The 55,299-nt window shown below is 63.7% G+C and carries 58 protein-coding genes (2 of these 58 cut by a window edge); 33 read left to right on the forward strand and 25 right to left on the reverse strand.

All coding sequences use genetic code 11. From position 1 onward, the window contains the following. From sufB to ACQY6T_RS09120, 7 genes are all read left to right on the forward strand, one after another. Positions 1-967, forward strand: the 3' portion of a protein-coding gene (sufB, locus tag ACQY6T_RS09090) for a Fe-S cluster assembly protein SufB (protein ID WP_428630462.1). The gene continues 521 nt to the left of window position 1, outside the view; 967 of the gene's 1,488 nt are visible here — the last part of the coding sequence; its start codon lies off the left edge, out of view; its stop codon occupies positions 965-967. Next, positions 967-1,308 (forward strand): hypothetical protein, encoded by a 342-nt coding sequence (locus ACQY6T_RS09095; RefSeq protein ID WP_428630463.1) that lies wholly within the window; start codon positions 967-969, stop codon positions 1,306-1,308. The genes sufB and ACQY6T_RS09095 overlap by 1 nt, the downstream gene beginning before the upstream one ends. 11 nt (positions 1,309-1,319) lie before the next feature. After that, positions 1,320-2,150, forward strand: coding sequence for a Fe-S cluster assembly ATPase SufC (sufC, locus tag ACQY6T_RS09100; RefSeq protein WP_428630464.1), 831 nt, complete (start codon positions 1,320-1,322; stop codon positions 2,148-2,150). A gap of 109 nt (positions 2,151-2,259) precedes the next feature. Continuing rightward, positions 2,260-2,991, forward strand: a complete 732-nt coding sequence (locus ACQY6T_RS09105) for a SufD family Fe-S cluster assembly protein (protein WP_428630465.1) — start codon at positions 2,260-2,262, stop codon at positions 2,989-2,991. Positions 2,992-3,029: 38 nt separating this feature from the next. Beyond that, the gene (locus tag ACQY6T_RS09110) at positions 3,030-4,232 is read left to right on the forward strand and encodes an aminotransferase class V-fold PLP-dependent enzyme (protein WP_428632614.1); all 1,203 of its coding nucleotides are present in this window, start codon (positions 3,030-3,032) and stop codon (positions 4,230-4,232) included. Then, positions 4,229-4,699: an SUF system Fe-S cluster assembly protein gene (locus tag ACQY6T_RS09115; RefSeq protein ID WP_428630466.1), complete on the forward strand. Its 471-nt coding sequence runs from the start codon at positions 4,229-4,231 to the stop codon at positions 4,697-4,699. Before ACQY6T_RS09110 ends, ACQY6T_RS09115 begins: the two co-directional genes overlap by 4 nt. Next, positions 4,699-5,055 carry a HesB/IscA family protein gene (locus ACQY6T_RS09120; protein WP_428630467.1) on the forward strand — a complete coding sequence of 119 codons (357 nt, stop codon included), beginning with the start codon at positions 4,699-4,701 and terminating at the stop codon, positions 5,053-5,055. The genes ACQY6T_RS09115 and ACQY6T_RS09120 overlap by 1 nt, the downstream gene beginning before the upstream one ends. On the opposite strand, the gene ACQY6T_RS09125 is transcribed toward ACQY6T_RS09120, so the two are convergent. Both ACQY6T_RS09125 and ACQY6T_RS09130 read right to left on the reverse strand, forming a co-directional pair. Next, positions 5,056-5,772 (reverse strand): extensin family protein, encoded by a 717-nt coding sequence (locus ACQY6T_RS09125; RefSeq protein WP_428630468.1) that lies wholly within the window; start codon positions 5,770-5,772, stop codon positions 5,056-5,058. A 37-nt stretch (positions 5,773-5,809) separates the two neighbouring features. Then, entirely contained in the window at positions 5,810-7,201 is a 1,392-nt protein-coding gene (locus tag ACQY6T_RS09130) for a cytochrome P450 (protein WP_428630469.1), read from the reverse strand. Positions 7,202-7,376: 175 nt separating this feature from the next. Here ACQY6T_RS09130 and ACQY6T_RS09135 point away from each other — a divergent pair, with 175 nt between their 5' ends. Continuing rightward, positions 7,377-8,303 carry a hypothetical protein gene (locus ACQY6T_RS09135; protein WP_428630470.1) on the forward strand — a complete coding sequence of 309 codons (927 nt, stop codon included), beginning with the start codon at positions 7,377-7,379 and terminating at the stop codon, positions 8,301-8,303. Between the two features lie 15 nt (positions 8,304-8,318). Here ACQY6T_RS09135 and ACQY6T_RS09140 read toward each other — a convergent pair whose 3' ends face one another. From ACQY6T_RS09140 to ACQY6T_RS09170, 7 genes are all read right to left on the reverse strand, one after another. Beyond that, a complete protein-coding gene (locus ACQY6T_RS09140) occupies positions 8,319-9,665 on the reverse strand; it encodes a dicarboxylate/amino acid:cation symporter (RefSeq protein WP_428630471.1) in 1,347 nt (448 codons plus the stop codon). A gap of 130 nt (positions 9,666-9,795) precedes the next feature. Next, the gene (locus ACQY6T_RS09145; protein ID WP_428630472.1) at positions 9,796-11,580 is read right to left on the reverse strand and encodes an SLC13 family permease; all 1,785 of its coding nucleotides are present in this window, start codon (positions 11,578-11,580) and stop codon (positions 9,796-9,798) included. A 7-nt stretch (positions 11,581-11,587) separates the two neighbouring features. After that, the gene (aroC, locus tag ACQY6T_RS09150) at positions 11,588-12,664 is read right to left on the reverse strand and encodes a chorismate synthase (RefSeq protein ID WP_428630473.1); all 1,077 of its coding nucleotides are present in this window, start codon (positions 12,662-12,664) and stop codon (positions 11,588-11,590) included. Beyond that, positions 12,661-13,089, reverse strand: a complete 429-nt coding sequence (locus ACQY6T_RS09155) for an endonuclease domain-containing protein (protein WP_428630474.1) — start codon at positions 13,087-13,089, stop codon at positions 12,661-12,663. Before ACQY6T_RS09155 ends, aroC begins: the two co-directional genes overlap by 4 nt. Positions 13,090-13,150: 61 nt before the next feature. Beyond that, positions 13,151-13,978 carry an SDR family oxidoreductase gene (locus tag ACQY6T_RS09160; protein ID WP_428630475.1) on the reverse strand — a complete coding sequence of 276 codons (828 nt, stop codon included), beginning with the start codon at positions 13,976-13,978 and terminating at the stop codon, positions 13,151-13,153. After that, complete coding sequence (locus tag ACQY6T_RS09165) at positions 13,975-15,051, reverse strand: YihY/virulence factor BrkB family protein (RefSeq protein WP_428630476.1); 1,077 nt, start codon at positions 15,049-15,051, stop codon at positions 13,975-13,977. Before ACQY6T_RS09165 ends, ACQY6T_RS09160 begins: the two co-directional genes overlap by 4 nt. A 3-nt stretch (positions 15,052-15,054) precedes the next feature. Then, positions 15,055-15,987, reverse strand: a complete 933-nt coding sequence (locus ACQY6T_RS09170; RefSeq protein ID WP_428630477.1) for a DnaJ C-terminal domain-containing protein — start codon at positions 15,985-15,987, stop codon at positions 15,055-15,057. 125 nt (positions 15,988-16,112) lie between these two features. Between ACQY6T_RS09170 and pdxH the strand changes: the two genes are divergently transcribed. After that, on the forward strand, positions 16,113-16,691 hold the full coding sequence (gene pdxH, locus ACQY6T_RS09175) for a pyridoxamine 5'-phosphate oxidase (RefSeq protein WP_428630478.1): 579 nt from the start codon (positions 16,113-16,115) through the stop codon (positions 16,689-16,691). After that, entirely contained in the window at positions 16,688-17,509 is an 822-nt protein-coding gene (locus tag ACQY6T_RS09180; RefSeq protein ID WP_428630479.1) for a PhzF family phenazine biosynthesis protein, read from the forward strand. Before pdxH ends, ACQY6T_RS09180 begins: the two co-directional genes overlap by 4 nt. On the opposite strand, the gene ACQY6T_RS09185 is transcribed toward ACQY6T_RS09180, so the two are convergent. Beyond that, positions 17,504-18,661, reverse strand: a complete 1,158-nt coding sequence (locus ACQY6T_RS09185) for a serine hydrolase domain-containing protein (protein ID WP_428630480.1) — start codon at positions 18,659-18,661, stop codon at positions 17,504-17,506. The two genes, ACQY6T_RS09180 and ACQY6T_RS09185, sit on opposite strands and share 6 nt — an antisense overlap. A gap of 7 nt (positions 18,662-18,668) precedes the next feature. Here ACQY6T_RS09185 and ACQY6T_RS09190 point away from each other — a divergent pair, with 7 nt between their 5' ends. Continuing rightward, positions 18,669-19,088 carry a hypothetical protein gene (locus ACQY6T_RS09190; protein WP_428630481.1) on the forward strand — a complete coding sequence of 140 codons (420 nt, stop codon included), beginning with the start codon at positions 18,669-18,671 and terminating at the stop codon, positions 19,086-19,088. Between the two features lie 38 nt (positions 19,089-19,126). Here ACQY6T_RS09190 and ACQY6T_RS09195 read toward each other — a convergent pair whose 3' ends face one another. The 7 genes from ACQY6T_RS09195 to ACQY6T_RS09225 all read right to left on the reverse strand — a co-directional run bounded on the left by ACQY6T_RS09195 (position 19,127) and on the right by ACQY6T_RS09225 (position 23,479). Beyond that, entirely contained in the window at positions 19,127-19,909 is a 783-nt protein-coding gene (locus ACQY6T_RS09195; protein WP_428630482.1) for a helix-turn-helix domain-containing protein, read from the reverse strand. Positions 19,910-20,131: 222 nt separating this feature from the next. Further along, positions 20,132-21,055 (reverse strand): alpha/beta fold hydrolase, encoded by a 924-nt coding sequence (locus ACQY6T_RS09200; protein WP_428630483.1) that lies wholly within the window; start codon positions 21,053-21,055, stop codon positions 20,132-20,134. A gap of 63 nt (positions 21,056-21,118) precedes the next feature. Continuing rightward, the gene (locus ACQY6T_RS09205; protein ID WP_428630484.1) at positions 21,119-21,559 is read right to left on the reverse strand and encodes a hypothetical protein; all 441 of its coding nucleotides are present in this window, start codon (positions 21,557-21,559) and stop codon (positions 21,119-21,121) included. A gap of 20 nt (positions 21,560-21,579) precedes the next feature. Then, complete coding sequence (locus tag ACQY6T_RS09210; protein ID WP_428630485.1) at positions 21,580-22,461, reverse strand: pirin family protein; 882 nt, start codon at positions 22,459-22,461, stop codon at positions 21,580-21,582. 2 nt (positions 22,462-22,463) lie between these two features. Continuing rightward, entirely contained in the window at positions 22,464-22,835 is a 372-nt protein-coding gene (locus ACQY6T_RS09215; RefSeq protein ID WP_428630486.1) for a cupin domain-containing protein, read from the reverse strand. Further along, complete coding sequence (locus ACQY6T_RS09220; protein WP_428630487.1) at positions 22,832-23,191, reverse strand: DUF2200 domain-containing protein; 360 nt, start codon at positions 23,189-23,191, stop codon at positions 22,832-22,834. Before ACQY6T_RS09220 ends, ACQY6T_RS09215 begins: the two co-directional genes overlap by 4 nt. A gap of 9 nt (positions 23,192-23,200) precedes the next feature. Then, entirely contained in the window at positions 23,201-23,479 is a 279-nt protein-coding gene (locus ACQY6T_RS09225) for a BolA family protein (protein WP_428630488.1), read from the reverse strand. Between the two features lie 165 nt (positions 23,480-23,644). Here ACQY6T_RS09225 and ACQY6T_RS09230 point away from each other — a divergent pair, with 165 nt between their 5' ends. The 4 genes from ACQY6T_RS09230 (at position 23,645) to ACQY6T_RS09245 (ending at position 26,871) form a co-directional block, all read left to right on the forward strand. Next, positions 23,645-24,136: a J domain-containing protein gene (locus ACQY6T_RS09230; protein WP_428630489.1), complete on the forward strand. Its 492-nt coding sequence runs from the start codon at positions 23,645-23,647 to the stop codon at positions 24,134-24,136. A gap of 11 nt (positions 24,137-24,147) precedes the next feature. After that, positions 24,148-24,597, forward strand: a complete 450-nt coding sequence (locus ACQY6T_RS09235) for a nuclear transport factor 2 family protein (RefSeq protein ID WP_428630490.1) — start codon at positions 24,148-24,150, stop codon at positions 24,595-24,597. A gap of 97 nt (positions 24,598-24,694) precedes the next feature. Next, complete coding sequence (cobS, locus tag ACQY6T_RS09240) at positions 24,695-25,684, forward strand: cobaltochelatase subunit CobS (protein WP_428630491.1); 990 nt, start codon at positions 24,695-24,697, stop codon at positions 25,682-25,684. After that, positions 25,684-26,871 carry an alpha/beta hydrolase gene (locus ACQY6T_RS09245; RefSeq protein WP_428630492.1) on the forward strand — a complete coding sequence of 396 codons (1,188 nt, stop codon included), beginning with the start codon at positions 25,684-25,686 and terminating at the stop codon, positions 26,869-26,871. The genes cobS and ACQY6T_RS09245 overlap by 1 nt, the downstream gene beginning before the upstream one ends. Here ACQY6T_RS09245 and ACQY6T_RS09250 read toward each other — a convergent pair. Next, positions 26,868-26,999, reverse strand: coding sequence for a hypothetical protein (locus ACQY6T_RS09250; RefSeq protein WP_428630493.1), 132 nt, complete (start codon positions 26,997-26,999; stop codon positions 26,868-26,870). The two genes, ACQY6T_RS09245 and ACQY6T_RS09250, sit on opposite strands and share 4 nt — an antisense overlap. Beyond that, positions 26,996-28,192: an MFS transporter gene (locus ACQY6T_RS09255; RefSeq protein WP_428630494.1), complete on the reverse strand. Its 1,197-nt coding sequence runs from the start codon at positions 28,190-28,192 to the stop codon at positions 26,996-26,998. The genes ACQY6T_RS09250 and ACQY6T_RS09255 overlap by 4 nt, the downstream gene beginning before the upstream one ends. Positions 28,193-28,379: 187 nt before the next feature. Between ACQY6T_RS09255 and ACQY6T_RS09260 the strand changes: the two genes are divergently transcribed. The 7 genes from ACQY6T_RS09260 to ACQY6T_RS09290 all read left to right on the forward strand — a co-directional run bounded on the left by ACQY6T_RS09260 (position 28,380) and on the right by ACQY6T_RS09290 (position 36,460). After that, positions 28,380-28,784: an endonuclease domain-containing protein gene (locus ACQY6T_RS09260; RefSeq protein WP_428630495.1), complete on the forward strand. Its 405-nt coding sequence runs from the start codon at positions 28,380-28,382 to the stop codon at positions 28,782-28,784. Next, positions 28,781-30,604 carry a cobaltochelatase subunit CobT gene (gene cobT, locus ACQY6T_RS09265; protein ID WP_428630496.1) on the forward strand — a complete coding sequence of 608 codons (1,824 nt, stop codon included), beginning with the start codon at positions 28,781-28,783 and terminating at the stop codon, positions 30,602-30,604. Before ACQY6T_RS09260 ends, cobT begins: the two co-directional genes overlap by 4 nt. A gap of 182 nt (positions 30,605-30,786) precedes the next feature. After that, a complete protein-coding gene (locus ACQY6T_RS09270) occupies positions 30,787-32,433 on the forward strand; it encodes an acetolactate synthase large subunit (RefSeq protein ID WP_428630497.1) in 1,647 nt (548 codons plus the stop codon). Between the two features lie 60 nt (positions 32,434-32,493). Next, a complete protein-coding gene (locus tag ACQY6T_RS09275) occupies positions 32,494-32,787 on the forward strand; it encodes a GIY-YIG nuclease family protein (RefSeq protein WP_428630498.1) in 294 nt (97 codons plus the stop codon). Positions 32,788-32,836: 49 nt separating this feature from the next. Beyond that, on the forward strand, positions 32,837-34,276 hold the full coding sequence (locus tag ACQY6T_RS09280) for an aldehyde dehydrogenase family protein (protein WP_428630499.1): 1,440 nt from the start codon (positions 32,837-32,839) through the stop codon (positions 34,274-34,276). A 253-nt stretch (positions 34,277-34,529) separates the two neighbouring features. Then, positions 34,530-35,411: a UDP-2,3-diacylglucosamine diphosphatase gene (locus ACQY6T_RS09285; protein WP_428630500.1), complete on the forward strand. Its 882-nt coding sequence runs from the start codon at positions 34,530-34,532 to the stop codon at positions 35,409-35,411. Next, the gene (locus ACQY6T_RS09290; RefSeq protein ID WP_428630501.1) at positions 35,408-36,460 is read left to right on the forward strand and encodes a glycosyltransferase family 4 protein; all 1,053 of its coding nucleotides are present in this window, start codon (positions 35,408-35,410) and stop codon (positions 36,458-36,460) included. The genes ACQY6T_RS09285 and ACQY6T_RS09290 overlap by 4 nt, the downstream gene beginning before the upstream one ends. Here ACQY6T_RS09290 and ACQY6T_RS09295 read toward each other — a convergent pair. Beyond that, complete coding sequence (locus tag ACQY6T_RS09295; RefSeq protein WP_428630502.1) at positions 36,457-38,898, reverse strand: TonB-dependent receptor plug domain-containing protein; 2,442 nt, start codon at positions 38,896-38,898, stop codon at positions 36,457-36,459. The two genes, ACQY6T_RS09290 and ACQY6T_RS09295, sit on opposite strands and share 4 nt — an antisense overlap. A gap of 188 nt (positions 38,899-39,086) precedes the next feature. On the opposite strand from ACQY6T_RS09295, the gene guaA reads away from it, so the two are divergent. From guaA to ACQY6T_RS09325, 6 genes are all read left to right on the forward strand, one after another. Then, complete coding sequence (guaA, locus tag ACQY6T_RS09300) at positions 39,087-40,688, forward strand: glutamine-hydrolyzing GMP synthase (RefSeq protein WP_428630503.1); 1,602 nt, start codon at positions 39,087-39,089, stop codon at positions 40,686-40,688. A gap of 6 nt (positions 40,689-40,694) precedes the next feature. After that, positions 40,695-41,186 carry a GFA family protein gene (locus ACQY6T_RS09305; protein WP_428630504.1) on the forward strand — a complete coding sequence of 164 codons (492 nt, stop codon included), beginning with the start codon at positions 40,695-40,697 and terminating at the stop codon, positions 41,184-41,186. Next, positions 41,183-42,361 carry a formate-dependent phosphoribosylglycinamide formyltransferase gene (gene purT, locus ACQY6T_RS09310; protein WP_428630505.1) on the forward strand — a complete coding sequence of 393 codons (1,179 nt, stop codon included), beginning with the start codon at positions 41,183-41,185 and terminating at the stop codon, positions 42,359-42,361. The genes ACQY6T_RS09305 and purT overlap by 4 nt, the downstream gene beginning before the upstream one ends. Positions 42,362-42,389: 28 nt before the next feature. Beyond that, entirely contained in the window at positions 42,390-45,206 is a 2,817-nt protein-coding gene (gene polA / locus ACQY6T_RS09315) for a DNA polymerase I (RefSeq protein WP_428630506.1), read from the forward strand. Beyond that, positions 45,203-45,694 (forward strand): hypothetical protein, encoded by a 492-nt coding sequence (locus tag ACQY6T_RS09320; RefSeq protein WP_428630507.1) that lies wholly within the window; start codon positions 45,203-45,205, stop codon positions 45,692-45,694. Before polA ends, ACQY6T_RS09320 begins: the two co-directional genes overlap by 4 nt. 119 nt (positions 45,695-45,813) lie before the next feature. Continuing rightward, positions 45,814-46,488: a CDP-alcohol phosphatidyltransferase family protein gene (locus ACQY6T_RS09325; protein ID WP_428630508.1), complete on the forward strand. Its 675-nt coding sequence runs from the start codon at positions 45,814-45,816 to the stop codon at positions 46,486-46,488. A gap of 5 nt (positions 46,489-46,493) precedes the next feature. On the opposite strand, the gene ACQY6T_RS09330 is transcribed toward ACQY6T_RS09325, so the two are convergent. Next, the gene (locus tag ACQY6T_RS09330; RefSeq protein ID WP_428630509.1) at positions 46,494-47,387 is read right to left on the reverse strand and encodes a prephenate dehydratase; all 894 of its coding nucleotides are present in this window, start codon (positions 47,385-47,387) and stop codon (positions 46,494-46,496) included. A 171-nt stretch (positions 47,388-47,558) separates the two neighbouring features. Between ACQY6T_RS09330 and ACQY6T_RS09335 the strand changes: the two genes are divergently transcribed. Then, positions 47,559-48,239, forward strand: a complete 681-nt coding sequence (locus ACQY6T_RS09335) for a c-type cytochrome (protein WP_428630510.1) — start codon at positions 47,559-47,561, stop codon at positions 48,237-48,239. After that, a complete protein-coding gene (locus ACQY6T_RS09340; protein ID WP_428630511.1) occupies positions 48,239-48,667 on the forward strand; it encodes a c-type cytochrome in 429 nt (142 codons plus the stop codon). Before ACQY6T_RS09335 ends, ACQY6T_RS09340 begins: the two co-directional genes overlap by 1 nt. A 101-nt stretch (positions 48,668-48,768) precedes the next feature. Here ACQY6T_RS09340 and ACQY6T_RS09345 read toward each other — a convergent pair whose 3' ends face one another. Continuing rightward, positions 48,769-49,644 carry an LOG family protein gene (locus tag ACQY6T_RS09345; protein ID WP_428630512.1) on the reverse strand — a complete coding sequence of 292 codons (876 nt, stop codon included), beginning with the start codon at positions 49,642-49,644 and terminating at the stop codon, positions 48,769-48,771. A 67-nt stretch (positions 49,645-49,711) separates the two neighbouring features. Further along, positions 49,712-50,383, reverse strand: a complete 672-nt coding sequence (locus ACQY6T_RS09350; RefSeq protein ID WP_428630513.1) for an extensin family protein — start codon at positions 50,381-50,383, stop codon at positions 49,712-49,714. 202 nt (positions 50,384-50,585) lie between these two features. Between ACQY6T_RS09350 and ACQY6T_RS09355 the strand changes: the two genes are divergently transcribed. The 3 genes from ACQY6T_RS09355 to ACQY6T_RS09365 all read left to right on the forward strand — a co-directional run bounded on the left by ACQY6T_RS09355 (position 50,586) and on the right by ACQY6T_RS09365 (position 54,639). Beyond that, a complete protein-coding gene (locus tag ACQY6T_RS09355) occupies positions 50,586-51,713 on the forward strand; it encodes a phosphoserine transaminase (protein ID WP_428630514.1) in 1,128 nt (375 codons plus the stop codon). Between the two features lie 85 nt (positions 51,714-51,798). Next, the gene (serA, locus tag ACQY6T_RS09360; protein ID WP_428630515.1) at positions 51,799-53,385 is read left to right on the forward strand and encodes a phosphoglycerate dehydrogenase; all 1,587 of its coding nucleotides are present in this window, start codon (positions 51,799-51,801) and stop codon (positions 53,383-53,385) included. 141 nt (positions 53,386-53,526) lie between these two features. After that, positions 53,527-54,639, forward strand: coding sequence for an ATP phosphoribosyltransferase regulatory subunit (locus tag ACQY6T_RS09365; protein ID WP_428630516.1), 1,113 nt, complete (start codon positions 53,527-53,529; stop codon positions 54,637-54,639). Here the strand turns inward: ACQY6T_RS09365 and ACQY6T_RS09370 are convergent. After that, complete coding sequence (locus tag ACQY6T_RS09370; protein ID WP_428630517.1) at positions 54,636-55,013, reverse strand: DOPA 4,5-dioxygenase family protein; 378 nt, start codon at positions 55,011-55,013, stop codon at positions 54,636-54,638. The two genes, ACQY6T_RS09365 and ACQY6T_RS09370, sit on opposite strands and share 4 nt — an antisense overlap. Before the next feature lie 140 nt (positions 55,014-55,153). Further along, on the reverse strand, positions 55,154-55,299 hold the end of the coding sequence (locus ACQY6T_RS09375; protein WP_428630518.1) for an alpha/beta hydrolase. 787 nt of this gene lie beyond the right edge of the window; only the last 146 of its 933 coding nucleotides appear in the window; its start codon lies off the right edge, out of view; the stop codon is at positions 55,154-55,156.

A 55,299-nucleotide genomic window follows, 5' to 3' on the forward strand; every position in this document is an offset into this window, starting at 1 on the left:
ATATCCCGAAATGGTGCAGAAGTGGCTCGGCAAGGTCGTGCCGATGCACGACAATTATTTCGCGACGCTCAATTGCGCGGTCTTTTCGGACGGGACGTTCGTCTATGTGCCCGAGGGCGTGCGCTGCCCGATGGAGCTCAGCACTTATTTCCGCATCAATGCCGAAAATACCGGGCAGTTCGAGCGCACACTGATCATCGCCGACAAGGGCGCGTATGTATCGTACCTCGAAGGCTGCACCGCGCCGATGCGCGACGAGAACCAGCTGCACGCCGCGGTGGTCGAACTGGTGACGCTCGACGATGCCGAGATCAAATATTCGACGGTGCAAAACTGGTATCCCGGCAATGCCGAGGGGCTGGGCGGTATCTATAATTTCGTGACCAAGCGTGCGCTGTGCCAGGGCAAGCGCAGCAAGGTGTCGTGGACGCAGGTCGAAACCGGCTCGGCGGTGACGTGGAAATATCCGAGCTGCGTGCTGAACGGCGACGACAGCGTCGGCGAATTTTATTCGGTCGCGGTCACCAACAATTACCAGCAGGCCGACACCGGCACCAAGATGATCCACAATGGCAAGCGCACGCGCTCGACCATCGTCAGCAAGGGGATCAGCGCGGGCAAATCGAACAATACCTATCGCGGGATCGTTCGCGTGGCACCGAATGCCGAGGGGGTGCGCAACTTCACCCAGTGCGACAGCCTGCTGCTGGGTTCGCTGAGCGGCGCGCACACCGTACCCTATATCGAGGTCCGCAATCCCACCGCGACCGTCGAGCATGAAGCGACGACGAGCAAGATCAGCGACGACCAGCTCTTCTACGCGATGCAGCGCGGGCTTGCGGCGGAGGAAGCGGTGGCGCTGATCGTCAACGGCTTTGCGAAGGAAGTGCTGCAGCAGCTGCCAATGGAGTTCGCGGTCGAGGCGCAGAAGTTGCTCGGGATTTCACTCGAGGGGAGCGTGGGATAATGAAGGCGTCAATACTGCTAATCGTTGCGGCCTTTGCCTCGACGCCGGCCGTCGCGCAACATTATCCTCCGGAGATGCAGCCGGTCGCCGACTATTCGCGGTGCGTACAGGAACGGGCACGAGCAGTCGTACCAAAGTTTGCGACGATTGATGAAGCGATCGACGCAGCGTTCGCAAAGTGCAAGGGCGCCCGCTCAAAGGCGGTGGCCGCCGTTCGAGCTCGATCGGTTGCGCTGGGGATCCCCGCGACGACCGCCAAGCAAACAGCGGAAACCATGATCGCATCGTCCGACACCAGCTTGCGTGACGGGCTGCGTCAGGACCTCGCAACGAAGAAATGATAGAGAACGCAATGCTCAAAATTGAAAACCTCCACGCCACCGTCGCCGAAAAGCCGATCCTGAAGGGCTTATCGCTCAGCATCAATGCGGGCGAAATCCATGCAATCATGGGACCGAATGGCGCGGGCAAGTCGACGCTCTCCTATGTCCTCGGCGGGCGGCCGGGTTACGAGGTCACCGAGGGTTCGGTGATGTTCACGCCCGACGTGCTCCCCGGTGAAAGCCGGGGTCCAGATGGCGCGCTCGAACTGGGCCCCGACTTTCGTCGGGGAACGGGAACCACCGAGACGCTCGACCTGCTCGCCCTCGAACCGCACGAGCGCGCCGCCGCCGGTCTCTTCCTCGGCTTCCAATACCCCGTCGAAATCCCCGGCGTGTCGAACGTCCAGTTCCTGCGCGAGGCGCTCAATGCCCAGCGCCGGGCGCGCGGCGAAGAGCCGTTGTCGGGCGGCGAGTTCCTGAAGGTCGCGCGTGAAAAAGCCGCGCTGCTCAAGATGGACATGGACATGCTCAAGCGCCCCGTGAACGTCGGCTTTTCGGGCGGCGAGAAGAAGCGCAACGAGATGGTGCAGATGGGGATCATCGACCCTAGGCTGGCAATCCTCGACGAGACCGACAGCGGCCTCGACATCGACGCGCTACGCACCGTCGGCGACGGCATCAACAGCATCATGCGGCGGCCCGACAAGGCGGTCCTGCTGATTACGCATTACCAGCGCCTGCTCGACTATGTGCAGCCCGATTTTGTGCATGTGCTGGCCGCGGGGCGGATCGTGAAGTCGGGCGGCCCAGAGCTGGCGCGTGAGCTGGAAGCGCACGGCTATGCGGAGATTGCGGCGTGATGATTTTCGCTCGCCCTGCTTTTCATCGTCATGCCGGACTTGATCCGGCATCCATGACCGCGTGGACCCTGGATCAAGTCCGGGGTGACGATATGGGGGAGGTCTTGGTTTGACGACGGCCGCCCTCCCCACCCGTCGCGACGAAGCGTGGCGCTACAGCGATATTGAAGCGGTCACTGCGGCTTGGCCGCTACCCGCGCCCGAGAGCATTATCGTGCCTGCGGGCGGCTCGTTCAGCCGCGCGATCGTGCAGGATGCGGGCGATATCCGGCAGATCGAACTCGTGCTCGGCAAGGGCGCGGTGGCGGCGCTGCATGTGCTGAACATCGGCGGCGACTATGGCCGTATCGAACTGGCGGTCACGCTGCATGAGGGCGCCGATTTCCACCTCGGCGCCGCGCAGATCGGCGGCGGCGAGCAGAATCTTGAGATCGTCACCACGATCACCCACGCCGAACCCGGCGCGACCTCGCGTCAGGTGGTGCGGTCGGTGCTGGGCGGCATCGCGACCGGCACCTATCTGGGCAAGGTCGCGGTCGCACGCGATGCACAGCAAACCGACAGCGCGCAGGATGTGAAAGCGATGCTGCTCAATCGCAGCGCGACCGCCAACGCAAAGCCCGAACTCGAAATTTATGCCGACGATGTGAAATGCGCGCACGGCTGCGCGATCGGTGAACTTGATGCGATGGCGCTCTATTATCTGCAATCGCGCGGAATTCCGCCGGGCGAGGCGAAGAAGCTGATGCTGCAGGCGTTTGTGGCGGGGGTGTTCGACGGCGCTGCGGATGAAGCGCGTTTGCAGGAACTGGCGCTGACGAAATTGGGAGAGTTGGTGTGACCAACCTCTCCTCCCCGTTCGCTTCGAGCGAAGTCGAGATGCCCCTCGGTAGCGCACGCCCTCGGGGTGTCTCGACGTCGCTCGACACCAACGGAATTAGGGCGCAGTTTCCCGGCCTCGCTGGCAACTGGCACTATCTCGATACCGCCGCCACCGCGCAAAAACCACAAGCCGTCATCGACGCCACCGTCGCTGCGATGGGCCGCGACTATGCGACGGTGCATCGCGGCGTCTATGCCCGATCAGCCGACATGACGCTCGCCTATGAAGCGGCGCGGCGGCGGATTGCGGCATTTATCGGCGCACGCGAGGAGCAGGTCGTGTTTGTCCGCGGCGCGACTGAGGCGATCAACCTCGTCGCCTGCTCGTACCCCAAAAAGGGCCGCGTGCTGCTGTCGGTACTCGAACATCACAGCAATATCGTGCCGTGGCAGCTTGCGGGCTGGCATGTCGATGTCTGCCCGCTCACCGCCGACGGCTGCGTCGACCTCGACGCCGCCGAGAAGCTGCTGACCCCCGAACACACGATGGTCGCGTTCGCGCATGTGTCGAACGTGCTCGGCAGCCCGCTCGACGTCGCGCGGGCGGCGGAACTCGCGCATCGCGTCGGCGCCGAGCTGCTGATCGATGGCTGTCAGGCCGTGCCGCGCCTGCCCGTCGATGTCGCGGCGCTCGGCTGTGACTATTATGTTTTCTCGGGCCACAAGCTCTACGGTCCGACGGGCATCGGCGTGCTGTGGAGCGACAAGCTTGATAGCCTGCCGCCGTGGCAAGGCGGCGGGTCGATGATCGACCGGGTGACCTTTGAACGCACGACCTATGCCCCCGCCCCCACGCGGTTCGAGGCGGGAACGCCGGCGATTATCGAGGCGATCGGGCTGGCGGCGGCAGTCGATTATGTCGAAGCGATCGGCATCGACGCGATCCACGCTCACGAGTGCGTGCTGGTTGGCACGCTGCGCGAAGCGCTGGCGCGGCGGAACAGCATCACTTTGTTCGGTCCCGAAAACAGCGCGGGGATCGTGAGTTTTTCGATGGCGGGGGTGCATCCGCACGACATCGGCACTATCTTGGACGAAGCGAGCGTCGCGATCCGCGCTGGGCACCATTGCGCACAGCCGCTGATGGAGCATCTGGGCTTACCCGCGACCGCGCGCGCAAGTTTTGGCGTTTACAGTAATGACGACGATGTGGCGGCGCTGATCGATGGCCTGTCGCGCGTCGAAAGGATTTTCGGATGAGCGAGGACCGCATGATTAAGGTCGAGGAAGTGGCAAGCGTCGAAGCGCCGCCGAAGGCGCGCGTCGCCGATGTCGAAACAGCGCCCGAAAAGCTGGAACGCAAGCGCGACTATCTGGAGGGCTTCCTGGCAGCCAAGCCTGCCGCGGTCGATCCGCACAACGTCGGCGGTGACCTGTACGAGGCTGTCGTCAACGCGCTCAAGGACATCTACGACCCCGAAATTCCGGTCAACATCTATGACCTTGGCCTGATCTATAATGTCGAGATCGACGAAGGCCACGCGGTCGTTACGATGACGCTGACGACCCCGCATTGCCCGGTCGCAGAGTCGATGCCTGCCGAGGTCGAACTGCGCGTCGGCGCGGTGCCGGGCGTCGGCGACGCCGAGGTCAATCTGGTCTGGGACCCGCCGTGGTCGCCCGACAATATGAGCGACGAAGCGCGGCTCGAACTGGGAATGTTGTGATGACCGAAACCAAGACCCGCACCCGCCCCGCGGCGGTTACGCTGACCCCGAACGCCGAAGCGCGCGTCACCGCCTTGATGGCGACGGCGCCCGAAGGTGCGATCGGAGTCCGGCTGTCCACGCCGCGCCGCGGCTGTTCAGGCCTCGCCTATTCGGTCGATTATATCACCGAAGAGGTGAAGTTCGACGAGAAGATCGAAACCCCCGGCGGCGTCTTCTACATCGACGGTGCTTCGGTGCTGTACCTGATCGGCAGCGTCATGGACTGGGTCGAGGATGATTTCGCCGCGGGCTTCGTGTTCGAAAACCCCAACGCCAAGGGCGCCTGCGGCTGCGGTGAAAGTTTCACCGTTTAATCAGCGGCAGACCGACCAACCCGCCGTTCGCGCCGCCATGTCGAAATGGAAATGGTCGGCATGGGCAGCGTTGTAATCGGGTGACAACACCGTCGTGAACAAGTCGCACGACCCGTCACGCACTCCGTGCAGAAATTCGCGCCGAACGTCGGCGTCGTCCCAATCGTTGATCAATGAGATGCGGGTGCCGTCGGCCAGAACGAACGCCGAAATGTCGATCGCATTGGCGGTCGAATGCTGGCTCGGCGTCTGCCCCCCGCGGATGCTCCGACAATTATAGCTGCCCAGATTTTCAAGCGCGACGACCTTTTGCCCGAAATGCTTCTGCGCCAGTGGCTGAACGACGTCACGATTCCACAGCGCCATCGCAACGGTCACGGCGCAACCGGGTGCGGCATTGGCCGGGCGCATCGTCGGCACGAAACGATTGCCGGTCAGCACCATACGCTGGCTGGCGCGGCAGGCGCCGGTGCCGACCACCGGACGCGGTTCATACCCCGCCCCGGCGCGATCGAGCGCCGCAAAACACGCAGCATCGTCACTGACCAGACCGACCAGCTTGCGCTGTGTCGCCCACCCCTGCGGATGCGCGATCTCGAAGCGCGCGGTCGGCATATGCTCGGGATGGTCCCGCACCCATTGCATGCCGCGGATCGCGCCAATCGCGAGCAACACGGCGATAGCGAACCAGATCAGATAAGGCCGAGCGCTTTTCACCCCGTTTCAATGGGGTGCGCCGCCGCGCTGTGCAAGCTCAGAGCGGCTCGAAACTCACCATCAACCCATCCTTGGGACGCGGGATCGGCAGCACCTGCCATTTCGGCTCATAGCCGTCAGCAACGACTATGCGATGCGTGGTGATGACATGGTGGAGAAAGATTTTCGCCTGCATGTACGCAAAGTGCAGGCCGAGGCACATATGCGCGCCGCCGCCGAACGGCACCCACGCATATTTGTGCCGCTCGCGCGCGACTTCAGGCGAAAAGCGCATCGGGTCGAACTTTTCGGGCTGCGGCCAATGTTCCTCCATCATATGCGTATAGGCGGGGCTGACCCCCACCGACGTCCCGGCGGGGATGCGATAGCCGCCATATTCGAAATCCTTGAGCGCGCGACGCGGAAAGCTCGGCACCGGGGGTACTAGCCGCAACGCTTCCTTGAACGCCCATTCGGTCATTTCCAGCTCGCCCAGGCTGTTGTGACCGACGCCCTCACCGGCGGGCGAAACCGCGAGCATTTCCTCACGCAGCTTGTCCTGCCATTCGGGATGTTTCGCGAGCATCCATACCATCGACGTGATCGAGCTAGTGATGGTGTCATGCGCCGCCATCATCAGGAAATTCATATGATCGACGATCGCCTCGGCGCTCATATACTCGCCATTGTCGTCGTGAGCGCGGCAGATCTGGCTGAAGATATCCTCGCCCGTCCCCTCGCGCCGCTCGGGCACCATGCGACCGAAATATTCGACCAGATAGGCGCGGCCCTTGGCACCGCGGCCCATCGCTGTGAAGGGCATCGGCACCCGAACGACGCCGATCGACGCCTGGACCATGTCGACAAAGGCCTTGTTCACCTTGTCGGCCTCGGGACCAAAGGGAATGCCAAGGAAGCTGGTCGCGGCCAGGTCGAGCGTCAGTTTCTTGATCGCCGCGTAAAATTGGAAGGTCTTGCCGCTCCACGACGCGACGCGACCCTTGATCCCGTCGTTCAACGCGTCGGCATAATGGCGCATCGGTTCGGGTTTGAAGGCGATCGACAGCACCTTGCGGTCGGCGCGGTGCTTTTCAAAATCCATCAACATCAGGCCGCGCGGGAACAGCAGGTTGAGCACCGGTCCCCACCCCTGTTCGGACGAGAAGATCTTCTCGCGGTCGAACATGACGAGTTCGTTCGCTTCGGGACCATGCAGCGCCACGCTGCGCCCGCCAAAGCTGTTGTTGCGATAGACGCGGCCATAAGTGGCCACCATCCGGTTGGCGAAACCACGATAATCGCTGAGCTGTTCGAGCGTGTTGCCGATGACGGGCATGCCGTCTTCGCCGGGAATATGATCGAGCGTCCGATCGGAGTTGCGCGGCAGCCAATGCTGCGTTTCGGGGCCAAATCGGGCCTCGGGCCATTTTATATTCGTCGGCGCGTTCATCGGGTCAAATCCTTGTCAGGCCTGCGATCGCCGCTAGCGTAACGCACTACTGACATTGATGCAAGTAACGCTATTCGTGCAATCGGACACCATTCACCGCAAATTCAACTCGACTCGGGCAGCATGGTGTCCAAGATGAGCGGTCTGTCCGGACCCGATTTTCAAGGAATGGCGTATGCCCAAGAGTTTGATGCCCCATCGTTTTACCCGTCCGCTCTCCATCGCTTTGGGTGCACTCGCCACAACGGCGCTCAGTGGCTGCTATTATGGCGACGTCTATGGTTCGAGCTATGCGTCGGGCGGCGATTGCGCCGCGCGCTATGGCAACACCTATTATGACAGCGACGGCTATGCCTATGACGATGGCTATGGCTATGATTGCTACGACGCATCGGATTACGGCGGCGGCTTCGCCCAGATTGGCTTTGGCGGAGGGTGGTACGACGATTATTACTACCCGGGCTACGGCACATGGATGTTCGACAATGCCCGCAATCGCTATCCGCTGCGTGGCCAGTATCTGAATTATTGGGGCGGTCGCCGCGCCTGGTGGAAACATCATGGCGGGCGCGGCGATGGGCAGCCGGGCCGACCTGGCGGATGGAACCGAGGCGATGGCGACGGGCGACCCGGTGATGGGCGTCCGGGCCCACCTGGCGGCTGGAACCGCGGCGACCGCGACAATGATGGTCCGCGTGGTACGCGCCCGGGTCGCGGCGACGGCACCCCGCCCGCTGCGGGGATCCCGGGACGCCCCGATGGCGGCGTCGGCCGTCCTGACCGTCCCGGGGGCTGGAACCGCGGCGATCGCGACAACGACGGACCGCGCGGCTCGCGTCCGGGTCGCCGCCCGGGCGATGGCGCGACGGGCGCGCCGCCCACCGCGGTCAATCCCGGTCGCCCCTCTTGGGGAGGTAGCGCAGGTCGGCCGCGTCCGGAACCTTCCATGATGCCTGATCGCGCACCCCGCCCCGATCGTCCCGCCCGGGTCGATCGCCAACCGTCGTCCGCGCAGCCGGCGGCGCCACCGCGCAGCGCACCCGAACCGCGTCCGGCAGCGGCGGAGGGACACACCCGAATGAACAACGAGCGCCCCGATTAAAGCCCGCGATGGATTTTAACCGCTCGGTTTAGCGCGTTCGTCGCTGACCATATCTTCGGCCAACTCAAGCCCGCGGGCACCGCCATGCGCGGTGTGCGCCGGCGCATGTGGCCGGTCCATCTCGGCCGGATCTGGTTCTTCCAGCATGCCTTCCCACTTGGTGATGACCGATGTCGCCACCGCATTGCCGACGACATTGGTCGCGGTGCGGCCCATGTCGAGGAACTGGTCGATCGCCAGGATGATGGCGACGCCTTCGACCGGCAGCCCGAATTGCGCGAGCGTGCCGGTGATGACGACCAGGCTGGCGCGCGGCACCGCAGCAATGCCCTTTGAACTGATCATCAGGGTCAGCAGGATCAGCACCTGCGTGCTGATCGACAGGTCGATGCCGTAAGCCTGCGCGATAAAGATCGTCGCAAAGCTCATATACATCATCGAACCGTCAAGGTTGAAGCTGTAACCCAGGGGCAGCATGAATCCCGAAATCCGCCGCGGCACCCCGAAACGGTCGAGCTGTTCGAACATCTTGGGCAGAGCCGCCTCTGAAGAGGCGGTAGAAAACGCGATCAGCAGCGGTTCGCGGATATAGCGGATCAGCGTCCATATCCGCTGGCGCAGAAACACCCAGCCCATCGTCAGCAGAATGATCCACAACAAGACCAGTGACGCGTAAAATTCGACCAGCAGTTCGAAATAGGTCGCCAATATCCCCAGCCCGCTGGCCGCAACGACCTTGGCGATCGCCCCGAACACCGCGAAGGGGGCAAAGCGCATGACATAGCCGGTGATCTGCAGCATCATTTCAGCGAGCGCGTCGGCGCCGCGGACCAGCGCTGCACCCTTTTCACCGATTGCCGACAAGGCGACGCCGGCAAAGATCGAAAAGACCAGGATTTGCAGGATATTGTTCGTCGCCAGCGCCTCGAGCGCATTTTTGGGAAAGATCGAGAGGGTGAATTCCCACGCGTCGAGCTTCTTCACCTCGCCGACCAGCTTTGCCGCCTCGACGGCATCCGGTATCGGCGCGCCGACCCCCGGCTGGAACAGATTGACCATGAGCAGGCCGAGCGCGATCGAAATGAAGCTGGCGGTAAGGAACCAGATGATCGCCCGCGTACCAATGCGGCCGAGCGCGCTGCTGTCGCCCATGTGCGCGATGCCGACGACGATCGTCGACAGCACCAGCGGCGCGACGAGCAGCTTGATGAGGTTGAGAAAGATGTCCGACAGCAGCTTGAACGTCTTGGTCAGATATTCGAACCACGGATGGTCGGCGGGCAGTCCGACATGGACGGCGTAGCCAACGATGACGCCCAGCGCCATGCCGGCCAGAATATACCAAGTCAGCTTGCGATCCATGCGGCCGTCCCCTCGAATTTATCAACGATTGGCGCGCGGTGACCGGCCAAATATGCCGCCCCTTTGAGCCGCCGCAGCGCGCAGCGTCAAGGGCGGCGGAAAAACATCGGAGCGACGCGCCGCAGGGCCATCACGTCATGAAAAAGACGATCGCCAGACAGGTCGAAACGCCGGTGATGATGTTGAGCGGCACGCCAATCTTTACAAAATCGACGAAACGGTAATCGCCCGCAGCATAAACGATCGTGTTCGTCTGATAGCCGATCGGCGTCGCGAAACAGGCCGAGGCGCCGATCATCAGTGCAATGACGAGCGGCCGCGGATCGACGCCGAGTTCGGAAGCGATCGCCAGTGTCACCGGGGTCATTAGCGCCGCCACCGCATTGTTGCTGAGCAGTTCGGACAGGATCAGCGCGAAGAAATAGATGCCGAAGACGAGCACCCACGCGGGAGCATCGGCGAGCGACGGCTTGACCCAGCCGACCATCATCGCGACCGCACCACTCTGTTCGAGCGCGAGGCCGACCGCGAGCATCGCGAAGATCAGGATCAGCACATCGCCGTCGATCGTGCCCCATGCTTCTTCGCTGTCGATACAGCGCGTGATCAGGATCACCCCGATCGCGATGATCGCAGCGACGCCGATCGGCAAGATGTCGAGCGCGGCCAGCGTCACCACCGACAGCATGCACAGGATCGCGATCCACGCCTTGCCCCGGCGAAACGCGCGGACCTTGGCCAGGTCAGCGCCGATCAGGTGCGGGTTGTCGCGCAGCGCCTCGACCTCGCGCGCGCCGCCAGCGACGAGCAGGCGGTCTGCGGGGCGGACGCGGACGCTGGCCAGGTCAGGACCGGGTTCATGCGCCGGGCGATCGAGGCCGATGATCCGGGCGCGGATTTTCTGAAGGAACGGGATGTCGATCAGCCGCTGGCCGATTCCGGGGTGATTCGCCGCAATCATCGTCTCGACGACCATGTCGCTTGCCGCGGGCTCGCCGTTGCCGATGCCGAGACGAAAGCGCCCCTGCTCGCGCCATGTCATCAGCGTCGCGCCATCGACACGAAGGATCAGGCGGTCGCCCGCGGCGAGCGTCCAATGCTCGAGGTCGGCGCCGCGCACGACCGTCGATGCCCGGCGGACGCCGAAAATCCGGCCGGAACGCGGCAGGTCTCGAAACGCCTCGACCGTCATGCCGACTAGGTCGTCTTCCTCGCCCAGCACCAGCTCGGTCAGATATTGGTGCGCGTCATGTGTCCCCGCCGGACCCTTGATCGGCTTGTCCGATGGCAGCAGCCACCACATCAGCGCGAGGCCGATCATGCCAGACGTCGCGGTGACGAGGCCGATCGGCGTGATCTCGAAAATGCCGAAACCATCCATCCCTGCATCGCGGACGATGCCGTCGACAACAAGGTTGGTCGACGTGCCGATCAGCGTTAACGTGCCGCCGAGCACTGCTGCAATCGACAACGGCATCAGTAATTTCTTGGCGCTGACGCCGGTCACCTCGGCCAGCTTCATCATGATCGGCAACAGCACGACGACGACCGGCGTGTTGTTCAGAAATGCTGAGGCAAACACTGCGCCCAGCAGCACTTCGACGATCGCGAGCCGCGGATGCTTTTCCGCACGTTTCATGATGACATCGGCGACGCGCTGGATGACGCCCGTTCGGATCAACGCGCCCGACAGGACGAACATCGCGCCAATGACGATCGGCGCCGAGTTCGAAAAGACCGAGAGCATCGCCTTTTCATCGAGAATGCCCAGCGCAAGGCAGGTGCAGGCGCCAAGGATCGCAATTACCGTGGCGGGCAAACGCTCCATCAGAAAACCGACGAACATTGCCGCGAGAATGACCAGCGTTATCGCCGCTTGATGCGCTTCGATGAACGCCTGGACGCTATCGATCACCCGACCGTCAACCGCACTGCGCGCGGTGGAGCAGTTTGTGATCGGCGAGGACGAGCGCCATCATCGCCTCGACCACCGGCGCACCGCGGATGCCGACACAAGGATCGTGGCGGCCCTTGGTGACGATATCCGTCGCCTCGCCCACACTGTTGATTGTCGGAACCGGGGTCAGGATCGAACTGGTCGGTTTAAACGCGACGCGGACAACGACGGGCTGTCCGGTCGAAATGCCGCCCGCGATGCCGCCGGCGTTGTTCGACAGGAAATCGGGGCGGTTGCTGCCGTCGGTCGCAGGGCGCATCGGATCGGCATTTTCCTCGCCGCGCAGACGCGCCGCGGTAAAGCCCGCACCGATTTCGACGCCTTTGACGGCGTTGATGCCCATCATCGCGGCGCCGAGGTCGCTGTCGAGCTTGGCATAGATCGGCGCCCCCCACCCGGCAGGAACACCGCTCGCCGCACATTCGATGACAGCGCCGAGCGAGCTTCCAGCCTTGCGCGCGGCGTCCATCAAGCCTTCCCAGCGCTGCGCGGCAGCGGGGTCGGGACAGAAAAAGGGATTGCGATCAATTTCTTCGAGGTCGAAGTTCGCAGGATCGATCGCGTCGCCGCCGATTTCGGCGACCCAGGCGTGGATCTGAACCTCGGGGATCACCAGTCGCGCGACGCCGCCCGCGGCTACGCGGGCTGCGGTCTCACGCGCGCTCGACCGGCCGCCGCCGCGATAGTCGCGGATGCCATATTTGGCGTCATAGGCGTAATCGGCGTGGCCGGGGCGATACGCCTGCGCGATGTCGCCATAATCTTTTGAGCGCTGATCGACGTTGTCGATCATCAGGCTGATCGGCGTACCCGTGGTCTTGCCCTCGAAAATACCCGAAAGGATGCGCACCTGATCGGGTTCCTGCCGCTGCGTGGTGTGGCGCGACTGGCCCGGACGGCGCTTGTCGAGAAAAGGCTGAATGTCGGCTTCGGACAGCGACAGCCGCGGCGGGCAGCCATCGACGACGGCGCCGAGCGCGGGGCCGTGGCTTTCTCCCCAAGTGGTGAAGCGAAGAACGCGTCCGAAGCTGTTGAAACTCATATTTCCCTCTCCCCTTGGGGGAGAGGGAGGGGCCCGCTCGCCGCAGGCGAGTGGGAGGGTGAGGGTCCGCCGATGAGAGCAAGCTCGATCACCCGGCAAACGCCATCCAGATTGTCCATCACATCGCCGTTCGCGAAACGCAGCACCCGATATCCTTCTCGCGCCAAAAATTCCGTTCGCCGCGCGTCATACTCCATTTGCTGCGCATGGCTATCGCCATCAACTTCTATCACCAGTCGTGCGGATTGACAGGCAAAGTCTGCCACGAAAGAGCCAAGGCGTTGTTGGCGGCGGAATTTGCAACCAGCCAAGTTGCTGCCGCGCAAGGCAGTCCAGAGCTTCTTTTCGGCAGGCGTTGCGTCGCGGCGGAGACGACGCGCGCGGTCGAGTGTGCCATCACGCATTTCGAAACGGCTCTTAGTCACACCCTCACCCTCCCATCACTTCGTGATGGGCCCCTCTCTCTCCCCCAAGGGGAGAGGGTTTTTATACCAGCGCGATGTCCGGGGCGTCTTCCTGTTTCATGCCCACGGTGTGATACCCCGCGTCGACATGATGCGTCTCGCCCGTCACGCCCGACGCCAGATCGCTGAGCAGATACAGCGCCGAGCCGCCGACATCGTCGATCGTGACGTTGCGGCGCAGCGGCGCATTATGCTCGTTCCATTTCAGGATCAGGCGGAAATCGCCGATGCCCGACGCGGCGAGGGTTTTGATCGGGCCGGCCGAGATCGCGTTCACACGCACCCCCTGCGGGCCATAGTCGTTGGCGAGATATTTGACGCTGGTTTCCAGCGCCGATTTCGCCACGCCCATGACGTTATAATGCGGGATGACCTTTTCGGCGCCATAGTAGGACAGCGTCAGCATCGCCCCGCCGCCGTTGCCAGTCTCGGGATCGAGCGGCGGCATCATAGCGGCAGCGCGGGCCGCAATCGCGGTGAAGCTGTAAACGCTTATGTTCATCGTCATCAGAAAATCGTCGAGCGTTACATCGGCATATTTACCGCGCAGCGCTTCCTTGTTGGTATAGCCGATCGCATGGACGACGAAGTCGATTGTCGGCCAGCGCGCGCCGAGGGTGGCAAACGCCGCGTCGAGATTGTCCATATCGGCGACATCGCAATCGATCAGGAAATCGCAGCCAAGTTCTTCGGCCAGCGGCTTCACCCGCTTCAGCATCACATCGCCCTGATAAGAGATCGCAAGCTCGGCACCGTGCGCATGCAATGCCTTGGCGATGCCCCAAGCGAGCGACTTGTCGTTGGCGAGGCCCATGATCAGCCCGCGCTTGCCCTGCATCAAACCCGTCATTCTGCGTCTCCGGCCTTTTCAATAATCACGTCGTCGATGCGCCCAATAGCGTCATGGCCCAAATCCTCAACCTCGACGAGTGCGGCGTTGAGTTCGGCGCCCATTACCATACCCAATCCGACGAGATAGAAAAAGAACAGCGCGACCATCACACCCGCAAGGCTGCCGTAGGTTGCGTCGTAGCTGAGCAGGCTGGCGAGCAGCGGCGGTAGCGCGAGAGTGACGCCGATCCACCACAGGGTGGTGAACAGCGCGCCCGGCCATTTGGGAAACTGCTTTGTCCGGTATTTGGACGGCGTCAGGCTATAGAACAGCATATAGATGGCGAGGAAGAGGCCCAACCCCGACACCCCCCGCGAAATCGCGACGACGCCGAACGACTGAAATTGTTCGGGCAGGACGCGGGTGACAAATTGTTCGATGCCGACGATCAGCACCTGCATGCTGAACGACAGCAGCATCAGCACGACGGCGCCGGTGATGATGCCGATCGACAAAAGCCGGTAATGGAAAAATCCCTTGCTGAAATGCGTGCCGTAGGCGCGGCGCAGGATGTCGCGCACCGTTTCGATCAGGCTGCCGACCGTCCACAGCGCCACGAGCGCGCCGAGCCACAGGAAAATCCCGGTGCGCGCCGTCATCACTTCGCGGATCGGCCCCGACAGCGCCTTGGCCACCGTCGGCGGCATGGTCGAGAACACCGCCTCGATCGCCGCTTCGCCGCCGACGCTACCGCCAATCAGCGAAAAAGCAGCGGCGAGCAGAATGAAGAAGGGGAAAAGCGCGATCAGCGCGAGATAGGCCAGGTTGCCGGCGTGGATGAAGCCGTCGGTGTACGTGCCGACGACAACGCGGCGGGCGATGTGGAACGCCCGGGTGCCGGGGCCGAGGCTTTCGCGGCCCCGATCGATGACGCCCTGTGCCCGCGCGCGCAGTTTGATCCGCTTGGCGCGTTCGGCGCGCGCTTCGGGCGAATGCGGCGAATGGCCGCCGGCGAGAAACTCCTGACCAACCTCTTCAGTGACCTGCTTGGCCAGCGCATCGGCCGCCCTTTGGTCGGACGTTTCAGTCACGCATCATACGCCAAGGTCCGCCCGCACCGCGCGCGGATCGGTCCATTCGCCGAGCAGCGAGACGAGCGCGTCGTTGTCGGCAGGCAGGTCGATCATCAGACGAACGAGCTGATCTCCGCGCCCACCGCCCTTTTCGCTGAAGCCCTTGCCCTTCAACCGCATGACCTTGCCCGAATTCGATCCGGCCGGAACCGACAGCATCACCGGGCCATCGACAGTCGGCACCTTGACCTTGGCGCCCCTGACAGCCTCGTTCAGCGTTATCGGCAGGTCGAGCCGGATATTGGCCCCCTCCCGCACGAAAAACGGGTGATCCTTGACGGTAATCGTCACAATCCCGTCGCCATGACCGCCCGGTCCCGGCTGGCCTTTACCGGCCAGGCGCATTTGCGTGCCGGCTTCGACCCCCGCGGGCAGCTTCAAATCGATCGTGCCGCCATCGGCCAGCGTGATCCGCTGCGGCGCCTGCGTCGCGGCATCGACGAACGACACCGCCAGCCGATAGGCGACATTGGCGCCCTTTTGCGGCGGCGCGCCGCGGCCGCCGAAACCGCCAAAACCGCCGCCCGCTGCGCCGCCGCCACGACCGAACAAGCCTTCGAAAATATCGCCGAAATCGGCGCCCTCGTTGCCGAAACCGCTGAAACCGCCAGGACCGGTGCGCTGATCGCCGCGAAAGCCGCCGCCGCCGCCATAGCCGTATGGCATCGCCGGATTACCCTCGCCGTCGATCTCGCCGCGGTCGAACTGCGCACGCTTGGTCTTGTCGGACAGGATGTCATACGCCCTGGTGACCTCGGAAAATTTCTCCGACGCCTTGGGATTGTCCTTGTTTTTGTCGGGGTGCAATTGCTTGGCGAGCTTGCGATAGGCCGATTTGACCTCCGCTTCGCTTGCGCCTTTTGCGACGCCCAGGGTTGAATAGGGATCTGCCATGTTCTTCCTGTAGCCCGAATTTCGTTTGACCGGGAAGGCCCGATTGCGCGTCGATGTGGTAATGTGTCGCGAAGCGGTCAAGTTCCGTCTTTCGCGTCGCCGCTCGCCGCATTATGACCGCGCGCATGACCGATGACCCCTTTGCCCTGTTCGACGACTGGTTCGCCGCCGCGCGGGCCAGCGAACCCAATGACGCCAATGCGATGGCGCTCGCGACGGCGACGCCGGACGGGCATCCGTCGCTGCGCATGGTCCTGCTCAAGGGTCATGGGTCGGACGGTTTCGTCTTTTACACCAACCTCGACAGCCGCAAAGGCGGTGAGCTGGCGGAAAATCCGCATGTCGCCTTGCTCTTTCACTGGAAATCGCTGCGGCGGCAGATTCGGATCGAAGGACCAGCAGCTCCGGTCGACGACGCCACCGCCGACGCCTATTTCGCAACGCGCGGTCGCGACAGCCAGCTTGGCGCCTGGGCCAGCGATCAATCGCGCCCGCTTGACGATCGCGCAACGTTCGAGGCGCGCTTTGCAGAAATGCAGGCGCGGTTCGACGGACAGGTCGTCCCCCGCCCGCCGCGCTGGTCGGGGTGGCGCGTGACGCCCGCCGCAATCGAGTTTTGGCAGGACCGCGCGCACCGGCTGCACGAACGGACCCTTTTCACCCCCACCGGCGACGGCTGGTCAAGCCGGATGCTTTATCCGTGAGCGCGGCGCGCCGCCTGCCGATCAGTCAGGTCGATGCCTTTGCTGACCGGCCCTTCACCGGCAACCCCGCGGCGGTGATGCCGCTCGAAGAATGGCTGGGCGACGGCGTGCTGCAAGCGATTGCGGCCGAGAATAATCTGGCTGAAACCGCGTTCCTGATCCCCGACGAAAGCGGCGAGGCCGATTATGAGCTGCGCTGGTTCACTCCGACCGTCGAGGTAGCATTGTGCGGCCACGCCACGCTAGCCAGCGGGCATGTGCTGTTGTCGGCGGCGCCGTGGCGCCAGGAGATGCGTTTTCGCACCCGCAAGGCAGGTATCTTGCAGGTCGCGCGCAATGGCGAGGACGAGGGCTATCGCATGGCGCTGCCCGCGTATTCACCGGCGCCCAAGCCGATGCCCGACATCGCCCGCGCACTGGGCGGCGATCCCATCGAAACAGCATGGCACCCGGGCGGCTACGCGATCATCGCATATCGCGATGCGGCGAACATCCGCGCGCTGACGCCCGATTTTCGCGCGCTCAAGGATGGCGGTGATGTGCTCTATATCGCGACCGCGCCCGGCGGCGGCGACCCATCGGGCGCCGACGTCGTCAGCCGTTGCTTCGCGCCCGGCGCCGGGATCGATGAGGATCCGGTGACGGGCTCAGCGCACAGTGTACTGACCCCCTATTGGGCGGCGCGACTGGGCCGCGACAATTTTACGGCCTATCAGGCTAGCGCACGCGGTGGCCACGTCGGATGCCGCCTTGACGGCGACATGGTCGAACTGACCGGTACCTGCGTCACCACGCTGATCGGCGACTTCCTGCTATAAGGCTGCCGTCAAATCCGCCAGATGGCGGCGCAGCGCCGGAAACTGGTCGTCCTTGGTGACTCCCAGCCGGACGATCGTCACCCGCTGCGACGGCGAAACGATGATATATTGCCCCTGATGACCGATGCACGCGAACAGGTCGTTCGGTCCGCGGTCGGGCCATAGCGCGGGCTCCACGCCCGCCGGCCGCGCCCGGTTGAGCCAGATATGCCCGCCATAGCCGCCGTCGTTCTCCGACGGGCTGAGCATGAAATCCATCCAGCTTTCGGGCAACAGGCGCTGGCCGTTCACCACGCCATGGTTGCGCAGGAACTCGCCGAACCGGGCATAGTCGCGCGCCGTCGCGTGCATGATCGACCCACCGATCATCGTGCCGCTGGCGTCGAATTCGGGGGTCAGGCTGGTCATGCCAAGCGGTTCGACAAGGCGACCGGCAATGAAGTCACGCATCGCGTCGCGCCGCGCGGTCGGACTTTGCGACGGGGTCAGCGTGTCGGCCAATATGTCCGCCAGGATTACGCTGGTCGCCGAGCTGTAATTGAAGATCTCGCCCGGCTGCGCCGCCGCAGGTTTCGCTTCGGCAAAACCCGCCATGTCCCCTGCCCCGCCGCCGAAGAGCATGGCGACGGTATCGCCCTGCCACACCGGATCGCCATTTTCGACATGTTCGAGCCCCGCCGACATGTGGAGCAGATGCTTGAGCGTGATCGCGCCGCGCGGGTCGCCGCTGCGCTGCCAAGCCGCCACCGGCGCGGGTCCGTCGAGCGCCAATTGGCCGTCCGCAACAAGGAAACCGGTGAGTACGGCGGTGATACTTTTCGCCATCGACCAGCTGATCAGCTTTGTATCGGGGCCGAACCCGGCGGCATAGCGTTCATAGATCGGTTCGCCGTCGCGCAGGATGAACAGCGCGCGCGTCTGTCCGACATCGTCGGCGTCGACGAACAGCGCATCGGCGCGCGCCTTGATCGCTGCGGGCAGCGCCGGCAGCGGTTGCGGCGTCTCGGTCGCCGCCACGTCGTCAAGCGACGCGCCGAATTTGGGCCCGGGCGACGCCGGCGCCATATTGCCCTGCCCCGCCGCCTGCGCCAGCGACCAGGCGCCGAGGAATGCGAGAGCGGCACTTGCCAGCAGCCGTTTTTTGGTGATCATGGGATGAGTGACTAGCACCAACCCGACCGGTCCTTCAACGGGCGAGAATCCAGCCGCCGTACCGCCGCCGATTGCTCCTGCCACGCCGCCGCGCCTGCGCAGAAAGCCTAGTCGCTGGGGCGGCTGCCTGCCTTGGGCGTTGGTACTGGCGGTGCTCCTGACCGGCTTTGCAATCTGGAAATTCCCCTCATTCAAGGCACAGGCGGAGCTTGGTTCGGCCTATGCGGCGCGCGTCGGCTGTTCGTGCCGTTATGTCCAGGAACGCAGTCTAGACAGCTGTCAGAGCGATTTCGAACCCGGCATGGAGATGATCTCGCTCAGCGAAGATCCCGCCACCAAGACAGTGACCGGCAGCGTCCCGCTGCTTGCTTCGCGCAGCGCGCGCTATGCCGGGGCCAGCGGTTGTTTGCTGCGGCCCGCCAATTAGCGCGCGAAACGGCGGGCGATGACGGTTTGCAACATCGTCTATTCCTCCCAGGCTGGCGGCAGGATAGCGGTGATGTGACGCCGCCGCCACTCGCCGGGCGACATCCCCAGTTTGCGGCGAAAGATGGCACATAAATGCGCGTGGCTCGAAAAACCGGTGGCAAAGGCGATCTCGGCGACGGACAACGGGCGGTTCATCAGAAACCAGCAGGCGCGGCGCAGGCGCTGGCGCAGCATATATTGCGCTGGCGTATATCCCGTCGCGCGCGCGAAATGGACGATCAGGCTGTTCACCGACATGCCCGCCTCGGCCGCCATCTCGTCGACCGTCAACGACGCTTCAAGCTGGGTCTGGATATGGACCATCAGATCATTGATCCGTTGAATGACGGCGGGCGAGTCGGGGCGCACCACCATGGCGTCCAGCGTTTTGGCCAGAATGGCCAAAAGCGGATCGACAACCGCTGCATTGCCGGCCGCCAAGGCACGCACCAGCGCCGCCAGCGCCATATCATAATGCCCCGCCAGAGCGCGGGTACCCGGCGCCACCGCCAATCGTGCCGCGGGGATTTCTACCTCGAGATAGCGGACGGCTCCGCCCTTTGCCCGGCCGTGGTAGCGACGCCCGGCGGGCGCCAGCCACATCTCGCCGGGCAGCGGATCGCCTAGCGACGTCCGTTGATCGTCGAGCCAGGTTTCGAGCCAATGATAGCTTCCCGCTTCATACAGATGGAGAATGTGGACGTCGCGTTCGACGGTCCAGTTCGCGGGGCCTTCGATGCGGTCAACGATCGAGGCGACCCTGAGTCCTCCCACTTCCATGACAGGAGTATGGCAAGTTGGGGAGAATGTGAAAGCCTGACATATGCGCCAAACCTATGGTTAAATCGCCCCTCCAAAGTCCTCGGACAACGGCAGAAAATGGGGAAAAACTGCCGTTGGACAGACCCCTTCGCGTGTCACCGACACGCATGACCAGACCCCCCCCCCAGGCGGGCGGCGAATACGCCGCCCGCCACCTTTTTTGGGGGGCATGGGCAGCGATCAGCTTGTCGTCAGAAATTCGTCGATCGCAGCGTTGACCGCATCCGGCGCTTCCCACGGGACGAAATGGCCGCAATCCGGAATTTCGACAATCCGCACGGCCGGAACCAGATCGGCCATGCCGTCGAGGTTGCACGGCGGCAGCGCGACATCTTCGAGCGCCCAGATTACCAGCGTCGGGATGGTCAACTTAGGGAACGGCATCGCCGGCGGCTCGGCATAGGGTTCGTCCATCGTCGGCACATTCGCCGGCGAACCGCGATACCAGTTGATCATCGCGCGGCAGGTGTCGCGATCCTCCCAATCCTTCAGCAGCCGCGCGATTTCGTCGGGCGGCTGCATCCCGCCGCTCGGCACCCGTCCGGCAAAAGCGTTCGCCAGGATGCCCGCAATCCCGTGCGCCTCGATGATCGCGTCGCTCGCCGGGTCGCGAAAGGTCCGGATATACTGACTCGCCGCGCGCTGGTCTTCATTGGTGAGCAACAGACGCTGAAAAATTGCGGGATGCGGTGCATTGGCGATCACCGCCCGCGTCACGCGGCCCGCCCACTTCGGATGCAGGCCGCCCGGCTGGCCGCCCAAGGCAACGCCCCACGCGATCGCGCCCCCCCAGTCGTGGCCGACGATCGTGAATTCGCCCACACCCAGCGCGTCGGCGAGCGCGAAGATATCAGCGATCAGCTTGTCAGGCGTGTAGCTTGCCGCGTCCTGCGGCTTTGACGAACCGCGATACCCGCGCTGGTCGGGGGCAATGCAGCGAAACTGGCCCGAAAAATGCGGCAATTGATGGCGCCAGGTGCGGTGTGATTCGGGAAAACCATGCAGGAAGATCAGCACCGGCGCATCGCGCGGGCCGATATCTACGACATCGAGTTCGACCCCGGTCGAAAGCGTCACCCGCACTTGCTCGAAATCGCCGCTCATCATCCACTCCCTAGGTTGCGTTTCGCAACCTGATGCCGGGGTTGGCGACGCCTGGCAAGCGAGCTATTCCGCCGGAACGCGGTTTTCCTTGTCCTGCGGCAACGTCTTGAAGATCGGCCATTCGCGCATGTCGCCATTGTCGTCGGTGCAGCTGCGCGACGACAGGGTTTTGTCGCCGAGCCGCACGATCAATCCGCCATAATAGACTTCCGGGTCGCCGCCGCCTTCGGTCATGCCCACGCTGGGCGCGGTCCAATGGGCATAAACGATATAGCTATGATCGCCGTTGACGAAGCGCAGCGTCTGATCCTCCCCGCGCGGATAAAGAGTGCGATGATAAAATACGCGTTGGTCCGCCGCGTCGGCAACGAGCCGAAGCTCGGCCTTGCGCTTGGTGCCATAGCGATAGACGAGCGCATTGCCCTGCTGCGTGATGGTGAGCCGCTTTGTCCCGATGCTGCAATCGAAAATCGGCCCGGGCGCTTTTGCCGGCGCGGCCAGCATCGCAACGGCAAGCAAGACGCTCAAGGGTAGCTAACCGTCTTAGGCACCTCGGGGATCGGGATAAATTCGTCGCTGTCGCCAGGGACGAGCGGGAATTTACCTTCCTTCCAGTCGTGCTTAGCCTGATTGATTCGATCGCGCGATGAGCTCACGAAATTCCACCACACATGGCGCGGCGTCGGAAACGCCTCGCCGCCGAGCAGCATCACCCGCGCATCGCTGATCGCGCGCAGCGTCATCGCCTCGCCGGGTTTCAATACATAAAGACTGTAGCGTTCGAGCGCTTCGCCATCGAGGCTGGCGTCGCCGAGCGCGACCAGTATCGCGCGCTCGTCAGCCTCGGCCTCGATCGGGATCGCCGATCCCGCGTTCATCAGGATATCGGCGTAGATCGTCGCGGCATGCTGGGTGATCGGCGAAGTCGCCCCCCATAGACTTCCCATGATGATGCGCGCCGACACGCCGCCATCCTCGATCAGCGGCAGATCGTCCTTGGCGACATGTTCGAACGCCGCGTCGATCTCTTCCTTGCCATCGGGCAGCGCGAGCCAGGTCTGCATCCCCGAGATACCCGATCCGGTCGCGCGCTCGACCGCCGGGGTACGTTCCGAATGGACGATGCCACTGCCCGCGGTCATCAGATTGCACGCACCGGGACGGATCGTTGCCAAGGTGCCAAGGCTGTCGCGATGGTCGATCGCACCCTCGAACAAATAGGTGACGGTCGCCAGGTTGATATGCGGGTGCGGCCGCACGTCCATGCCCGCGCCGATGTCGAAATGCGCCGGGCCGAACTGATCGACGAAGATGAAAGGGCCGACCATCGTCCGCGACTTGTTGGGCAAAGTCCGCCGCACCTCGAACGCGCCAAGGTCGTGGGTCGAGGGGGTGATGATGTCCATGATCAGTTCAGTCTTTCCAGCGTCAGCCGCGTCTTTTCGGTTTCGACGTTACCGGTATTCAGCGTCGAATTGGGTTCGAGCAGCAGGACGTGACATTCGCCGTCCATCGCCTCGGGGCAATGTTCGGTGCCGTGCGGCACGATGATGAACTCTCCGGTCTCGACGATTACGTCGCGATCGCGCAGCCCCATCTTCATCCGGCCCGCGACGACGAGGAACAATTCGTCTTCAATGTCATGATGATGCCAGTCGAACTTGCCGGCGAACTTCACCAGCTTGACCAGGAAATTATTGATGTCGCCCGCGACGCGCGGGTTCCAGTGATCGCCAAATGTTGCGAAGGCGGCGGCGAGATTCACCTTGTCGATCGTCATGGTGCGGGCGCCCGCAAAATTTTCTCCATCGTTTTTCCTTTGGCCAGTTCGTCGATCAGCTTGTCGAGATAGCGGATCTCGCGCATCAGCGGCTCGGTAACCTCTTCGACGCGGATGCCGCAGACGACACCTTTGATCTGGTCGCGCGCCACATTCATCGCGGGCGCGGCAGCAAAGAAATCGGTGAAATCGGTGTCCGCCATAATCTGCTCGTCGAGCTGTTTTTGGCTATAGCCGGTCAGCCAGCGAAGAATTTCGTCGACCTCATCCTTCTTCCGGCCCTTGCGCTCCGCCTTCTTCACGTAATGCGGATACACGCTCGCAAAGCTCGTTTTGAAGATGCGATGTCCGGCCATATCGATGCCTTACTCGCCCGGCGCGGTCGCCTTGATCGCCAACGCGTGGACTCGTTGCCCGGGCAGGTCGCCCAGCGCCTTGTTCACCGCGCGCTGCCGCGCGACGCGGTTCATGTCGGCAAAGCCCGCCCATTCGATCGTCAGGCTGAAATGCGACTCGCCACTGCCGTCGTCGCCGCTATGGCCTTGATGACTGGCGCTGTCGTTGCTCAGGGTGAAATTGGCGTCGGGAAACGCTGCGGTCAGCAGGCTTTCCATCTCTTGCTGCGCGGGGCCTTTGTTGCTCATGGGGTTGACCATAAACGCTTCGTCGCCAAATTATAAGACCTTCCCAACGCCCGAAAGCCTGTTTTGCCGTCCCCTTCACGCCCCAATCGTTTTCACGGCCGCGTCCCCCGCGAAGACTCCTGCGCTGCACCCGGGTGCCGCGAGCCCGGTGAGTTTCGTGCCCCGATGGCTTGGACGCGCTCGCCCGACGGGCCGCCGCAATATCGCTGGCTGTGCCTCGATCATGTTCGCGAATTCAACGCGGGTTATAATTTCTTCGAGGGCATGAGCACCGACCAGATCATGGCGGCGCAATCGCCAATGGCGGGTTGGGAAACCGAAAGCCGTACCTTTCGCGCCGCGGGGAGCGCCGACCTGCCGCCGCGCTGGGCCGATTTCAAGGATCCGATCGATGCGTTGGGCGCGCGCTTTCGCCAGCGGATGGACGAGGCGCGGCGCGAGGCGGCCAATCCGGGGCTGAGCCGCGAAGAGCATGCCGCGATGCAATTGCTCGGCCTGCCCGCCGACGCCGATCGCGCGACGCTCAGACGGCGTTACAGCGAGCTCGTGCGCCGCTATCATCCTGACCGCAACGGCGGCGACCGCAGTTTCGAGTCGCGGCTGGGCGAAGTCGTCGCGGCGTATCAATTGCTGCGAAAGACCAAGGCTTTTGCATAGGGAGAAGCACGATGAGCACCCTGGACGTCGACCTGGACCAGGCCCGCATCGAAGTGGTCCGCCGCCATATGGCGCTTGAGATCACCCACGATTGGGACGGCGTGATCGCGACCTTCGATCATCCGCGCTACGAACTGCTCGGCCCCGGCACGGTGTTCGACGGCGAAGCCGCGGTGCGGTCCTATTTCGCCGCATCGCGCGAGCCTTTTCCCGATCAGGCGAACGAGGTGATCGCAATTGCCGCCGACGCGGCGACCGACACGGTGCTGGTCGAATTCTGGCTGACCGGGACCCATCTCGGCCCGCTGCGTATCGGGCTTCGCACCATCGAGCCGACGGGAAAAGCGTTCCGCATCCGCATCGCGGCAAGTTTCCAGTTTGCGCCGGGCAGCGACAAGATCGTCTGCGAACGGCCATATTACGACCAGTCGGCGGTGCTGAAGGCGCTCGATCTGTTCTGAAAAGGCGTTGCAAGGTGCAACCGACGCCTATACCGCGCTACCCGAAGCGCCGGGCAACGGCGACTCTCTCCCAACCGCGCGCGCTGGACTATGTGACATGACCGATATTCCGAACAGCCTTCCCGACCATCATGGTTCGACGCTCCTGGCAGCGCCCGATGTCGAGGTCAGCGCGCGCGAGATGTTCGGCGTCGATATCGACATGATGGTCCCCGCGTTCAGCGAAGCCGACGAGCGCGTCCCCGATCTCGATCCAGCCTATGTCTTTGACGGCGACACGACGCTCGCGATCCTCGCGGGCTTTAAATATAACCGCCGCGTGATGGTGCAGGGCTATCATGGCACCGGCAAATCGACCCATATCGAACAGGTCGCGGCGCGGCTGAAATGGCCGTGCATCCGCGTCAACCTGGATGCGCATATCAGCCGTATCGACCTGGTCGGCCGCGACGCGATCGTGCTGCGCGATGGCCAGCAGGTCACCGAGTTTCGCGAAGGCCTGCTCCCTTGGGCATTGCAGACCCCGACTGCGCTGGTGTTCGACGAATATGACGCCGGCCGTCCCGATGTGATGTTCGTGATCCAGCGCGTGCTGGAGGCCGAAGGCAAGCTGACCCTGCTCGACCAGAACCGCGTCATCCGCCCGAACCCGCATTTCCGCCTGTTCTCGACCGCAAACACCGTCGGGCTTGGCGACACCAGCGGGCTGTATCATGGCACGCAGCAGATCAACCAAGGCCAGATGGACCGGTGGAACATCGTCGTCACGCTGAACTATCTGCCCGCCGCGACCGAAAGCCGGATCATCCTGCAAAAGGTCCCCGGCACCGACGACACGACGGTCGCCAACATGGTCAAGGTCGCCGACCTGACGCGCCAGGGCTTTATCAACGGCGATATTTCGACCGTGATGAGCCCGCGTACGGTGATCAGCTGGGCGCAGAATGCCGCGATCTTCAACAATTTGGGCTTCGCCTTCCGCCTGACCTTTCTGAACAAATGCGACGAGGCCGAACGGATGATCGTCGCCGAATATTATCAGCGCGTGTTCGGCGAAGACCTGCCCGAAGGGGTGACCGGCAAGTGATGTCGCTGCGCCACCTGATGGTGGCGGCCGCCGCTTTCGCGCTTTCGGGCTGCATCGCCGCGGTCGATTATGGCAAGGTTCGCCACGCCGAATATGTCGCCGACCCGCGCTGCACCGCGCAGCCGGGCGCGGTCGTCGACGGCGAGGCGCTGCCGTTGTTTTTCGCGACAAGCCGCCTGCCCGACTGCCGCACCGACGATGTCACGCTGCTGCGGCATCGCGGCGACAAGATCCGCTATGGCCGCTTTGCCGCGCCGCGCGAGGCCGAGGTGGCGGGCAAGAAAAAGCTGCGCACCCCGATGGCATTCCAGAACTCGGCCGACTGGTGGACGGCGCTGCAGGCCGAAACCGACCGCCGGCAGGGCCGCGTCCTGCTGTATGTCCACGGCTATCGCGAGACGTTCGAATCGACGTCGAAGGACGCCGCGCAGATCGCGCGGATGACCGGATTCGACGGGCCCGTGATCGAGTATAGCTGGCCGTCGCAGGGCGAAGTGTTGAGCTATGCGGTCGATGAAACCAACATGTATCATGACGAACGCACCTTCCGCGACTTCCTGAAAACGCTTGCCGAGCGGCCGTGGGTTAAGGAAATCGTCGTCGTGTCGCACTCGCTGGGCGCGCGGCTGGTCATTCCCGCGATTTCCTATGTCGACCGCGCATCGAGCAGTGCCGATAGCAGCAATATTTCAAACGTCATTCTGGCATCGCCCGACATCGACCGTGAAACTTTCGAACGCGACATCGAGGAAGAGGTGCTGTCGGCGCGCCGGGTTGCAAACAACCGGCGGATCACCGTGTATGTCTCGCACGCCGACAAGGCGCTGGCCGCGTCGCGCGCGCTGCACGGCTATCCGCGGCTCGGCTCACCCTATTGCTTCGATCCGTTCGAGGCAGCGGACTTGAAAGCCAAGGGACTGCCGGTGCGCTGTTATCCGGCGTCGGTCGCCGGTTTGACGATTATCGATACCACCGATGTGTCGCGCTCCGCGACCGGGCACAGCAATTTCCTGCGCAGCGCGGCGGCATGCCGCGATTTCGTCGATGTCGCCCAAGGCAAGCGCACGCGGCCCGAACGGTCAGCGACGCACTTGGCGCACGTTTTTCGCCTTTTGCCCGACCCGGCGGAACCCAAAGAAATGGATGAGGCGATCTGCAATCGTGTACCGGTCGCCGCTGCGCCCTAGAAGCCGCACATGATCGCGACGTTGGCGAGCCAGACCACCGGTCCCTCGCCGGTCCACAGCCACAAGCCGCCGACAGCGACAAGGCCGAACAGCGCGAGCGCTATCCGATCCTGCCGCGCCAGCCTCACGCCGGCTGCAACCGTTTGACCGGCGCGTCGGCGATCGGCAGGTGGACGAGCCCGGCGAACAGCCCGAGCGCAATCGATATGCCCCAGGCGATGTTATAGCTGCCGGTCTCGTCGAAGATCAGCCCCGCCATCCATGCGCCAAAGAAGCTGCCAAGCTGATGGCTGAGGAAGACGATGCCGTAGAGCATCGAGAGATAGCGGATGCCGAAGATACGCCCGACGATGCCGCTGGTCAGCGGCACCGTACCAAGCCAGAGGAACCCCATCGCGCCGGCGAACACAAGCGCGGTCCAGTGGGTCAGCGGCAGGAAGAGGAACAGCGCAATCACCGCCGAACGCGCGACATAGAGCCCCGAAAGCACATATTTCTGGCGCAGGAAATCGCCCGCACGGCCGAATATGTAGGACCCGAGGATATTGAACAGGCCGACAAGCGCGAGCACCTGCGCGCCGATGTCGATGCCGAGCCCCTTGTCGTCGAGATAGGCGGGCAGATGCGTGGCGATGAACGCGATGTGGAAACCACAGACGAAGAAACCGGCGTTGAGCAGCCAGAAGCCGCGATGGACGGCTGCTTCGCGCAGCGCTTCGCGAGCGCTTTGCTCGATCTCCAAGGTCAAGCTCGCGCCGCCGTCCGTGCGGCCTGCGACCCCGACCGCGAGCAGCCCGCAGAGCGCCACGAGGGCCGCCATGATCCACAGCGTCTCGTGATAGCCGATATTCCCGAGCAGGATTGACGCCAGCGGCACCACGAGGAACTGCCCGAGTGATCCGCCCGCGGTGACGATGCCGAACGCGCTGCTGCGCTTTTCGGGGCTGACAACGCGCCCGACTGCGCCGAGCACGACAACAAAGGTGGTCGCCGACTGTGCCATGCCGATCAGCAGCCCGAAACTGAGGTACAGCCCCATCGCGTCGGATGCGAACGCCGCGCCGATCAGCCCCAGCGCGTAGAGCAGCGCGCCGGCGACGACGACGCGGCCCGCGCCATGCTTGTCGGCGAGCGCGCCGACAAAGGGCTGGACGAGGCCGAACAGCAAGTTTTGAAGCGCCATCGCCAGCCCGAAGTCCGAGCGGCTGATCCCGATGTCGACGCTCATCTGCGGCAGGAATAGGCCAAAGCTCTGACGCACACCCATCGCCAAGGTGACGATGAACGCCGCGCAGGCAATCACGATCCAGGGTTTCTTCATGGGAGATTGCGCAGAAAAGCTCATGCAAGCCGGATGGTCCCGCACCCACGCGGCGTCAAGCGAGCTTAGCTATATTCCCATCAAGCCCAAAGCCGGGTAGCAAAGCCAGAGCCTCCCCCTTGATGGGGGAGGCAGCGAGACTTGCGAACTTGTTCGCTAGTCGCAGCGGTAGGGGTGTGGTTGCGCCATGAAACGAACACCGCCGGATGGCTCTACGGGGCAGGCTCGCCGATTGCGCAGCGAAATGACCGATGCCGAACGGAAAATCTGGACTTTATTGCGTACCGCCTTTCCAGATTGGCGCTTCCGCCGCCAAGTCCCGATCCGTCAGTATATCACCGATTTCGCGAGCCATCGGGCCAGGCTGATGATCGAAATTGACGGCGGGCAGCATAATGCTGAAATCGACGCTCCGCGCACGACGATAATTGAAAATGACGGCTACCGCGTCATCCGTTTCTGGAACAATGATGTGCTCGCCAATATTGACGGTGTCGCAATCGTCCTGACAAAGGCGTTGACCGATACATCACCCCCACCCAACCCTCCCCCATCAAGGGGGAGGGCTTTAGAAGACCGCCTCCTCCCATGACCGCATCCTCACCCCTCGACGATTTCAAGGCCGCGCTGTCGAGCGTCGCGCGCGCCGTGACCCGGGATGCCGAGGTCGAGGTAGGCTTTACCGCCGATGCCCCCGCCCAGATCGGCAAGGCGATCAAGGTGCCGACGCCGTCGCGTACCTTGCCTGCTGATCAAGTCGCCGAAGCACGCGGCTTTGCTGATGGGTATGCGCTGCGCATGAAGCATCACAGCGAGAAGCTGCACGCCGCGGCGCGCCCTGCCGAGCCGCTTGCCGCCGCCGCCTTCGACGCGATGGAGCGCGCGCGGATCGAGGCATTGGGCGCGCGGCATATGGACGGCATGCGCGCCAATCTGTCCGCCAGCTTGGCGATGCGGATGCGGAGCGACCCGATCAGCCGCGCGCAAAGCCGCGACGATGTGCCGATCTCGAGCGCGCTCGAACTGATGCTGCGAGAGGCGCTGACGGGCGACCAGGCGCCGCAGGGCACCGAAACCGGGTTGTCGCTAGTCCGCGAATGGATCGGCAAAGACGCGGGCGCCGATATCACCGCACTGTCGATGCTGCTCGACGACCAGGCCGGTTTTGCAGAAACCGCGAAGCTCGCGCTGCGCCATCTCGACCTGATCCAGAGCGATGAACCGGTAAACGAGGGCGCCGAAGACGGCGGCGATGAGGACGAGAGCGAAGCCGAAGAAAGCCAGGAAGAACAGGATAGCGAGGACGGCGGCGCCGGTGAATCGCAAGTCGATGCCCGCGCCGAAATGGCCGGCGATCAGGCCGACGACGGCGACAGCGACCCCGACGCGCAGGAAATGGAAGGCGACGGCGAGCCCGAAATGGGTGGCGAAGGCGACGAGGGCATGCTGCCCGTGCGCCCCAACCGCCTGCCCGGCGACATCCCCGACTTCAACTATCTGCGCTTCACCGAAAAGCATGACGAGATCATCCTCGCCACCGAGCTGTGCGATGCCGACGAGCTGACCCGGCTGCGCGCCTATCTCGACCAGCAGATGCAGCATTTGCAGGGCGCGGTGACCAAGCTCGCCAACCGGCTGCAGCGCCGCCTGATGGCGCAGCAAAACCGCGCGTGGGATTTCGATCAGGAGGAAGGCCAGCTCGACGCCGCGCGGCTCGCTCGTGTGATCGTCTCGCCCGGCCAGTCGCTGTCGTACAAGATCGAACGCGATACCGATTTCCGCGATACCGTCGTCACGCTGCTGATCGACAACAGCGGCTCGATGCGCGGGCGGCCGATCAGCATCGCGGCGATCAGCGCCGACATTCTCGCGCGCACGCTCGAACGGTGCGGCGTGAAGACCGAGATATTGGGTTTCACGACGCGGACATGGAAGGGCGGGCAGAGCCGCGAGGACTGGCTCGCCGCCGGACGCCCCGCGCATCCCGGCCGCCTCAACGATTTGCGCCACATCATCTACAAACCCGCCGACGAGCCTTATCGCCGCGCGCGCAAGTCGCTCGGGCTGATGATGCGCGAAGGGTTGCTGAAAGAGAATATCGACGGCGAGGCGCTGACATGGGCGCACAGCCGCATCATCGGCCGCCCCGAAGAACGCAAAATCCTGATGGTGATCAGCGATGGCGCGCCGGTCGATGACAGCACCCTGTCGGTCAACCACGGCGCCTATCTCGACCAGCATTTGCGCCAAGTGATCGACTGGATCGAGAATCGCTCGCCGGTCGAACTGTGCGCGATCGGCATCGGCCACGACGTGACGCGCTATTACAGCCGTGCCGTGACGATCATGGACGCCGAGCAACTGGGCGGGACGATGGTTGAGCAGCTCGCGGGTTTGTTCGACATCGATTGAACCAGAATGGGGCGCCTACGGGGTGGGTGACAAGCCCTTCCCCCCTCGTTACAAACTCCCTCGATGCAGCAGGGACTCGCGGCCTTGACGACGAGTGTCGCTGCACTGAAATTCATGCTGAGGGTCGCCAGCATGGCTTGGGGCCGCACCGGGGTGGTGCGTGGCTGAGGGGGCGACTACGCATGAAAAAAGCATCCGACCTGTTCATTGAGTGCCTAGAAGAAGAAGGCGTCGAGTATATTTTCGGCGTTCCGGGCGAAGAAAATCTCGACTTTCTCGACAGCCTGTCGCGGTCGAAGCAGATCAAGCTGATCCTGACCCGTCACGAACAGGGCGCGGGCTTTATGGCGGCGACCTATGGTCGCCACACCGGCAAGACCGGCGTCTGCCTCGCGACCCTCGGCCCCGGCGCGACGAACTTCGTCACCGCCGCCGCCTATGCGCAATTGGGCGGGATGCCGATGATGATGATCACCGGGCAAAAGCCGATCAAGAAATCGAAACAGGGTCGTTTCCAGATTCTCGACGTCGTCGCGATGATGGGACCGATTACCAAATATACCCACCAGATGGCGGCATCGGACAATCTTCCGAGCCGCATCCGCGAAGCGTTCCGTCTGGCCGAAGAAGAAAAGCCCGGCGCGGTGCATATCGAGCTGCCCGAGGATATTGCCGACGAGCACACCGATGCGGTGCCGATCAAGCGCAGCCATGTCCGCCGACCGACCGCCGACGTCAAATCGATCCGCGAAGCGGTCAAGGCGCTGGAAAATGCCAAATCGCCGATCCTGGTGATCGGCGCGGGCGCCAACCGCACGATGACCAGCCGCATGCTGCTGCAATTCATCGAAAAGACCGGCATCCCGTTCCTGACCACCCAGCTCGGCAAGGGCGTGATCGACGAGCGGCATCCGAAATTCCTCGGTTGCGCCGCGCTGTCGGCGGGAGATTTCGTCCACCGCGCGGTCGAGGATTCCGATTGCATCGTCAATCTGGGCCATGACGTCATCGAGAAGCCGCCTTTCTTCATGCACAAGGATGGCCCGACGGTGATCCATGTGTCGAGCAAGACCGCCGAGGTCGATCCGGTCTATTTCCCACACGTCGAAGTCATCGGCGATATCGCCAATGCGGTGTGGCAGATGAAGGAAGACATCGTTCCCAGCGGCAGCTGGAAGTTCGACAAGATGCTGAGCTATCGTCAGGGTGAGGTCGATCACACCGCGCCGCTCGCCAAGGACGCGCGCTTCCCGATTTTCCCGCCGCATCTGGTGCAGTCGATCCGCGACGCGATGCCCGACGACGGCATCATCTGTCTCGACAATGGCGTCTATAAAATCTGGTTCGCGCGCGGCTATACCGCCTATCGCCCAAACACCGTGCTGCTCGATAATGCGCTGGCAACGATGGGCGCCGGCCTGCCGTCGGCGATGATGTCGGCGATGGTGTATCCCGATCGCAAGGTCATGGCGGTGTGCGGCGACGGCGGCTTCATGATGAACAGCCAGGAAATGGAGACCGCGGTTCGCCTGGGGCTCAACATGACGGTGCTGATCCTCAACGACAACAGCTATGGCATGATCCGCTGGAAACAGGCGAACATGGGCTTCAAGGATTGGGGCCTGACCTATGGCAACCCCGATTTCGTCAAATATGCCGAAGCCTATGGCGCCCACGGTCACCGCGTTGAAAGCGCCGCGCATCTGCAGGAACTGCTCGCCCACACCCGCGATACGCCGGGGGTCCATTTGATCGACTGCCCGGTCGATTATACGGAGAACGACCAGATTTTGAACATCGATATCAAGAAGATTTCGAAAGAGATGTGAGAATATTTCGCTGCCGGTTGTTTCTTGTCATCCCCGCGAAAGCGGGGACCCAGGGGCCAGATGGAACGAATCTATCACGTCTATATCTTAGCCAGCGCGCGTAACGGTACGCTGTATATCGGCGTCACGGGCGATCTGGCGGCGCGTTGCACCCAGCATCGCAGTGGGGAAGGATCGGGGTTCACCAAGCGGTACGGAGTTGATCGCTTGGTGCACGCCGAAGCCTTCGCCGATGTCAACGAAGCCATCGCACGCGAAAAGGCGATCAAGAAGTGGCGCCGCGCTTGGAAACTGGAATTGATCGAACATAGCAATCCGCAATGGCTCGATCTTTATGATAGGCTCAACGCTTGATTGTGCCGCCCCTGGGTCCCCGCTTTCGCGGGGATGACAGCGTTGGAGAATGATTGTGAAGTTGAAAGACGTCTATCCACTCTACCTCAACAACAAGGCGGCACAGCCGAACACCGACCTTGAGGTGATCGACAAGTTCACCGGCGAGGTCGCGTTCCGCACTGCGCTCGCCACCCCCGACGTCATCGACGAGGCGATCGCTGGCGCCGTCCGCGCCGCCGAGCCGATGGCGCGGCTGGCGAGCTATGAGAAGCGCGACGTGCTGCTGCATTGCGTCGCGCGGTTTCAGGAGCGCTTCGACGAATTGGCCTACGCCCTGTGCGTCGAGGCCGGCAAACCGATCGCCGATGCCGAGGGCGAGGTCACCCGCCTGATCGACACTTTCCGCATCGCCGCCGAGGAGGCGACGCGCAATTACGGCGAGGTCCAGCCGCTCGATATTTCGGCGCGGGCCAAGGGCTATATGGGGATGTGGAAGCGGGTGCCGATCGGCCCGTGCAGCTTCATCTCGCCGTTCAACTTCCCGCTCAATCTTGCTGCGCACAAGATTGCGCCCGCAATCGCGATCGGCTGTCCGTTCGTAATGAAGCCTGCGAGCATGACGCCATTGGGCGCGATCATCATGGGCGAGGTGCTGGCCGAATGTGACGTCCTGCCCGAGGGCGCGTTCAGCATCCTGCCCGCGAGCCGCGCCGGCGCCGACCTGTTCACCACCGACGCGCGGCTCAAACTCCTCTCCTTCACCGGCTCGCCCGGCGTCGGCTGGGATCTGAAGGCCAAGGCGGGCAAGAAAAAGGTCGTGCTCGAACTCGGCGGCAACGCCGCCGTGGTCGTCGATAAGGACGCCGACCTCGACCATGCGCTCGCGCGGATCATCTTTGGCGGCTATTATCAGTCGGGGCAGAGCTGCATCCATGTGCAGCGCGTCATCATCCATGAGGATATTTACGACAACTTCCGCGACATGTTAGCGGCGAAGGTCAAGGCATTGAAATCGGGAGATCCCAAACATCGCGACACCTTCATTGGCCCGATGATTTCGGTCAAGGAAGCGCAGCGCCTGAAAGGCTGGATCGACGATGCGGTTGCCGCGGGCGCGACCTTGCTCGCGGGGGGCGGCTGCGACGGCAATATGCTGGAGGCTGCGCTGCTCGAAAATGTCCCTGCGGGCTGCGATGTCGTGGTCGAGGAAGCGTTCGGCCCCGTCGTGGTGCTGTCGAAATTTGCCAAGTGGGAAGACGCGCTGGCCGAGGTTAATGACAGCAAGTTCGGCTTGCAGGCGGGACTTTTTACCAGCGACATCCAGAAGGTGCTCGACGCGTGGGACCATCTCGACGTCGGCGGCATCGTCGTCAACGACGTGTCGAGCTACCGCGTCGACAACATGCCCTATGGCGGGGTTAAGGACAGCGGCCTCGGCCGCGAGGGCGTGCGTTTTGCGATTGAGGATATGAGCGAGATCCGCAATTTGGTGATCCGGCGGACTTAGCCCTCCCCTCCCGCTTGCGGGAGGGGCAGCGAGACTTAGGAGCTTGCTCCCTAGTCGCAGCGGGGTGGGCCTTTTCAAGGTCGCCAGCTCGCTTCGCTCGCGCCCACCCCTGACCCCTCCCGCTTGCGGGAGGGGAACTATCGTCACAAAACCGCCCCCAAACCGTCGCCGAACCGACGCGGCTTTGAATCGCACAGTGTCACAATTCTCCTGTCTAGCCCGTGGGCAGCCCAAGCTGCTTACGGAGAGTGACATGGCCTCGATTTCGACCCTGCCCATCCCCGCGCGTTTTCCCGATCCCTTTGCCAGTGATCCGCATGTCCCCGAACGCCTGATCGGCGAACGGCGGAGCTATCGCACCGTGTGGGTCAGCGACATCCACCTCGGCACCCGCGGCTGCAACGCCGCGATGCTGATCGATTTTTTCGACCATGTCGATTGCGAGACGCTCTACCTCGTCGGCGACATCATCGACGGCTGGCGGCTGAAAAAGCGCCACTTCTGGCCGCCCGAGCATAATGACGTAGTCTGGCGCGTCCTCAAGCGCGCCAAGCGCGGCACCCGCGTCGTCTATGTCCCCGGCAATCATGACGAGATGATCAAACCTTTCGACGGCTTTGATTTCGGCGGGGTCGAGATTCGGCGCGAGGCGATTCATACCACCGCCGACGGCCGAAAATTGCTCGTCGTCCACGGCGACGATTTCGACGCCGTGATGCTCGCGCACCGCTGGCTCGCCTTCGTTGGCGACGCCGCCTACACTGGCCTGATGAAGTTGAACGTGCTCGTCAACCGCATCCGCAGTGCTTTCAGCCTGCCCTATTGGTCACTGTCGATGGTCGCCAAGCACAAGGTCAAGAACGCCGTCCAGTTCATCGGGCGCTACGAAGAGGTCGTCGCGCACGCCGCGCGATCGCGCGGGGTCGATGGCGTCGTGTGCGGGCATATCCACAGCGCCGAGATGCGCGAGATCGAGGGCACCGAATATTATAATGACGGTGACTGGGTCGAAGGCTGCACGGCGCTGGTCGAACATCATGACGGCACGATGGAGATCTTGCACTGGGCCGAGGAAGTAGCGGCACGCGCCGTGCCGACGGTTCTGGATCTCCCCGCCCCGGCACGCGCGGCATGAGGATGTTGATCGTCAGCGACGCATGGGAACCGCAGGTCAACGGCGTCGTCCGCACCTTGCAGGCGACGATCGCCGAGCTGCGCAAGGCGGGGCATGAGATCGGCGTCGTCTCGCCCGACCTGTTCCGATCGGTCCCCTGTCCTTCCTACCCCGAAATCCGGCTCGCGTTCGCGGGCTGGCGCAAGGTCGGGCGGCATATTCGCGCGTTCGCGCCGCAAGCGATCCACATTTCGACCGAAGGGCCGCTGGGGCTGGCGGCGCGGCGCTGGTGCCTGAAGAACGGCTTTCCCTTCACCACCGCCTATCACACGCGCTTTCCGGAATATGTCGCGGCGCGATTGCCGCTGTCGCCGGCGTTCGTGTGGCGCTTCATCCGCTGGTTCCACCGCCCGGCGCGGCACATCATGGTCGCCACGCGCAGTCTGGCGCGCGAGCTGGCCGAACAGGGGCTGGGTCAGACGATGCTGTGGGAACGCGGCGTCGATCACGACCTGTTCCGTCCCGACCGCGCGCCGCTCCCGGCCTATGCGAGCTTGCCGCGACCGATCCAACTCTATGTCGGGCGGGTGGCAGTCGAAAAGAATATCGGCGCCTTCCTCAACGTCGATCGTCCGGGCACCAAGGTGATCGTCGGCGATGGCCCCGCGCTCGCCGAACTGAAGGCGCAGCACCCGGGCGCGCTGTTCCTCGGCAAACTCGGCGGCGACGCGCTCGCCTCTGCCTATGCGGGCGCCGACGTGTTCGTCTTTCCCAGCCGCACCGACACCTTTGGGCTGGTCGTCATCGAGGCGCTGAGCTGCGGCACTCCAGTCGCCGCTTTTCCGGTGCCCGGGCCCGGCGATATTATCCGCGATGGCGCGGGCGCACTTGACGAGGATCTCGGCCGCGCCATCGACACCGCGCTGGCATGCGAGCGCGCCGAGGTCGAAGCGCTCGGCGCGCGGTACAGCTGGGCAAGCTGCACCGCACAGTTCGTCCAGGCGCTGACCTTTGTGCCGACCGAACGCACCCCGGAAAGTGCGCTCGGCGCCGCGAGGTTCGCAGCCTAGAACGTCTTGCGCCACTCCAGCTCGATATAGCGGCCCAACGGATCGATATAGCCCGGCTGATAATTGAGCGGCACGAGGCCGTTCGCGTCGGTGATCTTGCGCTGGGCGTCGAACAAATTGTCGACCGACAGGCGCAGGCGCGATCCTTTCAGGAACGGCATTTTTTCGATCAGCTTCGGCTTCTGGTTCAAATCAACAAAGAAACGCAGGTTAAAGGTCGCCAGATCGCCGAAGTTCAGGTCGCCCGCGCTGCCGCCGGTAACCGTGCTGCCGCTATCGTATTTGGCGCTGAGCCGTACCCCCATCCCCTTGTTGAACAACCCGCCGTCAAGTTCGAACAGATGGCGGTTGCTGCCGCCGCCGCTGCCCGTCGCCGACCCGTTCAACAGGTCGAGTTCGGGTACGCCCGGGCGGATCAACACTTTGTCGGTCAGCTTGATCGTGTGATATAGCGAAACCTGCCAGCGGCCGCCCTGCGGACCGCCAAACATGCCGCCGCCGCCGCCAGGGCCGCGCATGCCAACCCGCGGGCCGCCGCCACCCCCGCCGCCGCGCGGGCGACCAGCGCTCGCGCCGTCGGGACGTCCGCCACCCGGGCCGCCTGCACCCGGGCCACGCTCCGCCGGCTGGCCAAAGCTCTTGCCAAAATTCAAGCCCCAGCGGATTTGCGAATTTTCGACCTGGTCGAAATTGACTGGCCGCTGGTCGAGCGCGATCAGCACGCCGTTGGCGTCGCGCGTTACGCGGTCTGGGAACGCCGCCTCAATCTCTGGCGTCAGCAGCGGAAAGCTATTCGACGTGTCGCTGCTCTTGTTGCGGTTATAATTGACCGACAGATTCAGCCCCTCGAGCATCGGCGGCGACCAGTTGAGCCCCAGCTTGAGGTCGCGGCGCTGCTCGGCGAGCAGGAACGGGTTGCCGCCCGTCGTCGTCGTGATCTGCACCGTCTGGCCGGTCGAGAAGTCATAATAGGTGACCGCGGGCGTCACTAACGGCGCCGCACCAAGTTGCTGGATCCCCGGGGCCGCCTCGTCGTTGTTGAAACTCGCGATCAGCGACAGATTGTCGGTGACCCCCCAGTTCAGATTGGCACCCCAGCTTTTCAGCGCCGCGAAATCGCTTGGATTCTCCACCTGCCCGCTCAACGTCAACGACACCCGGCCGATATTGCCGACCTCATATTCGGGATCGAGCAGCGGCACGGTCAGCGAGCCAAATACGCTCGGCGTGTCGCGTCCCAAGTCCGTGGTGGTCAGCGCGCCCGATCGTTCGGACTGGCTATCGAAACGCAAACCGGAATAACTGCCCGTCATCGACAACCGGATTGGACCGGCCCACCCCTCGGTGACGGTGCCCGACAAATTGGCGTTGCCGCCAAAGCTCTGCTGGCTGCTGTCGAACCGGTCGCGGGTCCCGCTGATCCGGTCCGTAAAGATGCGCGAATCGGCGTCGGCATAATTGCCCGACACCGACCAGCGCCAATCGCCCAGCATGCCGTTGACGCTGGCGGTGGTCGCCAGATTGCGGCTGCGGCTGTCGCGTTCGAGCGGGTCGGTGACGCCGCCGACGCCGGGACCGAGCAGCGACAGGCTGTCGGTCTGATCGAAACGCACGTTGAGCGATGCATCGGTAAGCTTGTTCAAACTACGCTGGATCGTCGCATCGATCGAATATTCGTCGGACGCCGATAACAGACTGCGCGCCGGGGCTTCGGCGGCTTGCACAGGGTCATTATAATCAAGCCCCCGCTCGCTTTCGAGCAGCATCGTTTTATGATCCCAGCCGGCGTTGACGTTGACGCGACCGTTTTCGCCGATCGCCAGAAAGCTTGGCTGAATCTCGCTCTGGAACCGGCCGCCCTGCGTCGGGATGCCGCCTTCAGCTTCGACCGCGACTTGGCGAAAATTAGGCTTGAGCACCATGTTGACGACGCGCTCGTCGGCCGAATAGCCATATTGCAGCGCGACTTCCTCGGGGAAGATCTCGACCTTGGCGATCGCTTCGGGGGGCAGGTTGCGCACCTCGCCGAAACCGCCGATGCGGCGCCCGTTGACCAGAATGATCGGCCGCCCGCTGCCGCGGCCGCGCCCCGACCGGGTCTGCGGCGCCAGTGCGTCAAGCAGTTCGGACACGTTCGACACGCCATAGCTGGCGATCGCCGCCTCATCGAGTTCGGCTTCGGCCTTGATGTCGGTTTCGAGCTGTCCGGCGAGCCGCGGCGCGGTAACGACGATTTCGTCGCCGTCGATATCGTCATACGTATCTGCGGGATCATCGGAAGCGCTGACGGCCGGCGTTGATGGTTGGTCGGCAACCGCGCTCACGGCAGCGGCGCTGGCGGGCATCGCTTCGTCTGCCGCCAGGGCGGGCACGGCGAACATGGCGCCGGTAGCGAGCAACAGGGCACGCGCGGAAAGGGAGAGGCGAACGTGGGTCATGGGGAAAGCCTTTTGTTTTTTCTTGGTTCTTATTGGCGCGGTGGGACTGAACCCGTCATGACGCGCATCTTTGTCGGCGGTTCATCTGGTCGCAATTTGTCGCAACAATATGGCAGCACCATAAAAGTTCGACCGATGGCCCACGACGACCGCTGGACAGCATGGCCGCGCGCCCTTATCGGCCAGCCATGCCGACTCCAGACACTTCCTCCGCCCCAAAGTCCGATACCGGTGAATCGATCCTGATCATCGATTTCGGCAGCCAGGTGACCCAGCTCATCGCCCGCCGCGTGCGCGAAGCGGGGGTCTATAGCGAGATCGTCCCCTTCACCTTGGCCGAAGCCGCGCTCGAGCGGATGCAGCCCAGCGGCATCATCCTGTCGGGATCGCCCGCCTCGGTCCCCGCCGACGGTAGCCCGCGCGCACCGCAATCGGTGTTCGACAGCGGCCTGCCGGTCCTTGGCATCTGTTACGGCCAGCAGGTCATGAGTCAGCAGCTCGGCGGCCAGGTCGAACCCGGCGGCGGCGATGGCGAACGCGACGGCGAATTCGGCCGTGCCTTCCTGACCGTCACCGAACCCTGCGTGCTGTTCGACGGCTTGTGGGAAGTCGGCGAACGCCATCAGGTGTGGATGAGCCACGGCGACAAGGTCACCGAATTCGCCCCCGGTTTCCGCATCGTCGCGGTCAGCGATGGCGCCCCCTTTGCGCTGATCGCCGACGACGAGCGCCGCTATTACGGCACCCAGTTCCACCCCGAGGTCGTCCATACCCCCGACGGCGCCAAGCTGATCGCCAATTTTGTCCGCCACGTCTGCGGTTGCAGCGGCGACTGGACGATGGCTGAATTCCGCGCCACCAAGATCGCCGAAATCCGCGCTCAGGTCGGCGACAAGCGCGTGCTGTGCGGCCTGTCGGGCGGGGTCGACAGTGCGGTCGCCGCGGTGTTGATCCACGAAGCGATCGGCGAGCAGCTGACCTGCGTGTTCGTCGACCACGGCCTGCTGCGCATGAACGAGCGCGCGCAGGTCGAGGAGCTGTTCCGGGGTCATTACAACATCCCGCTCGTCGTCGTGGATGCCGAGGAACGCTTCATGGCGGGTCTCGCTGGGCTCACTGACCCAGAGGCAAAACGCAAATTCATCGGCGGCGAATTCATCAATGTGTTCGACGAGGAAGCAAAGAAGATCGGCGGCGCCGACTTCCTCGCCCAAGGCACACTCTATCCCGACGTGATCGAAAGCGTGTCCTTCACCGGCGGGCCGAGCGTCACCATCAAGAGCCACCACAATGTGGGCGGCCTGCCCGCCCGCATGAAGATGGCGCTGGTCGAGCCCTTGCGCGAGCTGTTCAAGGACGAGGTGCGCCTGCTCGGCAAAGAGCTCGGTCTTCCCGACATTTTTGTCGGCCGCCACCCCTTCCCCGGCCCCGGCCTGGCGATCCGTATCCCCGGCGAAGTGTCGAAAGACCGCTGCGACATCTTGCGCAAGGCCGACGCCGTCTATCTCGACGAAATCCGCAATGCCGGGCTGTACGACGCGATCTGGCAGGCGTTCGCGGTGCTGCTGCCCGTGAAAACCGTCGGCGTGATGGGCGACGGGCGTACCTATGATTTCGTCTGCGCGCTGCGCGCCGTCACCTCGACCGACGGCATGACCGCCGACATCTATCCCTTCGACGCCAGCTTCCTCAGCCGCTGCGCGACGCGCATCATTAACGAGGTGCAGGGCATCAACCGCGTGGTGTACGACTATACGTCGAAACCGCCGGGGACGATCGAGTGGGAGTGAAGCATCATGGGCAGCCCCGAACGCCTTGACGTCGAAGCTTCGGGCGGCTGTCAGTGTGGCGCGGTGCGGTACCATGTCACTGCAGTGCTCGACACGTCGCACATCTGTCATTGCCGCATGTGCCAAAAGGCGACGGGCAATTTCTTTGCGGCGCTGATCGGAGTGCCGCGCGATGCGGTCGTCTGGACGCGCGGCCAGCCTGCGACCTTCAACAGTTCGGACAAGGCCGCGCGCGGGTTCTGCCGCGCCTGCGGGACGCCGCTCCTTTACGATTATGCCGAGAGCAAGCACATAAACCTGACCACCGGGTCGTTCGACGAACCCGCGCGCTTTGCGCCCAAGGTCGAATTCGGCCTCGAAGGCTGCCTGCCCTGTTTTGCTGACCTGCCGCTCAAAGCCGAAGGCACCACTGAGGAAACGATGAGCGCCTATGTCGCCGCCATCCAAGCGAGCAATCATCAACACCCCGATCATGATACCGAAAGTTGGCCCGCATGACCCCCACCGCTACCATCCTCCTGCTCGGCTCCGGCGAGCTTGGCCGCGAGTTCGTGATTTCGGCGAAGCGCCTCGGGTGCCGCGTGATCGCTTGCGACAGCTATGAAGGCGCACCCGCGATGCAGGTTGCCGATGGCTATGAGGTGTTTTCGATGCTCGACGGCGACGCGCTGCGCGCGACGATCGAGAAGCACCGCCCGGACCATATCGTCCCCGAGGTCGAGGCGATCCGCACCGAAGTGCTTGCCGATGTCGAGGCGGCCGGTTTCCATGTCGTCCCCTCGGCACGCGCCGCGCAGTTGACGATGAACCGCGACGCGATCCGCGACCTGGCCGCCAGCGAACTCGGCCTCACCACCTCGACCTTCGAATATGCCGAAACGCGCGAAGCACTGCACGCAGCTGCGACGCGCATCGGCTTTCCGCTCGTGGTGAAACCGGTGATGTCGTCGTCGGGCAAGGGCCAGAGCACGGTCAAAGACGCGGACGACATCGACGCAGCGTGGGACTATGCCGCCGCCGGGATGCGCGGTGACCGGCTGCGCGTGATCGCCGAGGCATTCATCGATTTCGATTATGAGATCACGCTGCTGACCGTGCGGCACAAGGACGGTGTGACCTTCTGTCCGCCGATCGGCCATCGGCAGGAACGCGGCGACTACCGCGAAAGCTGGCAGCCAGCGGCGATGTCGGACGCCGCGCTCGCCAGCGCACGAGACATGGCGACCAAGGTGGTTGACGCACTCGGCGGCCACGGCATTTTCGGGGTCGAATTTTTCGTCAAAGGCGATGCGGTCATCTTCTCCGAACTCAGCCCGCGTCCGCACGACACCGGCATGGTGACCTTGATCTCGCAGCGGCTGACCCAGTTCGACCTCCATGCCCGCGCCATCCTGGGTCTGCCTATCCCCACGATCGACGTACCCGACGCCAGCGCGAGCGCTGTCGTGCTGGCCGACCGCGACGCAAGCGACTTCGCGATCACCGGCCTTGCCGATGCCCTCGCGGCGCCGAACCCGGACACGTCGGTCGATGCCCGTATCTTCGGCAAGCCGGTTACGCGTCCCTATCGCCGGATGGGCGTAACGCTCGCGCGCGTTGCCGGCGGCACGACTGACGACGCGCGGGCCGCCGCGGTCGCAGCGGCCGCAAAGCTCGTCATCGACTATCGCTAGGGCGCATCGCCGCTGCTACACCGCCGCCATGTCCGAAAAGAATCATCTCTATCTGGTCGATGGCTCCAGCTATATCTTCCGCGCCTATCACCGCCTGCCGCCGCTGACGAACCCCAAGGGGGTGCCGGTCGGCGCGGTCTATGGCTATACGACGATGCTGTGGAAGCTCGCCAAGGACCTTCACGACGCCGATGGGCCGACGCATCTCGCCGTCATTCTCGACCATAGCAGCAAGTCGTTTCGCAACGACATTTACGACCAGTATAAGGCGAACCGGCCCGAACCGCCGGAGGATCTGCGCCCGCAATTCCCGCTGATCCGCGACGCGACGCGCGCCTTTTCGCTGCCGTGCATCGAGACCGAGGGGTATGAGGCCGACGATCTGATCGCCAGCTATACCGAGGCGGCGGTGGCCGCCGGGTGGGACGTCACCATCGTGTCGTCAGACAAGGATCTGATGCAGCTGATCCGCGAACCGGCGGGCGATGCGCCGCAGGTCGACATGCTCGACACGATGAAGAATGTGCGGATGGGCATCGAGGCGGTCGACGAGAAATTCGGCGTCGCCCCCGATCTGGTCGGCGACGTGCTCGCGCTGATGGGCGACAGCGTCGACAATGTTCCCGGCGTGCGCGGCGTCGGGCCAAAAACCGCGACGAAGCTGATCGTCGAATATGGCGATCTGGAAAAGGTCCTCGCGGGCGCCGGCACGATGAAGGCATCAAAGCTGCGCGACAATTTGATCGAGCATGCCGATATGGCGCGGCTGTCGCGGGTGCTGGTCGAACTGAAGCGCGATTGTGCGCTTCCCGATCCGCTGGACGATCTGAAGCTCGGAGCGATCCCGCCCGAACCGCTCAAGCTGTTCCTCGACGAACATGGCTTCCGCTCGCTGTCGGCGAAGCTCGACCTCGGCGCCACCCCCGGCGGCCCGCCGACCTTTCCGCGCGCGGGCGCCGCGCCGGTTGCGGTCTCGGCCGCCGGACCATCAACCCCGGCGCTGCCACCGATGGAGCCGATTGATCGGTCAGCCTATGAATGTGTGACCACCCTGGAAGCCCTCGATCGTTGGGTTGCCGAGGCAAAGGCCGCGCATGTCGTCGCGGTCGATACCGAGACCGCCAGCCTCGACAGCGTGACCGGCCGCTTGGTCGGGGTCAGTCTGGCGACCGCGCCGGGTAAGGCCTGTTACATCCCGCTCGGCCATGGCGGCACCGATATGTTCGCCGAAAAGCCCGAGCAGATTGCGATGGATCAGGCGCTCGCGCGGATCGGTGGCCTGTTTGCCGACGATGCGGTGCTCAAGGTCGGGCATAATCTGAAATATGACATCGGCGTGTTGGCGCAGCACGGCATCACCGTCGCACCCTATGACGACACGCTGCTGCTCAGCTTTGCGCTCGACGCGGGCCAGCATCAGCATGGGCTCGACGAGCTGGCGAAGCTTCATCTCGATCACACCTGCCTGACCTTCAAGGAAATGTGCGGGACAGGCAAATCGCAGATCAGCTTTGCCGAGGTGCAGCTCGACCGCGCGACCGAATATGCCGCCGAGGATGCCGACGTCGCGCTGCGGCTGTGGAAGCTGCTCAAGCTGCGCCTGCCGATCGAGGGCGGGACGCGCGTTTACGAGATGGTCGACCGGCCGCTCGCGTCCATCGTCGAGGGCATGGAGCGCGCGGGTATCATGGTGAACCGCGACTATCTGGCAAAACTGTCCGGCGAATTCGCGGTCGAGATGCTGCGGATCGAGGGCGAAATCCACGCCCTCGCGGGTCAGCCTTTCAGCATTGGCAGCCCCAAGCAGCTTGGTGAAATCCTGTTCGACAAGCTGGGTCTGAAGGGCGGGCGCAAGGGCAAGTCGGGCGACTGGTCGACCGACCAGAACGAGCTGGAACGCCTCGAACGCGACGGGGTGCCGATCGCGCGCAAGATTTTGGAATGGCGCCAACTCGCCAAGCTCAAATCCACCTATACCGACGCCCTGCAGCAACAGATCAATCCCGTGACCGGTCGCGTCCACACCAGCTACAGCCTGGTCGGCGCGCAGACCGGGCGGCTGTCATCGACCGACCCGAACCTCCAGAACATCCCGATCCGCACCGAAACCGGGCGCCAGATCCGCGACGCGTTCATCGCCGCGCCCGGCCATGTGCTGATCGCCGCCGACTATAGCCAGATCGAACTGCGGTTAGCCGCGCATATGGCCGATGTTCCCGAACTCAAGGAAGCCTTTGCGCAGGGGCAGGACATTCACGCCGCGACCGCGATCGAATTGTTCGGCGAAAGCAACCGCGATACCCGCGGCAAAGCCAAGACGGTCAATTTCTCCATCCTCTATGGCATCTCGCGCTGGGGCCTTGCCGGGCGGCTCGAGGTCACGCCGGATGAGGCGCAGGCATTGATCGCGCGCTATTTCGAACGCTTTCCCGGCATTTCGGACTATATCAATGACACCCTCGAAAGCGTCCGCGCCAAGGGTTATACCGAGACGCTATTTGGCCGCAAAACCTGGTTCCCGCGCATCAAGGCGCCGAACCAGAACGAGCGCCAGGGCAGCGAGCGCGCCGCGATCAACGCGCCGATCCAGGGGACCAGCGCCGACCTGATCAAACGCGCGATGGCCCGGATGCCGAAGGCGCTCGCCGACGCGGGCCTGTCCGACGTCAAGATGCTGCTGCAGGTCCACGACGAACTGGTGTTCGAGGCGCCCGAGGGCCAAGCAGAGGCGGCAGGCACCGTCATCCGCGCGGTGATGATGGGCGCCGCCGAACCGGCGCTCACGCTGTCGGTCCCCCTGGAGGTTGAAATCGGCATCGGCAAAAGCTGGGGCGAAGCGCATTGATCGCCGCGCTGTTGTTTGTCGCGGCGCTCGCCGCCAATCCTGTGGTTGCGCCCCCCGCGCCCGCGACCACCGTGGTATCGCCCATTGCCGACACCGACCTGCGTGAATTTGTCGCGATCGCAGGGCGCAAAGTCGCTGGACGCCCGGTGGGCGGCCCGATCGCGAGTGCCGACAAGGTGCTGCTGATCGCGCGCGACGACAAACGGTTTCCGGTCATCGCCACCAGTGTGGGCTTCCCGGCGCGCCAGTCTTTGCCCACCCCGCCGCAGGGCACACTCGCGGTCGTCCGTCTGCGCCAGCGCTACGACACCCCCGTCCCCGGTCCGTCCGCGAGCGATCTCGCCTTCGCCGCCGCGAACCGGATGCCGCTGTTCGTCATCGGCGAATGGGCACGCCCCGCCCCGATGTGGGAGGTCGCTTGGGTCGATGATGCGGTTCGGTACCGCACTATCGGCGACGTCGGCGAAATCGGCCCCTGGCAGGACTGACCGATACCCCGGTACGCTGCGCCGACCCCTCGGCCCTTTCGCACCCGTGACTTTCGCTCTATGACGATCCGATGACAGTCGGCTGGCGACCTTGTGACAGCCAGCAACAAAGGATTTCCATGAGCAAGTTCCAACCCGTCGCGCAAGCGCCGGTCCGTATACAGCAGAATATCCTCGCGCGCGGAGAGCGCCGTCTGCTTAACTGGATCTGTCCGCGGCTGCCGCAATGGGTGACCCCCGACAAGCTAACCGTGCTGGGTTTTATCGGCGCGGCCATGGTCGCAGCGGGTTATGTTCTCAGCTGGATCGACAGCGAATGGCTGGGGCTGTGCCTCGCGGGCTATATCATCAACTGGTTTGGTGATTCTCTCGACGGCAGCCTGGCGCGCTGGCGCAGCATCGAGCGGCCCAACTATGGCTATTTCGTCGACCATAGCGTCGATGCGCTGGCGACGCTGCTGATGGTCAGCGCGATCGGGATGAGCCCCTATATGCGGTTCGACGTCGCGCTGATGGCGGTGATCGGATATTTCCTGCTGTCGATTCATACCTTCATCGCCGCCAAGGTCGTCGGCGAGTTTCGTCTGTCCTATATGGCCGGCGGGCCGACCGAGCTGCGGTTGATGTTGATGGCGATGACCGCCCTGATGCCAATCGTCGGCGGCGCCGACATCCGCGGCACCAATTTCTCGCCCTTCGATCTGTTCGCGCTGGTCGTGTCGAGCATCCTTGTGACGCTGTTCATCGTTCAGACGTCCGCGACCGCCCGGATGCTCCGCCGCCGCGGCGGCTAAGGCGCTTAGGGGCGCACCCGCGCTTGCGCATAGGTGCCAAGCAAACGCAGCGATTTGGTCTGGAAATCCAGTTCCTCGAGCGCGCGATCGATGCGCTCGTCGCCCGGCGCGCCGACGATGTCGGCATAGAATTGCGTCGCGGCAAAGCTGCCACCGGTCTGATAGCTTTCCAGCTTGGTCATGTTGACCCCGTTGGTCGCAAAACCGCCCAGCGCCTTGTAGAGCGCGGCGGGAATATTCTTCACCTCGAACATGAAAGTCGTCATCACCGGCCCTTCGATTGCCGAAACGTCGAGCAGCGGCTCGCGTGCCAGTACGACGAAGCGCGTCATATTGTGATCGGCGTCCTCCATCCCGGTGCCATGCAGCGTCAGCCCATAAAGCTCGGCGGCATGTGGCGGCGCCAGCGCGGCAAGCCCTACCTCGTCGCTGTCCGCGACCCACGCCGCGGCGCCCGCGGTGTCGCTGTGCGCGACCGGTGCAATATTATTCTCTCGCAACCAATGGCGGCACTGGCCAAGTGCCTGTTCGTGACTCATCGCGCGCGTCACCGGGCCAAGGTCGCGGCTCATCAATCCGTAACGGATCGGCAGAAAATGCTCGCCGACGATCGACAGCCCGGATTCGGGCAGCAGGAAGTGGATGTCGGCAACCCGGCCGTGCAGGCTGTTTTCGATCGGGATGATCGCGCGGTCGACGCGGCCATCGCGCACCGCATCGATTGCGTCCTGAAAGGCGTAACACGGCAACGGCAGCGAGTTGGCATCATATTCGCGCGCCGCCAGATCGCTGTTCGCGCCCGGTGCGCCCTGAAACGCCAGGCCGCGGGCCGGCTGAGCCAGCGCCGCCACGCGCATGTCGTCGACCAGATGCTGTGCCGAAGCCGAATAACTGCCCATGATTGCCTTCCCGCGCTGGAGCCGCGGCGCATAGCCGCAGGACCACGGCGGCGCAACTGGCCGCGTGACCCATTTCATCCTCTTGCGCCGCCGTCCACGCACCAGTAAGGGAGCGTCCAAATCACTTAATGCGCTCCGCAAGCGGGCGCCAGCTAACGGGGCTGCAAGAGCATGGACAATCGCAACAACACGATCGCTGGCTGGGTGCTGTTCGCCGGCATTTGCGCGCTGGGCCTCACCATCGGGTCGAGCATGTTGTTCGCCAGCCACAACCCGGAAAAGCCCGGCTTCGTCATCGAAGACGCCGAAGCCGGTGGCGGCGCTGCCGCATCGGCGGTCCCGCTTGGCAATCTGCTCGCCGCCGCCGACGTGGCGAAGGGCGAGGCCGTGTTCGCCAAATGCGCCGCGTGCCACACCATCGCATCGGGCGGCGCCAACGGCATCGGCCCCAACCTCTATGGCACGCTGGGCGAAGAAATTGGCCACGGCAAACATGGCTTCGCCTTCTCGACCGCGCTGTCGGGCATGGGCGGCAGCTGGGACTTTGAAAAGATGAACGCGTGGCTGACCAGCCCGCGCAAGTTCGCGCCTGGCACCAAAATGTCTTTTGCGGGCCTGTCGAGCCCCGAAGACCGCGCCAACCTGCTCGTTTATCTGAACGCGCAAGGTTCGAACCTTGCGCTGCCCGCCGCTCAAGCGGCACCCGCGGCCGCCGACGGCGCCGCACCAGCCGAAGGTGCAGCCGAAACGCCTGCCGAAGGTGCGACAGCCGCTCCCGCCGCCGAAGGCGCGGCCGCTCCGGCAGAGGGCGCAGCTCCAACAACCCCCGCCCCGGCCGAAGCCAAGAAATAATGCGGTTCGCGCCCGTCCTGCTGGCGGGCGTGCTCATGCTCGCGGGTTGCGGCAAGAGCGACACGCCGACGGAAGCACCGGCGGCGAATGAGTCCGGCGTCGAAACGCCCGCGATTGCCCCGACCGCCGCAATGGGCGAGCAGGTGTTCAAACGCTGCGTCGCCTGTCACACGATCGACAAGGGGGGGTCGAATGGCATCGGCCCCAATCTGCACGGTGTCGTCGGCCGCGCCGTCGCGTCACACGCCGACTTTTCCTATTCGGGCGCAATGAAGGCCAAAGGCGGCGTCTGGGACGAAGCGGCGCTCGACACCTATCTCAAGCAACCGATGATGGCGGTGCCCGAAACGCGCATGGCCTTTGCGGGCATCCCAGACGATGCCGACCGCAAAGCATTGATCCTGTATCTGGAAAGCCAATCGAAATAGCGCCGTCGCCCACGCGCAGGCGGGGGCCGTTGGAGGCCTGATTCCATCATCGCTATAAGAACGATTGCGGCCCCCACCTTCGCGCGAGGGCGACGCATCAGTCAGTTCGGATTTTGCACATCGTCGTAGAAATCCTGAATGATCTTCCATGCTTCGTCAGCGGTTTCCACAAAGTGGAACAGCGACAGGTCGCGCTGGCTGATCACGCCTTCCTCGACCAGCGCATCGAAATTGACGACGCGGGTCCAGAATTCCTGGCTGAACAGCACAATCGGGATCGGCTTGATCTTGCCGGTCTGGATCAGCGTCAGCAGCTCGAACGTCTCGTCGAACGTCCCGAACCCGCCCGGAAAGACACACACGGCGCGCGCGCGGAGCAGAAAGTGCATCTTGCGCAGCGCGAAATAGTGGAACTGGAAGCTGAGGTCGGGGGTGACATAACGGTTCGGCGCCTGTTCGTGCGGCAGCACGATATTCAGCCCGACCGATTCCTTGCCCTCGTCATCCGCACCGCGGTTCGCCGCCTCCATGATCGACGGCCCGCCGCCCGAACAGACAACGAAGTTGCGGCACCCCTTTTCGTCGGGCGGCACTTGGCTCGCGATCCGCGCCAGCTTTCGCGCTTCATCATAATAGCGCGCCTTGGCGGCAAGCCGCTCGGCGATCCGTTTTTCTTCGGGGGTGCGGGCGGCGTCGAGCACGGCCTGCGCGGTGTCGGGTGATGGAATGCGGGCCGAGCCATAAATGACCAGCATCGATTCGATCTTCGCCTCGTCGAGCATCAGTTCGGGTTTGAGCAGCTCGAGCTGGAATCGCACGGGGCGCAGATCTTCGCGGAGCAGGAATTCGGTGTCCTGAAACGCCAGCCGATAGGCGGGGCTTTGCGTCTGCGGGGTCGATACCGCCTGCTTGGCGAACTGCGCGTCGTCCTTGGCTTTGTGGAAACGCGAACGATGGGGTTGTTTGTCTGTTGTCATTGGCGAACGGCTAGCGGTTTCGCATGTCTTTGCCAAGGCGCCCGCCGTTCCCGGCATGACGAGGAAATCAGCGGCAGTAACCGTTGCCGCTCATGTCGAAATGAAAATGGTTATAATGGGCGGCATTATAGTCCGGACCCAGCACCGTACCGAAACGGCGGCAGCCCGATTTGTGCAGTGCGCGCAGGAAGTCCTGTGACGTCTTGTCGCCCTTCCATCCGCCGTCGAGCATGATGCGGCGCCCGTCTGCGAGCACAAAGCCCGACACATCGACCGCGTTCGAATAGGCATGCTGCGACAGGCGGCCCGAACGACCGCCATAAATGTTGCGGCAGCTATAGGTGCCAAAGGTCTCGATCTTGACGACCTCTTGGCCAAAATATTTCCGCGCCGCCGGTTTCACTGCAAATTGCGCCCAAGCGGCAAAATTCTTTGCCAGCGGACAGGTCATCGCGCCCAGATTGGTCGTGGGGGTACCGATGTCGAGCAATTTGACCGAATCGATCGAACTGCACCCGCCGCCATGATCCTGGTTGGCCAATGGGGTAAAACGCACCCCCGCTTGCTTGAGCTCGAAAGCGCATTGCTGGGCTTCCGCGCCGGTGAACGACGGCGCAGCCGCAACTTGCGGACGTTTTATTGTGCTTGCACTCGGGCGTTTTGGATCGCCGCGCTTCATTACATCGGGACTGCCGAAACAGGCCGACAGGGCCAGCGCCGCGGTGGCCGCTAATAGCATCCGAGGCTGCAAAAAGGTCGCAATGGGCATGACCGTCAAAATACCGACAAGATGGTTAACAAGCTCTTTAGTTTTGCTTCAACTCGCCGGAAATTTCGCGCGGCCCACGCATTTTGTTTGACAGCTGCGTGGCCCACCCTAAACGCGGCGCCGGGCCACGCGGTCCCAACGCCGCGCGAGCTCTCTGCGAGGAGAGACTATAATGACTGAAGTGCCGACACCTGAATTGCGCCCTGCGCGCCCGTTTTTCTCTTCCGGACCCTGCGCCAAACCGCCGGTCTGGTCTCCCGAAAAGCTCCAAACCGAATCGCTGGGCCGCTCGCACCGCGCCAAGATCGGCAAGACGCGCCTGCAGCTTTGCATCGATCTGATGCGCGAGATGCTGCAACTCCCCGACACGCACCGCATCGGCATCGTCCCCGGATCGGACACCGGCGCGTTCGAGATGGCGATGTGGACGATGCTTGGGCAGCGGCCCGTCACGACGCTCGCCTGGGAGAGCTTCGGTGAAGGCTGGGTCACCGATGCCGCGAAGCAGCTCAAGCTCGATCCGACGGTCATCCGCGCCGATTATGGCCAGCTTCCCGATCTGACGCAGGTCGACTGGTCGAACGACGTTCTATTCACCTGGAACGGCACCACCAGCGGCGTCCGCGTCCCGAACGGCGACTGGATCGCCGACGACCGCGAAGGTATTTGCTTCGCCGACGCGACCAGCGCAGTTTTCGCTTACGACCTGCCCTGGGACAAGATCGACGTCGCAACCTTCAGCTGGCAGAAAGTGCTCGGCGGCGAAGGCGGCCATGGCGTGCTGATCCTCGGCCCGCGGGCGGTCGAACGCCTCGAAACTTACACCCCCGCCTGGCCGCTGCCCAAAGTGTTCCGCCTCGTCTCGAAAGGCGCGCTCGCCGAGGGCGTGTTCAAGGGCGAGACGATCAACACCCCGTCGATGCTCGCGGTCGAGGATGCCATCTTCGCGCTCGAATGGGCGAAGTCGCTCGGCGGGCTCGACGGCCTGAAAGCGCGCAGCGATGCCAATGCCGCGGCCCTCGACAAGATCGTCGAAGAGCGTGACTGGCTGAGCCATCTCGCCGCCGATCCCGCCAGCCGGTCGAAGACGTCGGTCTGCCTGTCGGTTGCCGGCGCTGACGAGGGCTTCATCAAGAAGTTCGCCGGGCTGCTCGATGCGGAAGGCGCGGCTTACGACATCGCGGGCTATCGCGACGCGCCGCCGGGGCTGCGCATCTGGTGCGGCGCAACCGTCGACACCGCCGATATCGAAGCGCTCGGCCCGTGGCTCGACTGGGCTTACGCGTCGCTGAGCGCCTGACGTCGTCCCAGCGAAAGCCGGGACAGCTATCGATCATCCCCCTTCCCAACGATCCCAGCTTTCGCTGGGATGACGGAGACAGACAATGACCCAACCCAAAGTCCTCATCAGCGACAAGATGGACCCCCGCGCCGCCGCGATCTTCAAGGAGCGCGGTATCCATGTCGACGAGATTACCGGCAAGACCAAGGAAGAGCTGATCGCGATGATCGGCGACTATGACGGCCTCGCGATCCGGTCGGCCACCAAAGTCACCGCCGACGTCCTCGCCGCCGCGACGAACCTGAAGGTCGTCGGCCGCGCCGGGATCGGGGTCGACAATGTCGACATTCCCGAGGCGTCGAAAAAGGGCGTCATCGTGATGAACACGCCGTTCGGCAACAGCATCACCACCGCCGAACATGCGGTTGCGATGATGTTCGCGCTCGCGCGCCAGATTCCCGAAGCCAATGCCGGGACCCAAGCGGGCAAATGGCCGAAGAATGATTTCATGGGGGTCGAGCTGACCTCGAAAACGCTCGGCCTGATCGGTTGCGGCAACATCGGCAGCATCGTCGCCGAACGCGCGCTGGGTCTGCGCATGAAGGTCGTTGCGTTCGACCCCTTCCTGACCCCCGAGCGCGCGATCGAGCTCGGTGTCGAAAAGGCCGATCTCGACACCCTGCTCGCCAAGGCCGACTTCATCACGCTGCACACGCCGCTGACCGACCAGACGCGCAACATCCTGTCGGCCGAGAATATGGCCAAAGCAAAAAGGGGCGTGCGCATCATCAATTGCGCCCGCGGGGGATTGATCGACGAAGCGGCGTTGAAGGATGCGCTGGAGTCGGGCCAAGTCGCGGGCGCCGCCCTCGACGTGTTTGCGCAGGAACCGCCGGCCGCCGATCATCCGCTGTTCAGCGCGCCGAACTTCATCTGCACCCCCCACCTTGGCGCCTCGACCGACGAAGCGCAGGTCAATGTCGCGATCCAGGTGGCCGAACAGATTTCGGATTATCTGCTCACCGGCGGCATCACCAACGCGCTCAACGTCCCCAGCCTGTCGGCCGAAGAAGCACCGAAGTTGCGGCCCTATATGGAACTCGCCGAAAAGCTTGGCAGCCTGATCGGCCAGCTTGCGCACGACAATCTGACCACGATCTCGATCGAGGCCGAAGGTGCCGCCGCCGAACTCAACCTGAAACCGATCACCGCCGCGGTGCTGACCGGTCTGATGCGCCGCTACTCGGACAGCGTGAACATGGTGAACGCGCCGCATCTGGCGCGCGAACGCGGGCTCGACGTGCGCGAAGTGCGCCATGACCGCGACGGCGATTACCACACGCTGATCCGCGTCACCGTCGCCACCGATCAGGGCGACCGGTCGGTCGCGGGCACATTGTTCGGCAACAACGAACCCCGTCTGGTGGAGATCTTCGGGGTCAAGGTCGAGGCCGATCTCGACGGCCATATGTTGTACATCGTCAACGAAGACGCCCCGGGTTTCATCGGCCGCATCGGCACCGCGCTCGGCGAAGCGGGACTCAACATCGGCACCTTCCACCTCGGCCGCCGCGCCGCAGGTGGCGAAGCCGTGCTGCTGCTGTCGCTCGATTCGCCGATGCCCGAGCCGCTGCTGTGGCAACTTTGCCAGCTTCCGGGGGTGAAGATGGTGAAGGGTTTGAAATTCTAAGAAGCCTTTTCAATCCCCTTTCGTGTCGAGCGAAGTCGAGACACCCTGCGCTGGTGCCTGCCCTAACGGCATCTCGACTTCGCTCGATGCGAACGGAATTCGGGATTGTTGACTCTCGCCGACCATCCTAAGGCCGCTTCCATGCCCCGCACCCCTGCCCTGCTGCCCGAAGGCCTCCGCGACCGCTTGCCCCAACAGGCCGAGGCCGCATCGCGCATCACGCGCGCCCTTGTCGATGCTATGCGCGCACATGGTTATAGCCGCGTCTCGCCGCCGCTCGCCGAGTTCCGTGAGACGCTGGGCGGCGACGATGATCGGACCGCTCGGGACTTGCTGCGCTTCACCGATCCGGTGTCGCAGCGTACGCTCGCGCTGCGCCCCGACATCACACGTCAAGTCGGGCGGATCGCAACCTCGCTGCTAGCCAACGCCCCGCGCCCGCTGCGCCTCTGCTACGCTGGACAGGTCGTGAAGCTGCGCGCCAGCCAGCTCCGACCCGCGCGCGAAATGCTGCAGGTGGGCGCCGAACTGATCGGCAGCGACAGCGTTGCCGCGGCGCGCGAGATCGTGACGGTCGCGATCGATGCACTCGAAGCTGCAGGGATCGGTCCGGTCACGATCGATTTCACTTTGCCCGACGTCGTCGACCTGCTCGCAAACGGGCCGCTGCCGGTCGATGCTGACATCCAGCAGCTGCGCGACGAACTCGACGCAAAGGACGCCGGCGCATTGACGCGGCTGGGCGCCGAGGCTTATTTGCCCTTGCTGCGGGCGACCGGCCCCTTCGACAAAGCCATTGCCGACCTCCGCGCATTTGACACATCAGGCGTCCTTACGGGACGCATCGACGCGCTCGAAGCCATTGCCGCACCGATCGGCGACCGCGTCACGCTGACGCTCGATCCGACCGAACGCCACGGCTTCGCCTATCAAAGCTGGTTCGGCTTCCAGATCTTCGTTCCGGGCCAGGGCGACGCGGTCGGGCGCGGCGGCGGCTACGCGATCCCGGTCGGCGAACAGGAAGAAGCCGCTGTCGGCTTCTCGCTCTATCCCGATCCGCTGATCGACGCGGGGCTTGGCGCGGAAGACGACGCCGACCGCCGCATCTTCCTGCCGCTCGGTCACGACCCCGCGCTCGCGGCAAGCCTGCGCGCCGACGATTGGCAGACAGTGGCGGCGCTATCCGAAACCGACGACGCGCGCGCGCTCGGCTGCGGCTTTCGCCTCAGCGCCGACGGTCCGGTTGAAGCCTAAAAGTCGGAAACACCGAAGCGCGGAATGCCCTGGTTGACCCCGGGTGGATCGAGCACCGCCACATCGAGTTCGACGGGTTCGCCGATCCAGCGCGCCAGCGTCGTATGATCGGCCAGATCGTCGTCGGTGAGCGGATGGACCAAGGCGCGCAGCCCCGTCGCCTCGATCGCCGCCACCACGGCATCGCGATGCCCGGCCAGAAAATGCACCTCATATTGCGCAATCGGATGCGGCCCGGCGGCGCCATCGGTAATTGCCCCGACGAACAGGATTGCACGATCACGACCGAAATCGTCGCGCAGCGCAGCGGCGGCGGGCCGTTCGGCAGGATCGCAATAGATATGGGCGTGATAAGGGGCGTCGGGGTTGGTCATGGCACGGTGCGTTCCTTGATCCTCGTCACCCCGGACTGGATCCGGGGTCCAAGCGACTAACTTGGTCATGGGCCCCGGATCAAGTCCGGGATGACGAGAAGGGGACAATCGCTTGCAATTCTTCATCTTGCAGGCGCCCTCTATTTCCCGACCACCTGCTTCAGCCACGCATCGACCGTTGCGGTCGCCGCATAACCCGGATCGCCCAGGCTGCGGTTGATCTCAGCATGGCCCTTCAGCCCCTCACCGGGGAAGCTGCCATGTTCGACCCGGCTGCCCCCCGCGA

This window comes from Sphingopyxis sp. (assembly GCF_965279725.1).
Taxonomy (GTDB): Bacteria; Pseudomonadota; Alphaproteobacteria; order Sphingomonadales; family Sphingomonadaceae; genus Sphingopyxis.

Bases quoted from the DNA above. Each gene is read 5' to 3' on its own strand.
- ACQY6T_RS09095 (WP_428630463.1), top strand. From the start codon at position 967: ATGAAGGCGTCAATACTGCTAATCGTTGCGGCCTTTGCCTCGACGCCG.
- sufC (WP_428630464.1), top strand. From the start codon at position 1,320: ATGCTCAAAATTGAAAACCTCCACGCCACCGTCGCCGAAAAGCCGATC.
- ACQY6T_RS09110 (WP_428632614.1), top strand. From the start codon at position 3,030: ATGCCCCTCGGTAGCGCACGCCCTCGGGGTGTCTCGACGTCGCTCGAC.
- ACQY6T_RS09115 (WP_428630466.1), top strand. From the start codon at position 4,229: ATGAGCGAGGACCGCATGATTAAGGTCGAGGAAGTGGCAAGCGTCGAA.
- ACQY6T_RS09120 (WP_428630467.1), top strand. From the start codon at position 4,699: ATGACCGAAACCAAGACCCGCACCCGCCCCGCGGCGGTTACGCTGACC.
- ACQY6T_RS09130 (WP_428630469.1), bottom strand. From the start codon at position 7,201: ATGAACGCGCCGACGAATATAAAATGGCCCGAGGCCCGATTTGGCCCC.
- ACQY6T_RS09135 (WP_428630470.1), top strand. From the start codon at position 7,377: ATGCCCAAGAGTTTGATGCCCCATCGTTTTACCCGTCCGCTCTCCATC.
- ACQY6T_RS09140 (WP_428630471.1), bottom strand. From the start codon at position 9,665: ATGGATCGCAAGCTGACTTGGTATATTCTGGCCGGCATGGCGCTGGGC.
- aroC (WP_428630473.1), bottom strand. From the start codon at position 12,664: ATGAGTTTCAACAGCTTCGGACGCGTTCTTCGCTTCACCACTTGGGGA.
- ACQY6T_RS09160 (WP_428630475.1), bottom strand. From the start codon at position 13,978: ATGACGGGTTTGATGCAGGGCAAGCGCGGGCTGATCATGGGCCTCGCC.
- ACQY6T_RS09170 (WP_428630477.1), bottom strand. From the start codon at position 15,987: ATGGCAGATCCCTATTCAACCCTGGGCGTCGCAAAAGGCGCAAGCGAA.
- pdxH (WP_428630478.1), top strand. From the start codon at position 16,113: ATGACCGATGACCCCTTTGCCCTGTTCGACGACTGGTTCGCCGCCGCG.
- ACQY6T_RS09185 (WP_428630480.1), bottom strand. From the start codon at position 18,661: ATGATCACCAAAAAACGGCTGCTGGCAAGTGCCGCTCTCGCATTCCTC.
- ACQY6T_RS09195 (WP_428630482.1), bottom strand. From the start codon at position 19,909: ATGGAAGTGGGAGGACTCAGGGTCGCCTCGATCGTTGACCGCATCGAA.
- ACQY6T_RS09200 (WP_428630483.1), bottom strand. From the start codon at position 21,055: ATGAGCGGCGATTTCGAGCAAGTGCGGGTGACGCTTTCGACCGGGGTC.
- ACQY6T_RS09205 (WP_428630484.1), bottom strand. From the start codon at position 21,559: ATGCTGGCCGCGCCGGCAAAAGCGCCCGGGCCGATTTTCGATTGCAGC.
- ACQY6T_RS09210 (WP_428630485.1), bottom strand. From the start codon at position 22,461: ATGGACATCATCACCCCCTCGACCCACGACCTTGGCGCGTTCGAGGTG.
- ACQY6T_RS09215 (WP_428630486.1), bottom strand. From the start codon at position 22,835: ATGACGATCGACAAGGTGAATCTCGCCGCCGCCTTCGCAACATTTGGC.
- ACQY6T_RS09220 (WP_428630487.1), bottom strand. From the start codon at position 23,191: ATGGCCGGACATCGCATCTTCAAAACGAGCTTTGCGAGCGTGTATCCG.
- ACQY6T_RS09225 (WP_428630488.1), bottom strand. From the start codon at position 23,479: ATGAGCAACAAAGGCCCCGCGCAGCAAGAGATGGAAAGCCTGCTGACC.
- ACQY6T_RS09230 (WP_428630489.1), top strand. From the start codon at position 23,645: ATGGCTTGGACGCGCTCGCCCGACGGGCCGCCGCAATATCGCTGGCTG.
- ACQY6T_RS09235 (WP_428630490.1), top strand. From the start codon at position 24,148: ATGAGCACCCTGGACGTCGACCTGGACCAGGCCCGCATCGAAGTGGTC.
- cobS (WP_428630491.1), top strand. From the start codon at position 24,695: ATGACCGATATTCCGAACAGCCTTCCCGACCATCATGGTTCGACGCTC.
- ACQY6T_RS09245 (WP_428630492.1), top strand. From the start codon at position 25,684: ATGTCGCTGCGCCACCTGATGGTGGCGGCCGCCGCTTTCGCGCTTTCG.
- ACQY6T_RS09255 (WP_428630494.1), bottom strand. From the start codon at position 28,192: ATGAAGAAACCCTGGATCGTGATTGCCTGCGCGGCGTTCATCGTCACC.
- ACQY6T_RS09260 (WP_428630495.1), top strand. From the start codon at position 28,380: ATGAAACGAACACCGCCGGATGGCTCTACGGGGCAGGCTCGCCGATTG.
- cobT (WP_428630496.1), top strand. From the start codon at position 28,781: ATGACCGCATCCTCACCCCTCGACGATTTCAAGGCCGCGCTGTCGAGC.
- ACQY6T_RS09270 (WP_428630497.1), top strand. From the start codon at position 30,787: ATGAAAAAAGCATCCGACCTGTTCATTGAGTGCCTAGAAGAAGAAGGC.
- ACQY6T_RS09275 (WP_428630498.1), top strand. From the start codon at position 32,494: ATGGAACGAATCTATCACGTCTATATCTTAGCCAGCGCGCGTAACGGT.
- ACQY6T_RS09280 (WP_428630499.1), top strand. From the start codon at position 32,837: ATGATTGTGAAGTTGAAAGACGTCTATCCACTCTACCTCAACAACAAG.
- ACQY6T_RS09285 (WP_428630500.1), top strand. From the start codon at position 34,530: ATGGCCTCGATTTCGACCCTGCCCATCCCCGCGCGTTTTCCCGATCCC.
- ACQY6T_RS09290 (WP_428630501.1), top strand. From the start codon at position 35,408: ATGAGGATGTTGATCGTCAGCGACGCATGGGAACCGCAGGTCAACGGC.
- ACQY6T_RS09295 (WP_428630502.1), bottom strand. From the start codon at position 38,898: ATGACCCACGTTCGCCTCTCCCTTTCCGCGCGTGCCCTGTTGCTCGCT.
- guaA (WP_428630503.1), top strand. From the start codon at position 39,087: ATGCCGACTCCAGACACTTCCTCCGCCCCAAAGTCCGATACCGGTGAA.
- ACQY6T_RS09305 (WP_428630504.1), top strand. From the start codon at position 40,695: ATGGGCAGCCCCGAACGCCTTGACGTCGAAGCTTCGGGCGGCTGTCAG.
- purT (WP_428630505.1), top strand. From the start codon at position 41,183: ATGACCCCCACCGCTACCATCCTCCTGCTCGGCTCCGGCGAGCTTGGC.
- polA (WP_428630506.1), top strand. From the start codon at position 42,390: ATGTCCGAAAAGAATCATCTCTATCTGGTCGATGGCTCCAGCTATATC.
- ACQY6T_RS09325 (WP_428630508.1), top strand. From the start codon at position 45,814: ATGAGCAAGTTCCAACCCGTCGCGCAAGCGCCGGTCCGTATACAGCAG.
- ACQY6T_RS09330 (WP_428630509.1), bottom strand. From the start codon at position 47,387: ATGGGCAGTTATTCGGCTTCGGCACAGCATCTGGTCGACGACATGCGC.
- ACQY6T_RS09335 (WP_428630510.1), top strand. From the start codon at position 47,559: ATGGACAATCGCAACAACACGATCGCTGGCTGGGTGCTGTTCGCCGGC.
- ACQY6T_RS09340 (WP_428630511.1), top strand. From the start codon at position 48,239: ATGCGGTTCGCGCCCGTCCTGCTGGCGGGCGTGCTCATGCTCGCGGGT.
- ACQY6T_RS09345 (WP_428630512.1), bottom strand. From the start codon at position 49,644: ATGACAACAGACAAACAACCCCATCGTTCGCGTTTCCACAAAGCCAAG.
- ACQY6T_RS09350 (WP_428630513.1), bottom strand. From the start codon at position 50,383: ATGCTATTAGCGGCCACCGCGGCGCTGGCCCTGTCGGCCTGTTTCGGC.
- ACQY6T_RS09355 (WP_428630514.1), top strand. From the start codon at position 50,586: ATGACTGAAGTGCCGACACCTGAATTGCGCCCTGCGCGCCCGTTTTTC.
- serA (WP_428630515.1), top strand. From the start codon at position 51,799: ATGACCCAACCCAAAGTCCTCATCAGCGACAAGATGGACCCCCGCGCC.
- ACQY6T_RS09365 (WP_428630516.1), top strand. From the start codon at position 53,527: ATGCCCCGCACCCCTGCCCTGCTGCCCGAAGGCCTCCGCGACCGCTTG.
- ACQY6T_RS09370 (WP_428630517.1), bottom strand. From the start codon at position 55,013: ATGACCAACCCCGACGCCCCTTATCACGCCCATATCTATTGCGATCCT.